Source organism: Serratia sp. MMO-28 (assembly GCF_037199905.1).
GTDB lineage: Bacteria > Pseudomonadota > Gammaproteobacteria > Enterobacterales > Enterobacteriaceae > Chania > Chania oryzae.
Window position 1 is genome coordinate 1 of record NZ_JBBCVB010000040.1, and the last position, 47,120, is coordinate 47,120.

General features: G+C 48.2%; 44 protein-coding genes and 4 pseudogenes. 30 read left to right on the top strand and 18 right to left on the bottom strand.

Features of this window, described 5'->3' with window-relative positions; genetic code table 11:
- Nucleotides 1–315 precede the first annotated feature (315 nt).
- The 5 genes from WG891_RS24225 to WG891_RS24245 all read left to right on the top strand — a co-directional run bounded on the left by WG891_RS24225 (nucleotide 316) and on the right by WG891_RS24245 (nucleotide 7,549).
- Entirely contained in the window at nucleotides 316–2,625 is a 2,310-nt protein-coding gene (locus WG891_RS24225) for a TerB N-terminal domain-containing protein (protein WP_337264842.1), read from the top strand.
- A 3-nt stretch (nucleotides 2,626–2,628) separates the two neighbouring features.
- Entirely contained in the window at nucleotides 2,629–3,945 is a 1,317-nt protein-coding gene (locus WG891_RS24230) for an ATP-binding protein (RefSeq protein ID WP_337264841.1), read from the top strand.
- Nucleotides 3,942–6,140: a DEAD/DEAH box helicase gene (locus WG891_RS24235; RefSeq protein WP_337264840.1), complete on the top strand. Its 2,199-nt coding sequence runs from the start codon at nucleotides 3,942–3,944 to the stop codon at nucleotides 6,138–6,140. Before WG891_RS24230 ends, WG891_RS24235 begins: the two co-directional genes overlap by 4 nt.
- Before the next feature lie 294 nt (nucleotides 6,141–6,434).
- Nucleotides 6,435–6,632 (top strand): hypothetical protein, encoded by a 198-nt coding sequence (locus tag WG891_RS24240; RefSeq protein ID WP_234529511.1) that lies wholly within the window; start codon nucleotides 6,435–6,437, stop codon nucleotides 6,630–6,632.
- A gap of 251 nt (nucleotides 6,633–6,883) precedes the next feature.
- The gene (locus WG891_RS24245) at nucleotides 6,884–7,549 is read left to right on the top strand and encodes a GIY-YIG nuclease family protein (RefSeq protein ID WP_337264839.1); all 666 of its coding nucleotides are present in this window, start codon (nucleotides 6,884–6,886) and stop codon (nucleotides 7,547–7,549) included.
- 149 nt (nucleotides 7,550–7,698) lie between these two features.
- Here the strand turns inward: WG891_RS24245 and WG891_RS24250 are convergent.
- Both WG891_RS24250 and ltrA read right to left on the bottom strand, forming a co-directional pair.
- Nucleotides 7,699–8,160: pseudogene (locus WG891_RS24250) on the bottom strand (IS3 family transposase); the annotation flags it as partial.
- A gap of 80 nt (nucleotides 8,161–8,240) precedes the next feature.
- On the bottom strand, nucleotides 8,241–9,749 hold the full coding sequence (gene ltrA / locus WG891_RS24255) for a group II intron reverse transcriptase/maturase (RefSeq protein ID WP_337264843.1): 1,509 nt from the start codon (nucleotides 9,747–9,749) through the stop codon (nucleotides 8,241–8,243).
- A gap of 537 nt (nucleotides 9,750–10,286) precedes the next feature.
- Between ltrA and istA the strand changes: the two genes are divergently transcribed.
- Together istA and istB are read left to right on the top strand one after the other, a co-directional pair.
- Nucleotides 10,287–11,309 carry an IS21 family transposase gene (istA, locus tag WG891_RS24260; protein WP_337264838.1) on the top strand — a complete coding sequence of 341 codons (1,023 nt, stop codon included), beginning with the start codon at nucleotides 10,287–10,289 and terminating at the stop codon, nucleotides 11,307–11,309.
- A complete protein-coding gene (istB, locus tag WG891_RS24265; RefSeq protein WP_337264837.1) occupies nucleotides 11,306–12,088 on the top strand; it encodes an IS21-like element helper ATPase IstB in 783 nt (260 codons plus the stop codon). Before istA ends, istB begins: the two co-directional genes overlap by 4 nt.
- A 295-nt stretch (nucleotides 12,089–12,383) precedes the next feature.
- On the opposite strand, the pseudogene WG891_RS24270 reads toward istB, so the two are convergent.
- Nucleotides 12,384–13,081 (bottom strand): annotated as a pseudogene (locus WG891_RS24270) (transposase); the annotation flags it as partial.
- A 512-nt stretch (nucleotides 13,082–13,593) separates the two neighbouring features.
- Here WG891_RS24270 and WG891_RS24275 point away from each other — a divergent pair.
- Together WG891_RS24275 and WG891_RS24280 are read left to right on the top strand one after the other, a co-directional pair.
- Nucleotides 13,594–13,986: pseudogene (locus WG891_RS24275) on the top strand (tyrosine-type recombinase/integrase); the annotation flags it as partial.
- 42 nt (nucleotides 13,987–14,028) lie between these two features.
- Nucleotides 14,029–15,294 (top strand): DUF4427 domain-containing protein, encoded by a 1,266-nt coding sequence (locus WG891_RS24280; protein ID WP_337264836.1) that lies wholly within the window; start codon nucleotides 14,029–14,031, stop codon nucleotides 15,292–15,294.
- A gap of 486 nt (nucleotides 15,295–15,780) precedes the next feature.
- On the opposite strand, the pseudogene WG891_RS24285 reads toward WG891_RS24280, so the two are convergent.
- The 4 genes and pseudogenes from WG891_RS24285 to WG891_RS24300 all read right to left on the bottom strand — a co-directional run bounded on the left by WG891_RS24285 (nucleotide 15,781) and on the right by WG891_RS24300 (nucleotide 17,258).
- A pseudogene (locus tag WG891_RS24285) lies at nucleotides 15,781–16,116 on the bottom strand (hypothetical protein).
- A gap of 31 nt (nucleotides 16,117–16,147) precedes the next feature.
- Nucleotides 16,148–16,507, bottom strand: coding sequence for an acyl-CoA dehydrogenase (locus tag WG891_RS24290; RefSeq protein WP_337264835.1), 360 nt, complete (start codon nucleotides 16,505–16,507; stop codon nucleotides 16,148–16,150).
- A gap of 14 nt (nucleotides 16,508–16,521) precedes the next feature.
- A complete protein-coding gene (locus WG891_RS24295; protein WP_000246193.1) occupies nucleotides 16,522–17,049 on the bottom strand; it encodes a hypothetical protein in 528 nt (175 codons plus the stop codon).
- 11 nt (nucleotides 17,050–17,060) lie between these two features.
- The gene (locus tag WG891_RS24300; protein ID WP_229233768.1) at nucleotides 17,061–17,258 is read right to left on the bottom strand and encodes a helix-turn-helix domain-containing protein; all 198 of its coding nucleotides are present in this window, start codon (nucleotides 17,256–17,258) and stop codon (nucleotides 17,061–17,063) included.
- Between WG891_RS24300 and WG891_RS24305 the strand changes: the two genes are divergently transcribed.
- The 6 genes from WG891_RS24305 to WG891_RS24330 all read left to right on the top strand — a co-directional run bounded on the left by WG891_RS24305 (nucleotide 17,186) and on the right by WG891_RS24330 (nucleotide 20,698).
- Nucleotides 17,186–17,338 (top strand): hypothetical protein, encoded by a 153-nt coding sequence (locus WG891_RS24305; RefSeq protein ID WP_020424155.1) that lies wholly within the window; start codon nucleotides 17,186–17,188, stop codon nucleotides 17,336–17,338. The two genes, WG891_RS24300 and WG891_RS24305, sit on opposite strands and share 73 nt — an antisense overlap.
- Nucleotides 17,339–17,451: 113 nt before the next feature.
- A complete protein-coding gene (locus WG891_RS24310; protein ID WP_181856183.1) occupies nucleotides 17,452–17,940 on the top strand; it encodes a hypothetical protein in 489 nt (162 codons plus the stop codon).
- A 354-nt stretch (nucleotides 17,941–18,294) separates the two neighbouring features.
- Entirely contained in the window at nucleotides 18,295–18,687 is a 393-nt protein-coding gene (locus WG891_RS24315) for a DUF2787 family protein (protein ID WP_160183878.1), read from the top strand.
- 119 nt (nucleotides 18,688–18,806) lie between these two features.
- Nucleotides 18,807–19,268 (top strand): hypothetical protein, encoded by a 462-nt coding sequence (locus WG891_RS24320; protein WP_000954131.1) that lies wholly within the window; start codon nucleotides 18,807–18,809, stop codon nucleotides 19,266–19,268.
- 1 nt (nucleotide 19,269) lies between these two features.
- On the top strand, nucleotides 19,270–19,722 hold the full coding sequence (radC, locus tag WG891_RS24325) for a RadC family protein (RefSeq protein WP_160183392.1): 453 nt from the start codon (nucleotides 19,270–19,272) through the stop codon (nucleotides 19,720–19,722).
- Nucleotides 19,723–19,768: 46 nt separating this feature from the next.
- Nucleotides 19,769–20,698, top strand: a complete 930-nt coding sequence (locus tag WG891_RS24330; RefSeq protein ID WP_337264834.1) for a tyrosine-type recombinase/integrase — start codon at nucleotides 19,769–19,771, stop codon at nucleotides 20,696–20,698.
- Here the strand turns inward: WG891_RS24330 and WG891_RS24335 are convergent.
- Nucleotides 20,685–21,299, bottom strand: coding sequence for a hypothetical protein (locus WG891_RS24335; protein WP_337264833.1), 615 nt, complete (start codon nucleotides 21,297–21,299; stop codon nucleotides 20,685–20,687). The genes WG891_RS24330 and WG891_RS24335 overlap by 14 nt on opposite strands.
- Before the next feature lie 224 nt (nucleotides 21,300–21,523).
- On the opposite strand from WG891_RS24335, the gene WG891_RS24340 reads away from it, so the two are divergent.
- The 5 genes from WG891_RS24340 (at nucleotide 21,524) to WG891_RS24360 (ending at nucleotide 26,311) form a co-directional block, all read left to right on the top strand.
- Nucleotides 21,524–21,721: a helix-turn-helix transcriptional regulator gene (locus WG891_RS24340; RefSeq protein WP_001357429.1), complete on the top strand. Its 198-nt coding sequence runs from the start codon at nucleotides 21,524–21,526 to the stop codon at nucleotides 21,719–21,721.
- Between the two features lies 1 nt (nucleotide 21,722).
- Complete coding sequence (locus WG891_RS24345; protein WP_337264832.1) at nucleotides 21,723–22,169, top strand: hypothetical protein; 447 nt, start codon at nucleotides 21,723–21,725, stop codon at nucleotides 22,167–22,169.
- Between the two features lie 101 nt (nucleotides 22,170–22,270).
- Nucleotides 22,271–23,125, top strand: coding sequence for a hypothetical protein (locus WG891_RS24350; protein WP_337264831.1), 855 nt, complete (start codon nucleotides 22,271–22,273; stop codon nucleotides 23,123–23,125).
- A gap of 575 nt (nucleotides 23,126–23,700) precedes the next feature.
- Complete coding sequence (locus WG891_RS24355; protein WP_337264830.1) at nucleotides 23,701–25,089, top strand: hypothetical protein; 1,389 nt, start codon at nucleotides 23,701–23,703, stop codon at nucleotides 25,087–25,089.
- A 394-nt stretch (nucleotides 25,090–25,483) separates the two neighbouring features.
- Nucleotides 25,484–26,311: a hypothetical protein gene (locus WG891_RS24360; RefSeq protein WP_337264829.1), complete on the top strand. Its 828-nt coding sequence runs from the start codon at nucleotides 25,484–25,486 to the stop codon at nucleotides 26,309–26,311.
- A 226-nt stretch (nucleotides 26,312–26,537) separates the two neighbouring features.
- On the opposite strand, the gene WG891_RS24365 is transcribed toward WG891_RS24360, so the two are convergent.
- The 3 genes from WG891_RS24365 to ychF all read right to left on the bottom strand — a co-directional run bounded on the left by WG891_RS24365 (nucleotide 26,538) and on the right by ychF (nucleotide 30,287).
- Nucleotides 26,538–27,470, bottom strand: a complete 933-nt coding sequence (locus tag WG891_RS24365; RefSeq protein ID WP_337264828.1) for a hypothetical protein — start codon at nucleotides 27,468–27,470, stop codon at nucleotides 26,538–26,540.
- A gap of 335 nt (nucleotides 27,471–27,805) precedes the next feature.
- Complete coding sequence (locus tag WG891_RS24370) at nucleotides 27,806–28,981, bottom strand: tyrosine-type recombinase/integrase (RefSeq protein ID WP_337264827.1); 1,176 nt, start codon at nucleotides 28,979–28,981, stop codon at nucleotides 27,806–27,808.
- A gap of 214 nt (nucleotides 28,982–29,195) precedes the next feature.
- The gene (gene ychF, locus WG891_RS24375) at nucleotides 29,196–30,287 is read right to left on the bottom strand and encodes a redox-regulated ATPase YchF (RefSeq protein ID WP_337264826.1); all 1,092 of its coding nucleotides are present in this window, start codon (nucleotides 30,285–30,287) and stop codon (nucleotides 29,196–29,198) included.
- An 811-nt stretch (nucleotides 30,288–31,098) separates the two neighbouring features.
- Here ychF and WG891_RS24380 point away from each other — a divergent pair.
- Complete coding sequence (locus WG891_RS24380; protein WP_337264825.1) at nucleotides 31,099–31,371, top strand: hypothetical protein; 273 nt, start codon at nucleotides 31,099–31,101, stop codon at nucleotides 31,369–31,371.
- Here WG891_RS24380 and pth read toward each other — a convergent pair.
- Nucleotides 31,355–31,945 carry an aminoacyl-tRNA hydrolase gene (pth, locus tag WG891_RS24385; RefSeq protein WP_337264824.1) on the bottom strand — a complete coding sequence of 197 codons (591 nt, stop codon included), beginning with the start codon at nucleotides 31,943–31,945 and terminating at the stop codon, nucleotides 31,355–31,357. The two genes, WG891_RS24380 and pth, sit on opposite strands and share 17 nt — an antisense overlap.
- A 302-nt stretch (nucleotides 31,946–32,247) precedes the next feature.
- Here pth and ychH point away from each other — a divergent pair, with 302 nt between their 5' ends.
- Entirely contained in the window at nucleotides 32,248–32,526 is a 279-nt protein-coding gene (ychH, locus tag WG891_RS24390) for a stress-induced protein YchH (protein WP_076940349.1), read from the top strand.
- 170 nt (nucleotides 32,527–32,696) lie between these two features.
- Here ychH and prs read toward each other — a convergent pair whose 3' ends face one another.
- The 3 genes from prs to lolB form a co-directional block, all read right to left on the bottom strand.
- Nucleotides 32,697–33,644, bottom strand: coding sequence for a ribose-phosphate diphosphokinase (gene prs / locus WG891_RS24395; protein WP_095996084.1), 948 nt, complete (start codon nucleotides 33,642–33,644; stop codon nucleotides 32,697–32,699).
- A 173-nt stretch (nucleotides 33,645–33,817) separates the two neighbouring features.
- Nucleotides 33,818–34,684 (bottom strand): 4-(cytidine 5'-diphospho)-2-C-methyl-D-erythritol kinase, encoded by an 867-nt coding sequence (gene ispE, locus WG891_RS24400; protein WP_156293594.1) that lies wholly within the window; start codon nucleotides 34,682–34,684, stop codon nucleotides 33,818–33,820.
- Nucleotides 34,681–35,304 (bottom strand): lipoprotein insertase outer membrane protein LolB, encoded by a 624-nt coding sequence (lolB, locus tag WG891_RS24405; RefSeq protein WP_076940346.1) that lies wholly within the window; start codon nucleotides 35,302–35,304, stop codon nucleotides 34,681–34,683. Before lolB ends, ispE begins: the two co-directional genes overlap by 4 nt.
- Nucleotides 35,305–35,538: 234 nt before the next feature.
- Between lolB and hemA the strand changes: the two genes are divergently transcribed.
- Genes hemA through kdsA form a run of 6 tightly spaced genes read left to right on the top strand, consistent with a single transcriptional unit; the run spans nucleotide 35,539 to nucleotide 40,849 of the window.
- Nucleotides 35,539–36,795: a glutamyl-tRNA reductase gene (gene hemA, locus WG891_RS24410; RefSeq protein WP_076940345.1), complete on the top strand. Its 1,257-nt coding sequence runs from the start codon at nucleotides 35,539–35,541 to the stop codon at nucleotides 36,793–36,795.
- Nucleotides 36,796–36,832: 37 nt separating this feature from the next.
- A complete protein-coding gene (prfA, locus tag WG891_RS24415; RefSeq protein WP_076940344.1) occupies nucleotides 36,833–37,918 on the top strand; it encodes a peptide chain release factor 1 in 1,086 nt (361 codons plus the stop codon).
- Nucleotides 37,918–38,751 carry a peptide chain release factor N(5)-glutamine methyltransferase gene (prmC, locus tag WG891_RS24420; RefSeq protein ID WP_337264823.1) on the top strand — a complete coding sequence of 278 codons (834 nt, stop codon included), beginning with the start codon at nucleotides 37,918–37,920 and terminating at the stop codon, nucleotides 38,749–38,751. Before prfA ends, prmC begins: the two co-directional genes overlap by 1 nt.
- 12 nt (nucleotides 38,752–38,763) lie before the next feature.
- Nucleotides 38,764–39,162: a SirB2 family protein gene (locus WG891_RS24425; RefSeq protein WP_337264822.1), complete on the top strand. Its 399-nt coding sequence runs from the start codon at nucleotides 38,764–38,766 to the stop codon at nucleotides 39,160–39,162.
- Nucleotides 39,159–39,968: an invasion regulator SirB1 gene (gene sirB1, locus WG891_RS24430; RefSeq protein ID WP_076940341.1), complete on the top strand. Its 810-nt coding sequence runs from the start codon at nucleotides 39,159–39,161 to the stop codon at nucleotides 39,966–39,968. Before WG891_RS24425 ends, sirB1 begins: the two co-directional genes overlap by 4 nt.
- A gap of 26 nt (nucleotides 39,969–39,994) precedes the next feature.
- The gene (kdsA, locus tag WG891_RS24435; protein WP_337264821.1) at nucleotides 39,995–40,849 is read left to right on the top strand and encodes a 3-deoxy-8-phosphooctulonate synthase; all 855 of its coding nucleotides are present in this window, start codon (nucleotides 39,995–39,997) and stop codon (nucleotides 40,847–40,849) included.
- A gap of 51 nt (nucleotides 40,850–40,900) precedes the next feature.
- On the opposite strand, the gene dauA is transcribed toward kdsA, so the two are convergent.
- The gene (gene dauA / locus WG891_RS24440; RefSeq protein WP_337264820.1) at nucleotides 40,901–42,592 is read right to left on the bottom strand and encodes a C4-dicarboxylic acid transporter DauA; all 1,692 of its coding nucleotides are present in this window, start codon (nucleotides 42,590–42,592) and stop codon (nucleotides 40,901–40,903) included.
- Between the two features lie 200 nt (nucleotides 42,593–42,792).
- Complete coding sequence (locus WG891_RS24445; RefSeq protein WP_337264819.1) at nucleotides 42,793–43,278, bottom strand: heme-degrading domain-containing protein; 486 nt, start codon at nucleotides 43,276–43,278, stop codon at nucleotides 42,793–42,795.
- 190 nt (nucleotides 43,279–43,468) lie between these two features.
- Here WG891_RS24445 and WG891_RS24450 point away from each other — a divergent pair, with 190 nt between their 5' ends.
- Both WG891_RS24450 and WG891_RS24455 read left to right on the top strand, forming a co-directional pair.
- The gene (locus WG891_RS24450) at nucleotides 43,469–44,566 is read left to right on the top strand and encodes a GGDEF domain-containing protein (RefSeq protein WP_337264818.1); all 1,098 of its coding nucleotides are present in this window, start codon (nucleotides 43,469–43,471) and stop codon (nucleotides 44,564–44,566) included.
- A gap of 152 nt (nucleotides 44,567–44,718) precedes the next feature.
- Nucleotides 44,719–45,258 (top strand): DUF2058 domain-containing protein, encoded by a 540-nt coding sequence (locus tag WG891_RS24455; protein WP_076940336.1) that lies wholly within the window; start codon nucleotides 44,719–44,721, stop codon nucleotides 45,256–45,258.
- Nucleotides 45,259–45,429: 171 nt separating this feature from the next.
- Here the strand turns inward: WG891_RS24455 and WG891_RS24460 are convergent, their stop codons facing one another.
- On the bottom strand, nucleotides 45,430–46,605 hold the full coding sequence (locus WG891_RS24460) for an acyltransferase family protein (protein WP_337264817.1): 1,176 nt from the start codon (nucleotides 46,603–46,605) through the stop codon (nucleotides 45,430–45,432).
- Between the last annotated feature and the right edge of the window lie 515 nt (nucleotides 46,606–47,120).

Consider the following 47,120-nt stretch of genomic DNA (forward strand, 5'->3'; position numbering starts at 1 on the left):
CGAACAGCCGGATCAGCGAGCTATTACCCTACGCCGAAAACAGCTTCAGTTAATGTCTGCTAGCTTATTACATTATTTTAATCACACAACGCGAGTTCGCCGTTCGGTTACCAAGCATTCGCATCCCTTCAAAATTTCTGCTTGAAAAGCATGGTTAATCAATAACTATTTTCCTTTAAATCAATAAATTGATTTTGATTGCATTTCGGTTTGAACCCTTGCGATTTAGACGTATTATTTTGAGATTAATCCACTTACCCAACCTTCATTGCTGCTTGTGAATGTGCGTGATGAATGATTTTAAGGTTATATATCATGGAGTTATTGAAGTTTCTTGCGGCGATTTTAGTAATTTACTTGTTGTTTTTTAGAAAGAAAAAACGTAAATCTCCAAAGTCTTATGCTTCAAGCCCCGTGAAAGCACCGCCAAAAGAATGGCTCGCTGACATCAAGAAAAAAGAGGCGGTTGTGCGAAACGATGATAGTGAAGACGATAATCTTGCAACTTTTACATTGAGCGGTGGCCGGGGTGTTGAACTTCGGGTGACAACCAATCATTACCGGAACACCTCAAATTCAGCAGGTGCACTAGCTCGATGGGTACTTCCGGGTGAGATGATAACTGTAGCTGGTGTAGCAATTAGCGGTGGCCACATTTACGTGGGGCAACGTATGAAGCCCTCCGGTCAGGAATCAGGCGGCTATTATGACGATGGAAGTGAGGCATCATTAATTGATGACACATGTAAGATAAAACCTACTGCTTATCTTTACGAGGACAGTTCATTAGGATACTGGCCCAGTTTTTCCTCTCTTTCCCCAGAAGCACGCGGTGCGTATGTCAGTTGGCTCGCCAGCGATAGGTCTGATCCATCGTGTCCTATCGGCTATGTTTTTATCTACCTCTACGGCCTGGAAAGAAAAGCGCTCGTAGATTCCACTGACCCAAAATTCCTTGATGCTGAGTTCCGTAATCTGTTCAATGAAGTCGCTCGGTTAAGATCGGTATTCATTGAGAACCGCTCATTCCGCGGATATTCGACCCAATTACTCGAAGCCATGTCTATTCTGCGCCCGAACATTGGCTTAGCCACTGAGCTCGATAGCAATTCAGGTTTCAGCAACAGCATGCAATTTAAGCTGGCTCTGGCAAAAACTGTACATGAAGGAGTTCCTGTATCAGCTGAACTGGCGTTGAACTGGGTAATAAACCACACCGAGTATTCGCTGCGTACCCCGGCTCGCCGCTGTGCTAAAGAGTTTGCTGCGCTTTTCAAACGGCGTTACACCCTCAAATATGGTGAAGGGATGGTCGTTAAGGCGAATAAAACGCGCTTACGTTTAGATTACACACCTGCAAGTCCTAGTTTACGAGGCGTCCGACTTCCTGTTCCCGACCTGCCTGATCCAATTGCATTGAAGGGACCTGTTCAGAAAATTATTACTATTGCCGACATATGTACGGATGAACTTGATGCTTACAGTCGCTACCTTGGTAGGAAAGGTACGTCAGTAAATGATACTGCTGCAATTATGTTGCTGCCTTCAGAGATCGTTAATGAAAGCGCAGAAAAAATATTAAGCTCATTCAAACATTGGGCTGATGAAGCGATCCTCAATAAGGGTGGCTTCGTCTCGGTTGCTGACTATTGGTCACATATGAATTCCAACTGTCCGGCGAAGATCAATAAAAAAGAGGCCGACTTGATGCAGGCCTTTGCACAGAAGATGGGCTACAGTCTGGCACCTGACCCGTATTATCACCATGTTAAGGCGGATGTTGATGGGACACTTGTTCTATTCCCTGCCGCCGAAGGTGGACGCTTCTCACCTTCTCCTGAATTTATCTCAGCTGTAATGACGCTTAGATTAGGGGCGATGGTCGCCTTGATTGACGATTCTCTTGATCAAGCTGAACAGAAAGTGCTTGAGAATGCCATCAACAACAATACTGGCTTCACCGATGATGAAAAAGGCTCTCTACATGCGTATTTAACGTGGCAACTTCATACCCCAGCCAATATGACAGGAATGAAAAGCAGAATTGAGTTGATGGGGGCCGCGGAAAAAGCTGCTGTGGGTAAAGTTATCGTTAGTGTTGCCTGTTCGGATGGGACAATAGCGCCTGCCGAAATCAAACAGCTTGAGAAGATTTATTCAAGTTTGGGGCTGGATCCCTCATCTGTCTCGAGCAATATCCATCAGCATTCCGCAACTGAACATGATCTCGTCTCGTCTGTACCAACTGCTCAGCCAGCAGCAGGGTTCACACTGGATGCTAATGTACTTGCCCGCCACGAATCTGCTACGGATGATGTCCGTAAATTGCTGAACACAATTTTCACCGAAGAAGAACCGGAAGAGCCAGAAAGCGCTCCAGCCTCATTAACGGAGGCGGGGGGGCTTGACTCCGCACATAGCCAGCTTTATCGCAGTTTGCTGGAGAAAGAACAGTGGTCGCGAAAAGAGGCGACAGAATTGTGCGGAAATTTGAATTTGATGCTGGGCGGTGCGCTTGAGGTGATTAATGACTGGTCCTATGCGGTGGTTGATGCTCCGGTACTGGACGATGCCGATGATGATATCTGGGTTGACCTGGAAATTGCCAAAGAATTAGAGGGATAGTGAATGTCTGTAACACGTATAAGAGTGAAAGAACGCGACGCTATTATTCAGTCACTTAAGTCAGGTGTAACGCCAAGGATAGGCATTCAGCATATCCAGGTTGGCCGCGTGAATGAGATCACCGCTCTCCACCAGGATATTGAGAGGATTGCTGACGGTGGTGCAAGCCTCAGACTTATCATCGGTGAATATGGTTCTGGTAAAACGTTCTTTCTGAGTGTTGTGCGCTCTATTGCGCTAGAGAAGAAGCTGGTGTCAGTCAGTGCAGACCTTTCTCCTGACAGACGCATTCACTCATCGGGAGGTCAGGCTCGTAATCTCTATTCTGAGCTTATGAAAAACATGTCCACCAGAAACAAGCCGGATGGTAATGCGTTACTTAGCGTTGTTGAAAGATTCGTTACGGAGGCAAGAAAGGAAGCGGACACGGACGGCTCCGAGGTTTCATCAGTTATTCATAAACGCCTGGCAGCTCTGTCAGATATGGTGGGTGGATATGACTTTGCGAAGGTCATTGATGCATTCTGGCGCGGGCATGAGCAGGATAACGAAACGCTAAAATCCAATGCTATTCGCTGGTTGCGGGGAGAGTACACCACCAAAACTGATGCCCGTAACGATCTCGACGTTCGGACTATTATCTCAGACGCATCATTCTATGATTCTTTGAAGCTGATGAGCCTTTTTGTCCGCCAGGCAGGCTATGCCGGTCTTTTGGTCAGCCTCGACGAAATGGTGAACCTCTTTAAGCTGAATAATACGCAAGCAAGAACAGCGAACTACGAACAGATTTTGCGGATCCTGAATGACTGCCTGCAAGGCTCAGCCGAGAACATTGGTTTTATCCTCGGGGGTACGCCAGAGTTTCTTTTCGATCCGCGTAAAGGTCTTTACAGCTATGAGGCGCTCCAATCACGTCTGGCGGAAAACCGGTTCGCGCAAAAAGCAGGAGTGATTGACTACTCATCCCCCACTTTGCATCTTGCCAGCCTCACCCCTGAGGAACTGTATATTTTGCTGAGAAATCTTCGTCATGTTTATGCAGGTGGAGATCCAGAGAATTATCTGGTACCAGATGAGGCACTGACTGGATTCCTGCATCACTGTAGTAAAACCATTGGAGACGCTTACTTCCGTACCCCCCGTAATACCATAAAAGGTTTCCTTGACATGCTGGCCGTGCTGGAACAAAACAGAACGATGAACTGGCAAACACTAATCGAGGGTGTGGCGATTGAAGAGGACAGGCCCAGCGATATGGATGACGCCACTACGGAGGAAAGCGATGACGACGACGGACTGGCGAACTTCAAACTATGAGCAGTGCCTACGATAGCCTCGATCCCCGCGTCCGTAAGTGGGTTTACAAGCAGGGGTGGTCTACATTAAGGCCCTTGCAGGAGAGTTCTATCCCGGCAATTTTAGCCCGTGATCGGGACGTGCTAATCAGTGCAGGTACAGCAGCGGGTAAAACAGAGGCTTTCTTTCTTCCTGCCTGTTCGGCAGTTGCAGATCTCACTAATGGATTTGGCATCGTCTATATCAGTCCGTTGAAGGCATTGATTAACGATCAGTACCGTCGTCTTGAGAGCCTTGGAGATGCATTGGAAATGCCAGTGACTCCTTGGCACGGGGATGTACCACAAAGCAAAAAGAAGAAGGCTCGGACAAACCCTGCTGGCATTTTACTGATTACACCTGAGTCACTTGAGTCTTTGCTCATAAATTCAATGGGCTGGCTCAAACAGGCGTTTTCGTCAGTCGCATACATCGTTATTGATGAGTTTCATGCTTTCATTGGCTCAGAGCGTGGTGTACAGCTGCTTTCTCTGCTCAATAGAATTGACCATGTGCTAGGACGCCAGGTAAATCCAATTCCCCGCGTTGCGTTGAGTGCCACGCTGGGGGAACTGGAGAAAGTGCCCGAACTTTTGCGCCCAGACAAACGACTACCCTGCGTAACTGTTACAGATAGTAAGAGCGAGGCCACTCTTCAGGTACAGGTCAAAGGTTATCTGGAGCGAGTGCTCCAAAAAGAAGAAGAACTTCAGAGTTCAGCTGAACATGACGTTTGCGCTGACATTTTTAGACTTTGCCGTGGCGATTCTCATTTGGTCTTTGCAAACAGTCGAAAGCGGACTGAAAGCATTGCTGCCACGCTGAGCGACATGTGTGAGGAACATATTGTTCCCAATGAATTCTTTCCCCACCATGGTTCCCTTGCCAAGGAATTGCGGGAAGCGCTTGAAACTCGTCTTCAGAAAGGAAATATGCCCACAACAGCTGTTTGTACAATGACGCTTGAGTTGGGAATTGATATCGGTAAGGTTAAGTCGGTTATCCAAGTTACGCCTCCGCATACTGTTTCCAGTCTGCGTCAGCGTATGGGACGTTCTGGGCGACGCGACTCCCCATCAGTTCTAAGAATGCTAATTACAGAAAATGAGCTCACTGTGACTAGCAGTATCGTTGACCACCTACGGCTGCATTTGGTCCAGTCGATGGCAATGATCAGATTGATGATCTCTAAACAATGGTTTGAGCCTGCCGATTCCCAGCAGATGCATTACTCCACGCTGCTACACCAGATTCTTGCAATTACCGCGCAATGGGGCGGAGTTCGTGCCGATCAACTCTGGTCACAGCTATGTCAAACAGGCCCGTTCCGTAATGTGGATATAGGCGATTTCAAAAGCCTGCTTAAACATATGGGGGCATGTGGCCTGCTCACTCAACTCGCTAGTGGAGAAATGGTTGTTGGGGCAGAGGGGGAGAAACTGACTAACCATTACACGTTTTATGCCGTGTTCAACACACCAGAAGAGTTCCGCATTGTCACCGGAAACAGAACCCTTGGAACAGTGCCTGTGGACTCCCCACTGCTACCAGATCAACACATCATCTTCGGTGGGCGGCGCTGGAGAGTGACAGAGATCGAGACAGAGAAAAAAGTTATCTATGTAGAGGCGACCAAAGGCGGTCAGCCACCACAATTTAGTGGGGGGGGAATGTCTGTTCATGATGCCGTTCGTCAGGAAATGCTCGCTATCTATAGGGAAGGTGATTACCGCATAGCAATAGGTAGCGAGAGAGTAGATTATGCCGATTCTGCCGCCAGAAGCCTATTTGCGGAAGGTTGTAGTAACTTTCAGCGTTATAACCTGCAAAATGAGTATTTTCTTACGAGCGGCCAATACTGTTACATACTCCCATGGATGGGAGATAAGGTTGTCAATACGATTACAGCCTTGCTCATACGTTGTGGCTTTAAAGCTAATTCATTGGCTGGAGTTATAGAAATTGACGGCTCAAGTATCACTTCTGTTCAACAGGCCCTTAAAGGCCTGCTGTTGTCAGGCTTGCCCTCAGCGTTTGATCTTGCTGTAAATGTTCCAGAAAAGTACTTAGATAAATATGATGAGTATTTACCAGAGTTTCTGCTTGCGAAAGGATTTGGGGAAAAAGCGTATGACATTGAAGGCGCGTGTACCTGGCTGAAAGAACATCTTCAGTAAACTGGTTACATAAAAAGGGGGAGATGTTCCCCTTAAGCTTGAGGCCGATTGATGATATCAATTTTTGCTCTTGGCTCGGATCTGCCAGAAATCGAGGTCATAAGGTCTGCTTTGAGCGAGGAGCGGACATTAGCCTTACAAGCATAACTGAACTGTACGCAGGATCTCTAAAATCGAATGGTTCGGTTAAGTGCAGTGCTTACAAGACAAGCATCGCGTGTAGTTTTGGGTGAGATTGATTAAATTATTTTGTGGGGATATGATTCAAATAAAAGATCCTTAAATGAGGTTGTTATGTCATACATTCGAGTAGAGAAATATGGCCTGCAGTATGAAGGTGAGTATTTCTGTGAAGAGAATATGGTTACAGTCTTTGGGGTGAGAGGAGGACAGTCCAGCGTGGTTCTTAATGGGATGACAGAAATCGCTGCTGCTCGTACTGCGTTGCGAAATCTTATTAGAGAAAATCAGATTGATCCTCTAACTGATTAAAAATGGTCCATATTTACTGACGGCCTATTTGAGATATTTTAGATCAAATTTATTCTGAAAGTTAGATTGGAGTGAGAAGCGGGCATCAAACCGTTATCACTAGCAATAAGTTGTTTAAATTAAATAATGAAATAATCAGGTGGTAACATAATGGATGAGAACACTGCAATTGGAACAATAAAAATGGATATCACTTAATAAGTGTAGTAAAGTCCATTTTATATATCCCTGTAAATTTATGAGATACTTCCATGAGAACCGACAACTTAAGAATGATTGAGAGTGGGGAATATGTTTTCGATATGTTATTGGATAGTGGTGAATTATACTATACAAGTCACACTTTTGACACGAAGGAAGATGCAAATAGCTGGATGGAAGAGTGGCAAACTTGGGCAAATAGTGTATCGAGTGGAAAAGTAAGTAGTATTTATTATATTTTACAAGTACCTGATACTTGGGCCGGTTCTTCAGATAAAAATAATCCTTATTCGGGGCTTTATGTGAAAATAGGACGTTCCAATAATGTGCTAAAAAGATTATCTAACTTACAAACAGGTACATTTGGTCAATTAATATTACACGCTTTGGAACCTGGCGGAGCAGAAAAAGAAAATTATCTACATGAAAAATTTAGCAACGAAAGACGTCAAGGCGAATGGTTTATATGTACTAAAGAACTTACTAAGCATATATTTACAACATGGTTTAGAAATAAGATGCTCCCACCAGAACATCAAATTAAACTAATGCAACTCGCAGAAAGAATTGGTATTTATTCGCACATACATAGTCTAATGGGGGGGAAGCCCGATTTAGTAAACCCATCAATTAGTGAACCTTGGGAATGCGAAAAATATGTTTTCGTTGATTTGGTTTATAGCTCTTTAGCAAAGCAAGTTAATAATAAAAAATAAGTTTTGATCTTTTAACCATACAGTTAATGATTCATTAATGAATGAGGTGATTTAAAGTTATGAAGTTTTAATAAGTTCCAGAATTTTTTCTCATCCATTGGTTAAAGAATTATATAATATGATCTTACCCACGTAATGTTGACACGGCTCTAAGCGAGGTTCTGGTTTTCAAATTGTTCCGGGCTGAGACCGCCGCAGGCACTGTGGCGACGCCAGCGATTGTAATCGCACTCAATATAGTTAAACACCGTCATCCGCATCATTTCACGGCTGCTAAAGCGCTCTCCGTGGATACATTCCACTTTCAGCGAGTGAAAGAAGCTTTCCACGCAGGCATTGTCATAACAACAGCCTCTAGCGCTCATGCTTCCACGTAGATTATGGCGTTTCAGCAAGGTCTGATAGTCCGATGAACAGTACTGCCCACCACGATCCGTGTGAACGATGACATTTTTCGGGCGTTTACGCCGCCAGAGCGCCATTTGCAGCGCATCGCAGGCCAGTTGGGCTGTCATGCGCGACGACATCGACCAGCCAATGACGGAACGTGACCACAGATCGATGACCACCGCCAGGTACAGCCAGCCTTCGTCCGTGCGCAGTAGAGTAAGAGACAGGGCGTAGTCGGACTATTTCCCTGTCTCTCCTCTCCGAACCGGACGTGCACCTTTCAGCGCATCCGGCTCTCCGTTTAAACACTGGCAAACGCCATTGCCACTTCAGTGAAACGCGATGTATACGTGTTTCTGATTTCCGTCTTCAGGTAAGGGTTACCTTCGGGTAGACGCCAGCGAAACAGCTTCTTGCCTTGCCCAACCATCCGGTACAGTGTGTCACCGCTGAGCTTGCCGTTATTGGTCTTGCCAAATAAAACCCAGGTCTTACTCTGACCGGGTTTTGGGGCCTTGCACCATTGGCGCATCAGGGATGCGATACCTGTACGGTATTTACGGGCCAGCCAGTGAGCCAGTTTCCAGAACACAACACGATCGATATAACTGAACACTTTGGCCTTAAAGTCCACGAACTGATAGAACGCAGCCCAGCCTTTCAGTTTCCGGTTGAGTATCTCAACCATGTCGACTTTACTTTCACCGTAATTGCCTGATAACAGTGCCGTCAGTGATGCTACGAAGTGTCTGGCTTTGGCCCGCGGGATCGTCGACACCACTCGCATATCGCCGTAGCGGCTACGTTTGCGAATGATCCGATGACCCAGAAAGACAAATCCATCATTCACATGGGTAATTTTGGTTTTCTCCATGTTCAATCTGAGTTTCAGACGGTCTTCGAGCACGTTCCGGCACTCCTCCCGGATGGCTTCCGCCTGTGCCTTGGTGCCTTTGACGATGACCACAAAATCATCGGCGTATCGGCAGTAGGCGACGGCGGGTTTCCATTGCCAGTTTTCTCTGACAGCGGTACTGCGGCCTCGCTGGATACTGTGATTCCAGTACCACCGATCCTTTCTGGCTTTCCCGCTCAAATAGCGTTTATGCAGATACTGATCGAACTCATTAAGCATGATATTCGACAGCAGCGGCGATATTACGCCTCCCTGCGGCATGCCTTCACTGGCAGCCCGAAAGAGCCCGGCATCAACATGTCCCGCCTTGATTGTTTTCCACAGCAGGGTCATAAAACGTGAGTCACTGACCCTGCGGCGTACAGCTTTCATTAGCAGTCGGTGATGTACGGTGTCGAAGTAGCTGGACAGGTCTCCTTCAATAACCCAACGTCCTCGCGTTTCCCCACAGTCAGTGAGTTGTAATTTCACCGTGCGGATCGCATGGTGGACACTGCGTTCAGGCCGGAAGCCATACGAGAGCGTATGAAAATCACTCTCCCAGATGGGCTCCATTGCCATCAGCATGGCCCGCTGAACAATCCGGTCCCGTAACGTGGGGATACCCAGTGGTCGCTGTTTGCCATTGCTTTTGGGAATGTAAACCCGTCTGGCGGGCACGGGCTGATAGCAACCTGAGAGAAGTTCATCCCTGAGTTTTTGCAGTTCGGTAGCCAGTCTGGTCTGTAACATCACTTTATTCACGCCATCAACGCCGGGTGTATAAGCACCCTTTGATGAAAGCGTGATCCGTGCTGCTTCAGCCAACCATTCTGGCTGTGTTATCAGACGCAGCAGCCGTTCAATCCGTCGGGACGGATCTGTTGCTGCCCATGTAGCAAGCTTGCGTTGCATTTCGCTGATTATCAAAGGTCTTCACCTCGTTAGGTCAGTTAGTTCGCTTGGCAAACCTATTTAAACTGCTCCCCTTCGCCATGTAATGGGCTTTCCCCATCGCGGACTACTACGGAAGCTCCGTCAGCCAACGCGTCATCAGGGTCATGCCCCTTTCTCATCCGCTATTGACCTTCCCCGGTTTACCTGCCTGGACTCAAACGTACTGAGGAGGTTGCCCATCGCACTCTTTGCCCTTGCTTGCCGCAAGTTGACAGAAGGCAGCAGCCCGAGCTGTGAGGGTAACTGCTGTCCCGGTCCTCTGCTCACCTATCAGAGGACCTTCGTCCGACAGCACATGGCTGTTGCTGTCGCTCCCTTCTGTACGGCCTGTTAGATCACGTAGGCCGTGGTGACATTTCAACCCTCAGAGGCGGATTAATGGGTTCATGTTCTTCAACCTTTCAGTACTTGTCACCAACGGTGCAAAACTGATCCACCCCAACGGTTGAAAATTGATCCAGGGGTTAATCTGCTCCTCTGAATACAGGGGAGCTTATGGTCACTTTTGAGATTCGTATGGAAATTAAAGTCCTGCACAAGCGGGGAATGAGCATCCGGGCTATCGCCAGGGAACTCGGCGTTTCACGCAATACTGTCCGCAGCCATCTGAAAGCCAATTCTGAAAAGCCGCAGTATTCACCGCGTCCTGCATCATCATCACTGCTCGATGAATACCGTGATTACATATCTAAACGGATTAGCGATGCGTATCCCTATAAAATCCCGGCAACTGTTATCGCTCGGGAAATCATGGAGCTAGGCTATCGTGGAGGGCTTACCATCCTGAGGGAGCTCATTCGTTCGCAGACTCTGCCTGTCGTGGCTGAACCGATCGTTCGCTTCGAAACCGAGCCCGGACGGCAGATGCAGGTTGATTGGGGGACTATGCGAAACGGTAAGTCGCCACTGCATGTGTTCGTTGCTGTTCTGGGGTACAGCAGAATGCTTTACATCGAGTTCACCGACAACATGCGCTACGACACGCTGGAAGCCTGTCACCGCAATGCGTTCAACTTCTTCGGTGGTGTGCCACGGGAAGTCCTGTACGACAATATGAAAACAGTGGTGCTCCAGCGCGATGCTTACCAGACCGGACGGCATCGGTTCAACCCTTCCCTGTGGCAGTTCGGTAAAGAGATGGGCTTCTCCCCCCGGCTGTGTCGCCCCTTCAGGGCACAAACCAAAGGTAAGGTGGAGCGAATGGTGCAGTACACCCGCAACAGCTTCTACATTCCTCTAATGACTCGCCTGCGTCCAATGGGGATCACCGTCGATGTGGAAACGGCAAACCGCTACGGTCTGCGCTGGCTGTACGATGTGGCCAATCAACGGAAGCATGAAACCATCCAGACCCGTCCCTGTGATCGCTGGGTTGAAGAACAACAGTCCATGCTGGCCCTGCCGCCAGATAAAAAGCAGTATGACGTGCAGGTTGATGAAAGCCTGGTGACCTTCGACAGGCAACCGCTGCACCATCCGCTGTCTATCTATGACACGTTCTGCAGAGGAGCCGCATGATGGTTGAACTGCAACATCAACGGCTGATGGTACTCGCCGAACAGCTGCAACTGGATAGCCTTATCAGTGCCGCACCAGGCTTGTCGAAACAGGCAGTGGACCAGGAATGGAGCTACATGGACTTCCTGGAACATCTGTTGCATGAGGAAAAACTGGCACGGCATCAGCGAAAACAGGCCATGTTTACCCGCATGGCGGCCTTCCCGGCAGTAAAAACGTTCGAGGAATATGATTTTACCTTCGCCACCGGGGCACCTCAGAAACAACTCCAGTCCTTACGTTCACTGAGCTTCATCGAGCGCAACGAAAATATCGTGTTGTTGGGGCCATCCGGCGTAGGTAAAACACATCTGGCTATAGCGATGGGCTACGAGGCAGTAAGGGCGGGTATCAAGGTTCGCTTCACGACCGCGGCAGATCTGCTACTCCAACTGTCCACCGCCCAGCGACAGGGCCGTTATAAAACCCTGCTTCAGCGGGGGATTATGGCCCCCAAACTGCTTATTATCGACGAAATAGGCTATCTGCCGTTCAGTCAGGAAGAGGCCAAACTGTTCTTCCAGGTCATAGCTAAACGTTACGAGAAGAGCGCCATGATCCTGACATCCAACCTCCCGTTCGGGCAATGGGATCAGACGTTCGCGGGGGATGCAGCCCTGACATCAGCGATGCTGGATCGCATCTTACACCACTCACATGTTGTACAGATAAAAGGAGAGAGCTATCGACTGAAGCAAAAACGAAAGGCAGGGGTTATCGCTGAAGCTAATCCTGAGTAAGAAAGGTGGATCAATATTAGACCGTTGGTGGTGACGGTAAGTGGATCACTTTTTACCCGTTGTTGACAGTACTCAGCCTTGAGGAGCATCTTGGCTTAGTGATCTCGCCTCACTCCCCGTTGTCAGCGGGTTACATCACCCTGTGGGCATACCACAGGTCACTGCCGCTCAGGCTCACCGCCGTCACATTCGGCGGGGTTGTTGGGCAACTCATCATGAGTTGCCGGTTCAACATTCCAAAACAGACTCGTGGTTCATTTGAGCATCCTTGCTCGCCCTGAACTCCGGGCACACGATATGTAATGTCACCCGCCCACTTCTGGTTCGGGCCGTCAGCGCTGAAGTCCTGCTCTAACAGATTATTCGATACCGGCAGACTATGTTCACGGTAGCTGACCGGGCTAAACTTCCGGGCGGCTTTCGCCCTTAGCCCCTGACGACGCAGGCTGGCAGCAATGGTTTTGATGTTGTACTCCGGCAGTTCGTCTGCGAGACGAGGTGCACCATAGCGCTGTTTTGCCTCCATGAATGCCTCACGGACAGCCGTATCACAGATGAGGCGGAACTGTTGACGCGGGCCTTGCTGATGGTGGCGCAAACGCCAGGCATACCAGCCGCTGCGGGCAACCCGAAGCACACGACACATCGCTTTGATACTGAACTCAGCCTGATGATTTTTGATGAAGACATACTTCATTTCAGGCGCTTCGCGAAGTATGTCGCGGCCTTTTGGATAATGGCCAGTTCCTCTGCCTGCTCCGCCAGTTGACGCTTAAGGCGGGCAATTTCAACAGCCATTTCCTGCTCACGTTCGGAAGAGGAATGTGCATTCTTCAGCTTGCTGCGCCAAGCATAAAGCTGCGATTCATACAGGCTAAGTTCACGGGCAGCGGCAGCCACACCGATACGCTCAGCAAGCTTCAGGGCTTCGTTGCGAAATTCAGGCGTATGTTGCTTACGGGGCTTTTTGCTGGTTGATGCTGGTTTTGTCATGAGTCACCTCTGGTTGAGAGTTTACTCACTTAGTCGCGTGTCCACTATTGCTGGGTAAGATCACGTCCCAGTAGTAGCCCCAGATGCCACAGGAAGGAGTTCAGATATCAAGGCTGATATCTGATACTTTTGAACTCTACTAAAAAAGAGCTGTGTGGCATACCGATATTTGGGGGTATGTTAAAAGATCGAATAAAACAAACTATTAAAAATCAAGGTCTTTGTGCTGGTTGTTTTGTTCCCATTGTCACCATTAAATCAATAAGTTATAGTTTTTCATCTGCATATAATCCTGCTGCTTTCTCTCCCGCGTACTTACTGGCGTACTTATTTAGCACGACATAACTAGTAATATGTACCCGGTCTCACACAAATTCAAACCTTACAGAGGTTCATTTCGTCCTGAGGGATGGGTAAGGTTCAGTTGCTGTTTTAGGTACTATAGGCAAACGTATTACGTCTGTTCCTCTGAACGGGGGGCTTCGATTTTGAAAAAGGCATCATTCATTTACCATCTGCGAGAAACCAAAACAGGGATAGAGCGCTACGTACAGTTATCTGATCACGCAATCGACTTTCTCAAAGTACTACGGCTTACCTCTGACAAATATCTATTCCCTTCGCAAGCCACTAAGAAGCCAATCCAGCAGAAGTATCTAACCGAAAACTCATGGCGTCTACGTGAAAGCGGTCAAATGCTTGATATACCTCATTGGACGCCACACGATCAGCGTCGTACAGTACGGACGGGGGGATCTCGTTTGCAGTGTCCAAATGAGGTAGCAGAGGCCGTATTGGGGCATACACGTGGCGGTATTGAAGGGATTTATAACTTGTATAAGTATGATGCTGAGTGCCGGAAGTGGTTGCAGGTGTGGGCTAATTATTTGGATGGGCTTATTTAAATTACTGCTGAGATACCGAAATTTCTGTATAGGACGAAATGTATGAGAAATAACATTAGGTTCGATTTGTCTGATTACTTAATTCATTTTTTTAGAGATGTAGATTTAAATAGTGGTAGCTCTATTAACTTGCCCGAACATTGCGGGTTCAATAGCCAGCATCATGCTAATCTCATCGACGCAAGATATTTACTCCGATTGTCTTTACGTAATTATAAATTATTTGCTTCTTGGTCATATCGCAATGGTCAAAGAACTGTTTATGGTGACTCTCCAGCAGTGTGTTTTACTGATATGCCTATTGCGGCCTATTTGGATACTGGAATGAAAAGATTGGGAAGAAATGAAAAAATAGGGCTTTATGCTTTAGTTTTTCCTAAATCTCATATGTTCAATGCCGGATCGAGACCTGCAATTTATGCACTTGATAATGCTTCATCTATTACTTGGTACTCCCGTGGAGGAGATGAGCGTATTATTCATGAATCATTGCTACCTCTAATTGAACAATATAGGTATGTAACATATATACCGCAAAAAGTTGATTGGACGCATGAGCGTGAATGGCGGTGGCCATATCGAGGTGATATTGATAAATACCTCAGTCAAATTAAAGAGTATGGTGTTTCTGAGGATGTTGAAAGCACGCCCGGACTTGATCTTAGAACAATCAATATGATAGGGGGAGGAGTAATAGTTCCATTTCGTTCTGATATTCCAGTCATAGCGCATGATATACTAACGTTAATAGATCAAGGCATTATTAATAAAGGTGCTTTTAAATTTATTATAGCAATGGATAATCTGCCGTCATTGGACAGGATTTTTGAACCAGAGAAGTTGCTTTATTATATCAATGAAAATACTTTTGAGTTCGACATTTTCTTTGATCTACCTGAGTCAGAAGTGAAAAGTTGTGCTAACTCTGTTATGCAATATGTAGATGATTTACTTGCGGATGAAAGCTATTTTAATACTGCTTTTCCTAAAGAGTATGGTAATGCTTGGGTCTGGATTCAGGATAATCAGTCTCCAACTGTTAGAGCATTAGTGCAGGCTGGTTTGATTAAAGTTAATAAGGAAGGTAGATATTTACTAGATATTAAATTAGGTAGAAGAGACTGGGAATTAAGGAAAAAAGAGGCGTTTGCTAGCCATGTTGCTGATTGGCTGGTCAATCGTTTTGATTTACAAGCTACGAGTTTTTCAGTCGCAGGTTCTTACGACTATGATAGGTTGCCATATTATACTGATCCATTAGAGGAACAGCACCCTTTCTATAATAATACTATAGAGATTGATTGGTGACTTATAATGAGTTGAACGGAGATCATGTCTTAATATTTGTTAGGTGAGCGCAAATAAATTTTTAATAAATTCGCATGTAGAGTATTCTCCGTTGGAGATAGCAGCACTAAGTATTATTGGTGCTGCTTTAATCTGAATTTATAAGTAATAGTTAATGGGATAAATGTAAGTTTCTCAATGAAATACACCAATGATTATATATCGACTGAAATCGTATTTTGCAAACTAAGATGGGAATATTGCTTTTAGTACTAATAGTTGGAGGGGATTACTGAATTTATAGATACCATGAACATTAGATTTAATAATAAATGGTATGTTTATAGAGTGTGTTGCTGGCTCAGTTAACTGATACTTCACAAGCCAATAAATTGAGATAAATACCATGGTGTCAAATGTGATAATATTTTCATGGGGCTTCCTTTTGGAATGAAACATTAATTACCTTACCCAAAAGGAACCCTGGTATCTGCTAGTTAAAGGCTATTATAATCCAGATACATTTATATAGAAATGATCGTTATTATCATCAGTTTTCTGTATCCGGTAAGTTATTGGTAAAGAGTTTTTCAGATCAGGTTTTGTGAACGTTAAATCAGCCGCGCACTGATAAACATCCAGACCTGATTCATGGTTAATTGTTCTGACATTTTCTACAGAAATACGCACATCCTTATCCAGTGTCATGCTTTTCTCGATTGTCTTTCTGGCAATATCCACGACCAGGTTTTTTGCATCATCACTATTGCATTTTGGCGTTTTTTCGCCTCAGCCAGCCAGCAAACCAGCAGCAATTAATACCAAAAGTATTGCTCTTTTCATCTATGATTCCTTCATTAATTAGCGATACTATTTACTTCTTATTAAATAGACCATCCATTGCGCCTGTCGCAGAAGCACCGCAGTAGCCTTCGCAACCACGAGTCATAACGCTGGCCTTACCGTTTTTCAGTGCACTAATTACTGCAACACACTGGCTGGTATTGTCATTCCAGACCCAGCGACGCTTCTGACTTTCTCCGGCAGCTATTTGCTGTGCTGTCCCCTCCATATTGCATACGCCCGAACCATCCCCCGTTGAGGCATTAATGTTGAATTCAGCATTGCCCTTTCCCGGATTCAGGGTTAGAACCGCTCCGGGTTTTACGTACTGTGCTGCTGCGACCGGTAGCGTTACGGCTACCATCAATAAGGCCAACAGTTTTCTGTTCATTAATTAATTCCCTATTAAGTGATACGGATGTTTTTGGTGATTTTCCCCAGTGCCAGCGGTCTGCGTTTTTCCACAAAGAAATAAACGACGTTGAATGCGGACTTGCGGTGATTTCCCCGGCCAAGTGAAGGCCAGTTACGAAAGGACTCAATCTGTTCTTCTGAATAGGGCGTGTCAGAGAAGTCAAACAGTACAAGCAGGGCTTTGCCGTCGTGCTTCATCAATTTCTTAACTTCTGTACTGTTGACGGTCGCGGAGACATTGGAACGTGCCGCAGTTGGTTTACGTACTGCAAACTCGACGGCTACATCATCAATGACAAAATCAATGTAACCGTGCCCGGATACAGTTCCTGGCAGCTTGCTTTTTACTTCCGGTGAGACATTATCTGCAAACCAACCCAGCAAATAGCAACGTACCAGAGGCAGCAACTCACGTTCGCTGCATTCATTCAGACGTAGAGTCTTAACAAACTCCCTGCGATAAAGAGAACTGAAAAAATACTCAAAGCATTCCGTTATTTCAGTGATGGTGGTTGCCATGACTGCATCCTTTACCTGCTTTTAGGTCCAGTTTTAAGGGCATACCTTTCCGGCCATAATGTTTCCGGTGTGGTATCCAGAGCCCCGGCAATAATGCGCTCAGCTCTGGGATAATGACGCTCTAAGGCGTTATTTAATGTCCGTGGCGCAAGGCCGTGACTGCGTGACAGTGACGCCAGCGTTAACCCTCGCTTGTGAAGTGCTGCCACAATATCGGCACGATGCCAGTTCCCTGAACTTCCTTTGCTTTGCTTTTTCTGCGATGCTGTTGAGTTACGCACAGTATTAACTCCATGGAATCAGTACATGGATATTAAATGCGAATAAAAGATACCTTTCAAGTTCTTTTGGTGTCTATTTATGGGTTTTCATATTAACGCATTGATATCTGGTGAAATTTATATGAGCAGCAAGAAAGCAGTATCGTCTATACCGACCCATCCTGAAGCTTCTGTTGAAGAGGGAAAAGACTGGCTGACAGCAGAGGAATTCACTCATATTGAGGGGATGCCGGGCACTGCGCGTGGCGCCAGGATGCGCCTGGAGAAGCTGGCATCTCTGCACCCGGAAATACGTCGTAAAAGGACTGCCGGGAAAGGCGTGGTTTACCATATCAGCGCAGCCACAATGTCGCTTGATGATGAGAGAAACAGGGCTAAGGGTGAAGCGTTTACTCTCACCGACAGCGATCGCCAGCTTAGCCTCTGGATACAGTTGTATCGCAATATGTCGCCAGCTTCGCGGGCGCAACTGATGGAGCAGGCCCTTAGGATGGTAAAAGATGATCTGATGTCTAAGGGGCCTGAAGTTTCTGAGCTGGCGGTACAAATCATGAAGCTGCCCGAAGATAAGCGTAAGAGCCTCTTTGAAAAGCTGAATGGGAAGGTGTGATAACGTCAGTTTTCCGCCATGCCAGACAGAAGGAACCACCCCGGAATCCTGACCTGTCTGACATGGCAGAATGGAAAGTATGCCATCACTTAATAATGAATAAAAACCTATTGTCAGTTATTTCATTTCTGAACTACATATTAGTTTCTTGTTGTTACTATTTGCATTGAAAGCATATTTTTGATATAATAATATTGCTGATGAACTATATTTTACCCAGTCAGTACGTTGTCATGCACTTACCATTTATTCGGTGATTAAACCCCACCTGTGCTGGTGCAGACATAACGTCTTATGATAATATGTTGAACAGGAAAATCACTGATGAATATTCTCCATCAGGAAGGGCTAGCTATGCCCGTCGATCAGGAATTAATAAATATCATATTAAATGAAGCGGGAAATCCACTGCCGCATAAAGCCAGAATTACAGCCGTCAGTCTGTTATTTAAAGACCTGAGTTACAGCGCTGAAAAGGGCGGTTACCATCCTGTCGAAATACGGCTTATTTCACGCAATGATGAATGGTATTTCGATTACATTACCGACTTCAGTTATATAGGAGTGGTTTACCCCGAACTGGAAAAGGAAATTGATATCAGCTGGAGTCAGCAATATGTCTTTCTGGCTCATGTTGGTGATCTGTCTGTTAATGCCGGAAGGGAGTTGTTTGAACTCTGGCAATCCAACTTTATTCAGTATCACGCCATGAACGTCTACACCATTACCGTCCTGTGGGAAAGCTAATCCTTCTGCACTAACTATCACTACTTTATGGGGAATTATCTGTGACGACTGACAGAGGGATACGTGCGTCTCAACAGGGCGAACTGGACTGTCTTTGCGGTGCTTATTGCGTGGTTAACATGCTGAGCTGGCTGTATGACGGCAGGGTGAAACGACGCCCGTTAATGAACTGGCTTATTCAGACTTATCAGCAGCGCTGGCCTTTGCATGAATGGCTGACTGAAGGAATTGAAGAAGACCGCTTAGACTGGTTAATAGCTCAGGTGTTGCAGAAAGGGCATTACCGCCGCCAGTTCCCGGTTGAAATCACCAGACCCTTTGCAGGGAAGCGGGGGTTAACAGACGGGCGGCTGTTCAGGGAAATGCAGCGGTTTCTTGACGTCACTGACCACTCTCGCCTGATTATGCTCAGCGACCAGTTTCACTGGTCCCTTCTGGTCAAAATGGACGAAGAAATGCTCTGCTTCTTCGACAGCAACGGGCGAACCACCATGCCCCGTAAAGCTTTCTCCCTGCGTACTGGCGTAACCCGCCGCCAGCTGTTTCCAGACGCCATTTACTTCATTGAACGGGAGTTCTGACATGACCATGTTTACCCAGCGTGAAACCCGTATCCTTGACCAGGCGCGTGACATTATCAGCCGGTACTACCAGCGTGGCGTTCAGCTCTGTTCCCCTGATGATGTTCGGCGGTGCGTAATGGTTGAGCTGGCACCGCTTGAACATGAAGAGTTTGGCATCATCCTGCTCGATAATCAGAATCAGCTGCTGCACCGCGAAATCCTGTTCAAGGGTACGTTAAACTCGGTCAGCGTTCACCCCCGTGAAGTTATTAAGCGTGTACTGAAACATAACGCCGCTGCAGTCATCCTTGTCCACAACCACCCCAGCGGGGAGCCTGAACCCAGCCGGTGTGACATTCAGTTGACCAAAAAGCTTCAGGAGCTGCTGGAGATGCTGGATGTGCGGTTACTTGATCACTTTATCGTGGCAGGAACTGAAACGGTGTCGATGGCTGAGCGAGGACTGGTGTGATGCTGAAAGTTACTTGGTTTAATGTACGTTATTGCGGGTTAAGCACATGAAAAGGGCTGCGTTTCGTCAGGTCGTTCCGGTGGTGCAAACTACCGTGTTTGATGCGTATATTGGCGGTCTGGCACCATCGGGTCGGCGGGGTATCACCAGTCTGTTGAACCGCAGTGCCCGCATACTCAAACGTGGTGCGGATGCAGCAGATTATTCGTGGGAACAACTTAACTACGCCGCCGTAGCTAAAGTACGTGTGGCACTGCTGGATGACGGTTATGCCGTGTCGTCGGTGAACATGGCGTTGTCAGCACTGCGGGGCGTGGCGCAGACAGCCTTTAACCTCAACTGCATGGATGCTGAAACGCTGGCACGTATCCGATCAGTTAAGCGCGTAAGTGGCGATATCCAGCGTAGGGGAAGGGCGCTGGGCAAGCCGGAAATCAAGGCACTGATTAAGGCGGCAAAACAGCATCCTCAACCGGTACGGAGCTGTCGTGATACCGCCATAGTGCTGACGCTTTGTGGAACGGGCCTGCGGGCCGGGGAACTGGTCAGCCTTGAGCGCCGGGACTATGACAACGGCATCCTGACGGTGAGGCAAGGGAAGGGGCGTAAATATCGTGAAATTCACGTAGCGGATGCGGTGGACAAGGCCATCCGCGCATGGCTTAAAGTCAGCGCAAACGAAGCTGACAGCGCACTGTTCATCCGTATTAAGCGCAACGGGAAGACCGACACCCAACCTCTGACATCAACCGGGTTAACGGGTATCCTGGAGCAGTTACAGCAAACGTCAGGGATAGCGCGTTTCACTCCACATGATATGCGACGCACCTTCATTACCCGTTTACTGGAGCAGGGTGTAGATATCAACACTGTCCGCCAGCTGGCAGGGCACAGCGACATAACCACGACGACGCGCTATGACTGTCGTGGTGATACCATTAAGATCAGTGCCAGCAAACACATCAGGTGTTTTTAGCTGTTGAGACGTCTCCGGTAGCGATTGCAGTTTTATCTTCAGCACTCAACCGCGCGTATTTTTGATTCTGGACATTAATCAGTGCATTGATATTTTCAGGCTGAAGCATCCACGCAACATCTTCACGCGTCCATTGCTCATTGTCAGAAAAATGTTTAAATGACGGTTTCCCCGGCCCGCATTCATTAAGTTTTGCTGCCACCGATGTACATTTCTCACGATCTGACTCCCCCGTATGAAGCTTGTCAAAACGACCTTTTACAAGCTGGTAAACAGTGTAGATTTCCAGTGCCTTAGGGGACCTGGCCGGAACTATCATGGGATGCTCCTCCAGCCCATAAATCCCGTTTAGCTCTCCCTCATTGAGCAGATCATTAAACATGTGATTCACGCAGACACTCACCACATCCGCCGCTTTCTCTGCGTCGAATTTATCCGGGCTAAAACCCGCTCCCGTTAGTTTCCGGGCAATCAGTGCCAGTTTTTGCCGGGTATCCCGTCCGAGATAAAGCTTCTTCTCCAGAAATTCAAAGACCTCGTTACTGCTTTTCCGTTCCCGGTGGCATTTAGCGTCAGCCGTGTTGCTTTGGTTACCAATCACAGGTCACCTCCATGAGAGTGTTGTGTTCAAAATATCATCATTGAGCCTCAGTGGCCAATAGCCCTTGATGTGATCGTTTTGGTGCCAGAAATAGGTGTTCTCGAATGACATCCACATTAAAGATGCCCTTAAAGTGCTCAACGAAGGCATCGTTGAGTGAATCCTTGCGTTTTTTAGTGGTTGTAAATAACCCCGCTCCTGAAACAGCTCAAAGGAGCACAAGCATGAACACCAACCGTATTTTGCGTAAAAAAGAGGTTCTTCATCTGACGGGGATCTCGTCAGCGACGTTGTACCGACTCATCTCGAAAGGAGTCTTTCCTTTGTCAAAGAAACTAACGGGCGACAGTGGCCGGGCGGTGGGTTGGCTGGAGAGTGATATCAATAACTGGGTTAACAGTCGTATGCAGGCGGGAGAATAAAATGAAAGAGATAATAGCTAAAACAAGTTCTGCGAAAGAAATAGCAGTCCCCTGGTTTGAAACCATGGGGAAACAGGTTGGGTTATCGAAACGTGCTACCGCTGCTATATTAAGGGAACAACAGTTGCGGATATGTAAGCTTAACCGGGTATCTGCACGGATTTTGTCTGATGCCATCAAAAGAGGGGAGCACTGGTGGGAGGATGAGTGCAACATATACGGTAAAATAGCGTGTATTCTTGACAGGTGTAAATACATCCCATGTGGAAGTGGAGCCTGTGCGCAATGTAACGCTGCTAAACAATTACATTACCAGGGCGTTTCGGTGGGGAATAGTTTACCGGGTCATACGACGTTAAATTTAGATTATTTAAGGCCGACTGATGATGAATATTCATCTGGCTGGACTGCAAATGACTTAGTTGAACGGCATCAGGATGGTTTTTAATACTCAACAGGATATAGCAATTTTGCCTGAATAAAAACCGGACACATTACCCTGTTGCTTTACTCAGGTGGCAGGGTAATGAATACAACCAGGAATATTAAATGAACGAATCTTATTACTTCAGAACATCAGACCCGGATTACATTCGCCACGCACCGTCAAGGCTTGAGATTTTAAGTAAAGCATTCCCCACTATTATTACGCAGCAGGAAAGTGAGCATGAATTGCAGCATCTTATTCATTTACTAAATAAACTGAAAGGCAGCAATCGCTGCTATGACGTCATTGCCCAAAAACTCAGGCAGTGCAGAAACGGATCTCCATGCAACAGTCTTATATGCCCGCATTGCCAGCGGGAACGCATTCTGGCGCAACTGGCGATGTTGTCTGTCCCGCCGGGGAATTCAGCAGAATACGTGGGAGTGGTCCTGTTTTTCAACAAGGATACGCAAACTCCGCCGCCATGGAAGAACACCGATGCGCTCAGGGCGCAAATCGGTCGTTACAAGCAGAGGATAAGCCGGGTACTTAACCGCCTGGGGGGCGCCGGTCCGGCCATAGGCACCTTTAGTATGATGCGCCATATGCCTGATGGCCCAGAAGCGCGTATTTTCTGGGTTCCACAGTTGTGTTTGTTCCTACCCAATGACAGTACGTTGATTAAGGGGCTAAAAGCGCATATGTCGCGAAGTGGTGGGGCATTCATTGATTCGTCGACTGTCAACACGCCGGTGATCGGGCTCAGGTATAAAGACCCCGCAAGGCTGCTTTCATGCGCCCTGAATCCAGTCTGGCACAAAGCAGATTACACACTGACTGATAAAGACGCTCTTGTTAAGTCAAGAATGGAGCCACTGAAAGGCCGGACACTGTTAAAAAGCCTGCTTACCCTGGACTCACTCGGAACAGGTGTCGTTTCTTTTTCGTTTGGGCAACCCCCAGGGAAAGTGCACTGATTTACCGGTAATGCAGCAACTGCAATGCACTTCTGCTGTTGATTAAATTGCAGTGGAACGGCGAATAACACCGGCGACCACTGCAATATTGTTGTTGTAAAACTGCAGCGCTGGCCAGTGATTTTGATGGTGTTGATGCACTTTAAAATTCCAACTGTTCCGATTTTAACGTAACCGTATGTTTTCTTTAGGGTCTTACGGATGCCTCTGCGCACCCGATCCTTGCCATTAGCTGACGAGTTAGCGCATCTACGAGGGTTTTTTGCGTTTCTGCCAGTGAATATTCTACACACAATGGGGGAGCGGTCAGCGAGCACCATTGCCATTGAGCGCAACGGAGAGCTTGGGGACATGTAGCACTACGGAGGCCTCATCCCCTTCCACTGTTATAAAACGACACGGCGAACGAGCGCAGCGAGTGAGGGAAGGCGTCAGCCTGAACAGGGGGAAAGATTTGCGACCGGAGTGGAGCAAATCATGGGCGGAGCCCATCCTCGCGACTGTGGTTTTGACTTTCGAATTGCCCAGCGTTGAGTTTGGTTAATGTAGTGAGACGAGGATGCTGAGAGGGGACCGTGAGTACTGAAAAGGATTATCCAGTGAAGATCCCGAAGTGGGTTTATGACCGTATTACTGAAATAACGGATTATGTCATGGGGGATACGCAATGGGCGGTCACCCGACGACGTACATTGCGCCGGTTCTTGGCCCACATATGGCTGGAGGCAGACGATGATGGATGGACTATATGCACGGTCCGGGATATCCGGAGCTGTTATGCCAGTCTCCTGGGACAGTGTGAAATCAGCTATCAGGGGCTGTGTTATATATCCACCTTGGTCGATTTCCTGCCGACACTGTCGGATATTGAATTTCGTGCAGGGAAGGCGAGCAAAGACCTGGAAAAGCGTAGAGCCAGTGCATGGTGGTTCAATCCGCAGCAATCAGTGTCTGCTTTGGGCAAGTTAAATCTGGTTGACGTGGATACTGGTGAGTCTATCAATTTTCGAGATCTGCTTAAGGCGAACGGGAAAGCCCCTAGGCTTGCAATAGATGTTGAAAAACGCCAGACTGACCTAAAGCGAAGGGAGACGGCGTTCCTGGGAAAGGTTGCGCGGGGGCGCATGAGTATACAGTTTGTGAAGGAATTACGTAGTCGGGAGCCTGATTCCTATTACCGTGCAGGAATACGCAGCCTTAACCATCTCTACAATGGCAGGATTGAGGGACAATATATTACTTACGACCATCATTATCGTCTGACATTTGGAGGACGGTACTACGATGCCGCCTTTCAGAACCTGCCTAATGAGTTGAAAGCTAAGTTTCGTAGCGGCTTGCATAATTATGATATTGAAGCCTGTAATTTGGCCTGTCTGAACCATCTGTTTAGACAGTATGACGTCGAGTATCGTGTGAAATCATCGATATATAAAACCATGATGAAACATACCGGGCTGACCCGGAAACAGTGCAAACAGATGGTCCATACCACCACCTACAGAATTGGGCGTGTGACTATTGGTATTAATGATGGCCTTGGGGCAAAAGTGTATGAATGGTGCGGTAACAGCAGAAAAAAGGCGCTAAAGATTTTGCGCTGGTGGAACCGTTATATCAGTCCATTGAAATGTGCGCTTGAGTCATTGCTGGAACGTGTGCATGACACACACCGCAAGAACTGTTCATCACCGCGTAACTATCACAGGTACGCTAATGAAGTCGGATTAATGCTGGATCTGAATAGTGAGGAGTATCAGCGTGAAAAGACTCACCATCAGCAATATGCGCGGAATAAGGTCCTGCTGGCATTTATGATCTGTGGCGTGGAGCAGGCGTATATCCGTGAGGTGGTCAGTCTGAACCCTGGACGGGTCTGTATGCTCGATCATGATGGGGTTGTGACAACAGGCTCGCTTTTACTGCCGGAATGGGGTGGTTTCACGATGAAAGTGAAGGACTAGCTTACTTTCTTGAATTTAACTATCTGCGACCACTGATAAGGGAGTATTACGTTGTCAATCATAATGGGATATGCGCATTGGAGCACGATGTGCATATCCAGCAAGTGATCCACGTCCGCTTTGAGCGAGGAGCGGACATTATGCCTGAGAAATTATATCGAGTAACAGAAGTGAAATCGTTTATTGCGTGATGCTGTTAGAAAATGATTTAATCATAATTAATGATCCTTTACATTCATAGAAAATTATTGAGGGTTTAAATGAATTTTACCTCACAGATGATTAGCCTTGGTTTAAGTGCAAATTTGAATTCATTTTGGGCAATGCATTTTTGTGCTGTTTTTGAGTCTCTCTATCAACAGAAAAAATTGAATTTGGATTTCAACTTGAATATATGAATGAAGTTTTTCCCTCAATAGAAAATCTTATATCAAAATCTGGATCATCATTTTTTATTAAAATAAAAAGCAGTTTGCAAAATTTTGGCTTGCAAACTTTTTTAGCCCATTTCCTCCTTAGTAAAGAGGGTGAGCCAATAACGAAAATGATAATAAATGAGGTTTTGGCTGAGAGGAAAATGAATGTAGATTTAAAAAAATTTCAATATGGAGTTTTTGTTTCCGCTAAAGATTTTGCATCATCCGCTCAATTTATAACTAACCACAATCCAATATTAATTACCCATCCTGGTGTTAATTTTTCTGAGGCCGGGAAGTCTATTGCATATGCAGATATATGTATATTATTGAAAAGTGAGGAAGAAAGTATTGGCATATTAGGTGAAATTGAAGGGAATAGGGCTCATTTATTATATAGAGAATCATTCTGGAAGAGAAAAAATGGTGCTTATTTCTCATTCGGAATTGGCGTTCGTCAAAGAATTTATCACCACAATATGTTTCAGGAACCACCTAGTCTAACATATAAGTGGGAAAAAATAGGTGGGCAGAATTTTTTAATTATAGAAATGTCTAGTGATTATTATGTTGTAGGAGATTTTTACTCAGCGATAGGAACAATTGAAACTTTGTTTACCATGGGGAAAAATCAAAGGCTGGCTCTCAATTTTGAAGCGCAAAATATTGTCCGATTAATCAGGGGTTCTTGGGATGATAACATTTTGGATTTATTGACAAAATTACGTGAATTGATCGTTTATAGTGAAACAACATTAGGTACTAATCCATTAGGCGTAACATCCGCCCCTAAAATAATTATTTGATAAATTAACGGTAATATTCTTATGTTTGAAGTCGGTTATATTTACTTTGGTAACCCGTCACAACATTGGTTAACATGATATGATATTTGTAAATTCTGCTTTTGGCACAAGTCTGCCAGCAGACATCGACTGCCGGCTTCAAACGAATAGCGAGCGTCAGCAACTTTTCTAGGTGTTGCTGACGGCATAATTTCCACCACTGTGTCGCTAATACCCGAAGATAAAGTCAATCGTTACGTAATTTCTCAAGAAATTCTGCATTACTAAGAAGAATAAATTGTCGAATTCCGTATTTATCTCTTAACCAGCGTCCATGTTCTCCAAGAATTGCTAATGGCGAATTGCTGGTTTTATCAGCTTGAAAACCAAGATTCGAACTAATCTCAGTAATTTTTGCTGACAGAACTTCTAGTGAAAGCATAGAATCTGGTTCATTCACTGCAGTCGAAATGAGCTTAACAAAAAAGTCAGACAGTCTACTTGCATCTCTTTCAACAATGGAAGGAGAATGCCAGCTTATATCAGTCCCTGTTTCTGAATATGCATAATAATGATTGTGATCTAGAACCCTTTCATGTGGTGGAATAGAAATATGTTCTCGTAGAAAAGGTGTCGAACCAAAATAGCTAGTCCAATATCGCTGTTGAATTGAATGACCAATTCGATAATAAAAGGGGTCGAGTAAAAATCTGTCAGTTGATCGAAAAAGAGCTTGATGATAGCTATCTTTATCTAGCAGAAGAGGTGCAACATAGATTGCGCGTGACCAAGGTTGTCTCTCATAGCCTAGTAACACATTATGCTGTAGATCGCTTGCATTCTTAGCTTTTGGATGCAGTTGGAAAAACAGTGTTGGATCTTGGTCTAGTTGATATTCATTTCGAAACTTGCGAATCCCCTCAAGTGGACTTTTTCTTTTTCGAGTGGATATTGCTACATCATGTGTAGATTTTAATCCTGCTGATTTTTTAAATTGCATATAAATTGCTGTTGCACGATCATATAATTTATCTGCGCCTGTCTTTTGCTCATTAATATCTAAAAGCCTAAACGCAGTTTCTTCTTGCGGGGTACACCAACCGAAGAAGGCAGCGACATCTGCTTCAATTTGCTTCTCAGATAGATTACCTTTTATATAGTACTTTGGTGATGCGGACATTAAGCCTCCTTTTTGACATGTACATTAAAATGTGCAATATTTTATATATCAAGGGAACATGAAGTATAAAACGACATGTCCCTTAAAAGATAGTTCAGTAAAATATCGCCTTATGATTCATGATTTATTATTAACTTAATTTGTAAGTTTTGAAAAGTACAAAGCATGTGTTAATAATTAAGCGTTTTTTATTAATGCGAAGCTCTATGATATAAAAATACTTTTGATAAGCAAATTTTTAGGATGATTTTTTCATAAAATACGTCAGCTACTGGTACAAAAGTGGACCCTGAGGAATGAGTTCTATCCTCGTGGTTCACTAAGTGCAATAAGTTCTACTCGAATTCTGCTACCCATTTGCCCAACATATCAGCCCATTCCTGCATCATCACTTTACGCTCATCAAGATACGTCGCATGGTTGTACGTACGGCGAACGTTGTTGGTATCAGCGTGCGCAAGCTGAGCTTCAATAGCATCAGGTCTATAGCCCATTTCGTTTAAACGCGTACTTCCTGTAGTTCTGGTAGCATGGGGGCTATAAATGCCACTCCAGCCTAGGCTTTTAAGTAGCTGGCGCAGCGAGTGCGATGTCATTGGACCTTTCGGATTATCTCTGCCCGGGAAAAGGTTCTGCCGATGCCCGGTTAATCCCTGTAGTGTTCTGAGCATTTTGACAGCCTGGGAGGGAAGGGGAATAACGTGTTCTCTGCTGGCTTTCATTCGCGTTGACGGAATAGTCCACAGTGCGTTATCGAGATCGAATTCTGTCCATTCTGCCTCAGTTACTTCGGCTGGTCGCGCCAGCGTCCACCACATAAGCCACATGCAATAGTTAACCTGGTACGAGCCGCGACTGTTGTCAAAACAGCTTAATAGTTTCCCGATTTGCTGCGGATTCAATGCCTGTTTGTGCTGCGTTTTGTTTGCCGGAATCGCCTTACGCACCGGCCAGACAGGATCGCTATCTGCTCTAAGTGTCGCTACTGCCAACTCGAAAACTGACGAAATGGTTCGACGGGCTTCAGCGGCAACGGTCGGTGCTCCTCGTTTAGCAGTTTCTTGAAGAATTTTAAGAATGTGGTGTGGGGTGATCTCCCTGACTGGGAGCTTACCGATTGCGGGAAAAACCACTCGTTCAAGCATATCCAGTCGCCGCGTTTTGGTGATTTCGGCCCAGTCTTTCATCTGCAACCACTCTTTGGCGATCAGCTCAAAGGTGTTGGATGCGTCATTGACCTTGCGGATCTTATCTAGCTGACGAGCCTGTGTCGGACTAACTCCATCTGCGACTTGCTTACGCGCTTGCTCGCATTTCTCGCGAGCTTCTGCAAGTTTGACCGTCGGGTATTCACCCAATGCAAACATGCTGGATTTACCGTTGAGTTTAAACCGATAGCGCCATGCCTTTTTGCCATTGGGTTTCACTTCGAGGTAGAGACCATTGAAATCATTGAGTCGATGGAGTTTTTCTTTCGGCTTAGCAGTGCGGCATTGCGTATCAGTGAGCATAGCGAGTCCTTGTCTATTTCTTATACCGCTATTGTACTCACCTAAAATGAAGATGAAAACTGATTGTACTCATGTCTGTACTCATTTTTGACTGCGCTGTTATGAGATGAGTTGAGACATTATGAAAAGAAAAATCCACGCAAGCGCGTGGATTTTATGGGGTTTTCCAGTCTTCATGCGATTCACTGAGATCGCATGAGACAACAGAAGTGAATTAGACGTTGAACAGGAAGTTCATCACATCACCGTCTTTAACGATGTAATCTTTACCTTCTGAACGCATTTTGCCCGCTTCTTTGGCACCTTGTTCACCCTTGTAGGTGATAAAGTCTTCAAAAGAGATCGTCTGCGCGCGGATAAAGCCTTTCTCGAAATCGGTGTGGATCTTGCCTGCAGCCTGCGGTGCCGTTGCGCCAACGGGAATGGTCCAGGCACGTACTTCTTTCACACCCGCGGTGAAGTAGGTTTGCAGATTCAGTAATTCATAACCTGCGCGGATCACCCGGTTCAAACCTGGCTCTTCCAACCCCAACTCGGCCATAAATTCAGCACGGTCTTCATCGTCCAATTCGGCGATATCGGATTCCACCGCCGCACAAACCGCTACCACGACCGAACCTTCTGCGGCCGCGATCTCACGCACTTTATCCAGGTATGGGTTATTCTCGAAACCGTCTTCATTGACGTTAGCAATGTACATAGTGGGTTTCAGCGTCAGGAAGCTCAGGTAGCGGATAGCGGCTTTATCTTCAGCCGTCAGATCCAGAGCGCGTAGCATGCCAGCGTTTTCCAACTGCGGCAGGCACTTCTCCAAGGCTGCCAACTCGGCTTTGGCATCTTTATCGCCGCCTTTGGCTTTCTTCTGCACACGATGGATTGCGCGTTCACAAGTATCAAGGTCAGAGAGCGCCAATTCAGTATTGATCACCTCAATATCGTCGGCAGGATCAACTTTGTTATTCACATGGATGATGTTGTCGTTTTCGAAACAACGCACCACATGGCCGATAGCCTCGGTTTCACGGATGTTGGTCAGGAACTGGTTACCAAGGCCTTCACCTTTGGAGGCTCCTTTTACCAAACCTGCAATGTCAACGAACTCCATGGTGGTTGGCAGAATGCGTTGAGGTTTGACGATTTCAGCCAACTGATCCAGACGCGAATCAGGCATCGGCACCACACCCGTATTAGGCTCAATGGTACAGAACGGGAAGTTGGCTGCTTCAATACCCGCTTTGGTCAACGCATTGAACAGTGTGGATTTGCCAACGTTAGGCAGACCGACGATACCGCATTTGAATCCCATGTTTATATCACCTTAAATATCTTAACTATCAACAGGTTAGATTAAATCTGCTGCATAAATGGCAAAATTATCCCACTATTATACACGTAATGAGCGGTTATCTCGATCTGACAGTTCTCTTGTGTACTACTCGAGTGATGCAGACAAGGATTCTGCCGTGCTTGAAACCAGCAATAGGGATCTTGTTAAAATTTATGACATAGTGACTATTATTGTTTCATTTAAAATGAATGTTCCAATCCAGGATTTCGTTTCATCATTCCTAGGTCACAGCGTGTTAATACCAATCAATGCTCATTTGCTCAGATTATTCTGTAATAGAAAGCTAAAAAGTAACATTGTCAGGTCTTCAATAATTGTGGTTACCAATAGCTATCAGCCAGTATTGGCTCTATTTTATTATTATAAAAGAAGAAGATGATTTTTTGCGCGGTGATAAATTAAACAGCGGCTATAGAGAACTCTGCCGAACCGTGAGGATGGAGTGAGATGCCGCTATCTACAAGGCTATTCGTTGACTGAATGGCTTAAGTGATACAGTTTAGCTCTCTGTTTTATTAAGAATTATCTTGATTTTAAAACGGTTGAAATTAACTTTATGCCCGATTAGCTTATACTTTAATCAATGGTAAGTGATTATCTTATTTTAATTAAGATATTTCCCAATTTAATTAGAGATTTCCTAACTGGGTTTGATTAGGTAATTTAATGACTATAAATTTAAGCGTTAGTATTGTTGATATAATCTTTTTCGGATAATATTCACCCATTATTTTTTGATATATTTATATCTAAGGGAGAGACTTATTCCATGAATGGAATCTATGCATTTCTGGCACCGATACTCTTATTGCTTTCAGTGGTATCGTTTATTATCCACTTTCGCAACGAGCGCAAAAAGACCTTGATTGAGCGGCCGTTTCATGCAGCAAAGCAGGAAACGAAAGAGGTTGCTGTCACGGCACAAAACAATGGGCAGGCGGCCGCTCAGCCATGCTGTACCCATACGTTTTGCCGTTTTTGTCCGATAGCCAAGCGAGTAAAAAAAACGCCGCTTGGCCCAACTGTCAGTGATTTGCCTTAAAGGCGTGCAAACGGTTCATCGCTTTTGTTATGCCTTCTTGCAACAAAATCTCCGTACATCGCAATGACTCATCGATAGCATCATCAATCAGCGTTTGTTCTGCAGCAGGTGGTTTGCCAAGCACGAATCCAACGACTCTGTTTTTGTCGCCGGGATGGCCGATGCCAATGCGTAGGCGATAAAAGTTTGGTGTATTGCCCAGTTTGCTTTGAATATCTTTCAGGCCATTGTGACCGCCATTGCTGCCACCCAGCTTGAGTTTTGCCACGCCAGGTGGCAGATCCAGCTCATCGTGTGCGACCAGAATCTCTTCCGGTTGGATACGATAAAATGTGGCAATGGCGGCGACGGCTTTTCCGCTGAGGTTCATAAAGGTGGTGGGGACCAGCAGCCGGACGTCATTCCCCGCCAAATTCAGGCGAGCGGTGTAGCCAAAGAACTTGCTCTCTTCTTTTAACGGTTGGTTGTGGCGCTGAGCCAGTAAATCTACATACCAGGCACCAGCATTGTGTCGCGTCTGGGCATATTCTGCGCCCGGGTTCGCCAGGCCAACAATCAGTTTGATACTGCTCACGGGGAATTCACTATGGTCGATATAATGGAAAGGACAATAGTTTACCTGTCTGCGTATGTAATGACAAAAATCCTGGCCATCTAGTGGGTGTTATTAGGTTGAAAATGAATAATACATTAGAGAAATCATTCAATTTGTTAGCTAATTTTTAGCGTGGCGTTAAGATTTGTCAGTGTTTATTTGCCATTTGTGACCATTGGCGCAATACCCTTTCTCTAAGCATGCCTATACTTAACTTATCGAAGCGGGTTAACCGTTTGTGTGTTATCCCAAGTGAGTAGATAACGCGGTGGAGGTGGCATATGAAACGTAAAAACGCTGGCTTAATGGGCAACGTTTTAATGGGACTGGGGATGGTAGTGATGGTTGTAGGGGTCGGATACTCCATTCTGGCTGAAGTGTCACAACTCAATCTGCCACAGTTCTTTGCTCATGGTGCGGTTATGAGTATTTTCATCGGTGCGCTTCTATGGCTGGCTGGAGCGCGTATTGGCGGGCGTGAAGAGGTTGCCGATCGTTATTGGTGGGTAAAACATTTCGATAAACGCTGTAAGAACAACGAGCATCGCTCATCACATTGATCAAACTTATTAAAGTAAACAAGCAGCAAGCATAAAGGAGAGCGAACGCTCATGTTGCATAACAAGTAAAAAACCCGTTGTTGCCGAGCGCTTCAACGGGTTTTTTGTTTTCTACCATGCTTAACAGTGGATGTGGCGCAGTAGTTAAGTTAACTGCGCCAGATCGCAGATTAATGCTCGAACATGGCAGAGATTGACTCTTCGTTACTGATGCGGCGGATGGCTTCAGCCAGCATGCCGGACAGTGTCAGAGTACGTACGTTTTTCAGCGCTTTGATTTCTGCTGACAACGGAATGGTGTCGCAGACGATCACTTCATCAATCACCGAGTGCTTGATGTTTTCCACGGCATTACCAGAGAAGATAGGGTGCGTTGCGTAGGCAAATACGCGTTTGGCACCGCGTTCTTTCAACGCTTCAGCCGCTTTACACAAAGTACCACCGGTATCAATCATATCGTCTACCAGCACACAGTCACGGCCTGCCACATCACCGATGATATGCATCACTTGAGAAACGTTTGCGCGTGGGCGACGTTTATCAATGATAGCCATATCGGTATCGTTCAGCAGTTTGGCTATGGCACGGGCGCGCACAACACCACCGATATCAGGGGAAACCACAATCGGGTTCACCAGATTCTGTTGCAACATATCTTCCAGCAGGATCGGGCTACCGAATACGTTATCTACCGGAACATCGAAGAAGCCTTGGATCTGTTCAGCATGCAGATCCACTGTCAGTACGCGGTCAACCCCTACACTGGAGAGGAAATCAGCAACAACTTTGGCCGTGATTGGCACGCGCGCAGAACGCACACGGCGATCCTGGCGAGCATAACCGAAGTAAGGGATAACAGCAGTAATACGACCTGCGGAGGCGCGACGCAGGGCATCGACCATAACAACCAGTTCCATCAGGTTGTCGTTAGTCGGTGCACAGGTGGACTGGATGATGAAAATATCACCGCCGCGTACGTTTTCGTTGATTTGCACGCTCACTTCGCCGTCGCTAAAACGACCTACAGCGGCGTCACCAAGGCTGGTGTACAAACGGTTGGCAATACGTTGTGCTAGTTCCGGGGTGGCGTTACCAGCAAAAAGCTTCATATCAGGCACGAGAAGAACCTCAGGCTTGCGTCCAGAGAAGATATTGTCATACGGCCTTCACCAAGGGGCAGTTGGCGACGCCGACGCAATAACCATACGGGTATGTAAAACTAAATTGAACCGCAGGCAGCGCAGAGATGGCAGGGTTTAGTGTGAATAACTCTGCACAGCGAAACGTTGAGCTACGACTCAGACTGCCCTGAACGGATGCGATGTAGTGGCGAGACGTTAACGCCACGCGCTACAAATCCACGCAACCAGGCCGGGGCTTTATTTAACACCTGAAGGGCGGCGGGCTCGGAGTCGAATTCTGCAAACACACAAGCACCTGTGCCGGTCAGGCGTGACGGCGCGTATTGTAACAGCCATGAAAGAAGCTGTTCAACCTCGCGAAAACGTTTTCTTGCAATCGGTTCACAATCATTGGCGTAAGGAGCCTGCAACAGAGCATTCAGCGGGCGAACCGGGGTATTTCGTTTTAATTCTGGGTCAGCAAAAATAACCGGTGTGGGGATGCTGACGCCAGGGTGCGCGACCAAATACCACTTTTCTGCCGGATCGGCCGGTTGCAGCTGCTCGCCGATGCCTTCAGCAAAGGCCGCATGCCCGCGTACAAACACCGGAACGTCGGCCCCGAGAGCCAGCCCCAACGCCGCCAGTTGCTCGTCGCTTAAGCCGCATTGCCACAGCTCGTTCAGCGCGATCAGCACCGTGGCGGCGTTGGATGAACCGCCGCCCAGCCCACCGCCCATCGGCAGGCGTTTCTCAATGCGGATATCTGCACCGCGCGGCGGGGTGTCGATCGCGTGAGCCGTGCAGTAGTGTTGCAGCAGGCGGGCCGCACGCACGATCAGATTCTGCTCGTCCGGCACGCCAGCGATCGGCGTCAGCAAATGGATGCTGTCGTCCTGACGCGGTTCAATGGTCAAGGTGTCGCCGTAATCCAGGAACTGGAACAGGGTTTGCAACTGGTGGTAGCCGTCAGCGCGACGGCCAGTGATATAGAGGAACAGATTTAGCTTTGCGGGAGAGGGCCACTGACGAATCATTTAAGCGTCCAATTATCCATTTTCAGCTTGATGCGTTGATCGCCTTGCTGCAGTTCGAGACGGCTTGGCAACGGCGGTTGCTGGTCGGTATTGTAATCCTGGTAAGTGACCACCCAGGTGAGATCGCCCTGCGGATAAGTCAGCTTGCTCAGGCGATACCGATCGTCGAGGGTGAAATCGGTGGCTTCTCCCGGCAGGCCCAGCATCCATTGGCGCAGGTTGTTCAGCGGAATAGCCATCCCGGTCAGCTTACGGATCATCTCTTCCGCGTCGTTGCTGACGTAGCGTTTACCCTGGCTATCGCTCAGTTGCACCACTTCCTTCTGCACATTGAGTTCCAGTTCAGTACTGCCCAGTGGGTTGGTCAACAACAGGCGGTAGCGATCGGGCGAATATTGTTGCCAGAAGAAGCGGGCATAAACCTTTTTCTGATCGGACAGATAGGCGAAAGCGCCGCGGGTCTGATACTGGCTGAGCTGCTGCACGGCCTGTTCATGGGCACGCCACTGCGGGGAAGTCGGACTGGTTGCCGGGCCGCTGGGCTTGGTGAGGGTACAGGCGGTCAGCAGCAGGCTGGCCAATGGGAGCAGGCGAAGCAAATTAACGTTGCGGATAGGCATAACTTTTTATTGTCCTTTTGTCCTTACGGGCACGTGCGGCGAAACCTTTGACTTGCTGCCAACGCTAACGGGGGAGCCCCCCGGCACCGATAATGTTACTCAACATCGTGCCTCAAGGAAATAACTATACCAGCGATTGGGGGGAAGATGCGGTTGTTACTTTTATTGGTGTCGCGCATCAAGTAGAATGCCAGACAACGAGAACCCGTACCAATAGAAGTATTACTCGAAGCAATGACCCTGCTTGCGTTAGGTATTAATCACAAAACCGCACCGGTTTCTCTGCGAGAAAGGGTAACCTTCTCCCCAGAGTCGATCGAACAAGCGCTAAACAGCCTGCTCCAACAACCGTTGGTGCAGGGCGGTGTTGTGTTGTCTACCTGTAACCGCACCGAGCTGTATCTCAGCGTGGAACAACAGGAACATTTGCGCGAACAGTTGGTTAACTGGTTATGTGATTATCATCATCTGCGCCCGGAAGACGTTGCCAAAAGCCTGTATTGGCATCAGGGTAATGACGCGGTCAGCCATCTGATGCGCGTTGCCAGCGGGCTGGATTCGCTGGTGCTGGGTGAACCGCAAATCCTGGGGCAGGTCAAAAAAGCCTTTGCCGAATCACAACGCGGCCAGTCTCTGTCTGGTGAGCTTGAACGCCTGTTCCAAAAAACCTTCTCCGTTGCCAAACGCGTCCGTACCGAAACCGACATCGGTGCCAGTGCCGTTTCTGTGGCCTTTGCCGCCTGCACCTTGGCGCGCCAGATCTTCGAATCCTTGGCTGAACTGAACGTGTTGCTGGTGGGCGCAGGGGAAACCATCGAACTGGTGGCGCGTCATCTGCGTGAACATCAGGTCAAACACATGATGATCGCCAACCGCACCCGTGAACGCGCTCAGTTACTGGCCCAAGAAGTGGGCGCGGAAGTGATCACGCTGCCGGAGATCGACGAACGCCTGGCCGATGCGGACATCATTATCAGCTCTACCGCCAGCCCGCTGCCGATCATTGGCAAGGGGATGGTGGAGCGTGCGCTGAAAGCGCGCCGCAACCAGCCGATGCTGCTGGTGGATATTGCAGTACCTCGTGATATCGAACCGGAAGTCGGCAAGCTGGCGAACGCCTATCTGTACAGCGTGGACGATCTGCACGCCATCATTCAGAACAACCTGGCGCAGCGTCAGGCGGCCGCCGTGCAGGCTGAGTCGATCGTTCAGCAGGAAAGTATCAACTTTATGGCCTGGTTGCGCTCGCAGGGCGCGACAGAAACCATTCGTGATTATCGCTCACAGGCCGAGCAGATCCGCATGGAAATGGAATCAAAAGCGCTGGCTGCCATTGCGCAGGGTGCTAATGTGGAGCAGGTTATTCAGGAACTGGCTCACAAACTGACCAATCGTCTTATTCATGCCCCTACCAAATCCCTCCAACAGGCCGCCAGCGACGGCGACATGGAGCGGTTGCAAATTTTACGCGACAGCCTCGGGCTGGATTAGCTTAGTTCTCTCTTATTAACAGGGTTTAAAACCACGCATGAAGCCTTCTATTGTTGCCAAACTGGAAGCGTTACAAGAGCGCCATGAAGAAGTACAGGCGTTGCTCGGCGATGCCGGGGTTATTGCCGATCAGGATCGGTTTCGCGCCTTGTCGCGCGAATACGCACAGTTGACCGATGTCAGCCGCTGTTTTTTGGAATGGCGTCAGGTGCAGGAGGATATCGCGACGGCAGAAATGATGCTGGACGATGCTGAAATGCGCGAAATGGCGCAGGAAGAGCTGAAGCAGGCCAAAGCGGTGACGGAAGAGCTGGAGCAGCAGTTGCAGGTATTGCTGCTGCCGAAAGATCCTGACGATGAGCGTGGCTGCTTCCTGGAAGTCCGTGCCGGTACCGGTGGCGACGAAGCGGCGATTTTCGCGGGCGATCTGTTCCGTATGTACAGCCGTTACGCGGAAATGCGCCGCTGGCGTGTGGAGATCATGAGTGCCAACGAAGGTGAACACGGTGGCTATAAAGAAGTGATCGCCAAAGTTTCCGGTGACGGGGTTTATGGCCAGTTGAAGTTTGAATCGGGTGGGCATCGCGTGCAACGCGTGCCGGAAACCGAGTCGCAGGGCCGGATTCATACCTCTGCCTGCACCGTGGCGGTGATGCCAGAAATACCCGAGGCCGAACTGCCAGAGATTAACCCCAGTGAACTGCGTATCGATACCTTCCGTTCATCCGGTGCCGGTGGCCAGCACGTTAATACCACCGATTCGGCGATCCGCATTACTCACTTGCCGACCGGTATTGTGGTGGAGTGTCAGGACGAACGTTCACAGCACAAGAACAAAGCCAAGGCGATGTCGGTGCTTGGGGCGCGCATTCGTGCTGCCGAAGTGGCGAAGCGCCAGCAGGCAGAAGCCTCGACGCGCCGCAACCTGCTGGGCACTGGCGATCGTTCCGATCGCAACCGCACCTACAATTTCCCACAGGGGCGTGTGACCGATCACCGCATCAACCTGACGCTTTACCGCCTGGATGAAGTGATGGAAGGCAAATTAGATATGCTGATTCAGCCGATCGTGCAGGAGTATCAGGCCGATCAGCTGGCGGCACTGTCGGCAGAACCTGAGTAATGGACTATCAAACCTGGCTGAAAACCGCGGTTGCGCGCCTGGCAGAGAGTGAAAGCGCCAGGCGTGATGCGGAAATCCTGTTGGGTTTTGTTACCGGCCGTGCCCGCACGTTTTTGATGGCGTTTGGCGAAACCCTGCTGACGCCACCGCAAAGCGAGCAATTAGCTACGCTGCTGGCCCGCCGTGAACGCGGTGAACCGGTGGCATATCTGGTTGGGGAACGGGAGTTCTGGTCGCTACCGCTCTCGGTTTCGCCTGCAACCCTGATCCCACGGCCAGACACCGAATGCCTGGTGGAACTGGCTCTGCAGCGTTTGCCCGCCGAACCCTGTGCGATCCTCGATCTCGGCACCGGTACGGGGGCGATCGCGTTGGCGTTGGCCAGCGAACGCCCAGACTGCCAGATAACCGGGGTGGATTTGCAGCCTGATGCCGTCGCGTTGGCGCGGCATAATGCGCAAAAACTGGCGATAAACAATGCTGATTTCAGGCAGGGCAGTTGGTTTGCGCCAGTTGCCGGGCGGCAGTTTGCGCTCATCGCCAGTAACCCACCCTATATTGACGCCGCCGATCCCCATCTGGCACAGGGCGATGTGCGATTTGAACCGAGTAGCGCGCTGGTTGCCGCCCAGCACGGGCTGGCCGATTTGGCGGCGATCGTGCAGCAGGCACCTGAGCACTTGCAGCCACAGGGCTGGCTCTTGCTGGAACATGGCTGGCAGCAGGGGGAAAGCGTGCGTGCGTTGTTAAAGGAAGCAGGATTTATGGCTATTGAAACCTGCCGCGATTATGGCGGTAACGATCGTGTGACTCTAGGCCAAAAACCACAATAATAAGGAAGCACTATGGCAGCTTACATGGCGTTAAAGCACCTGCATCTGTTGACGGTAGCTATCAGTATCATCTTGTTTGTGCTGCGATTCTTCTGGAAATGGCGCGACTCGGCGATGATGCAGAAGCGTTGGGTAAAGATAACCCCGCATATCAACGATACGCTGTTGTTCCTTACCGGGATTGCATTGGTGGTAATGCTAAAATTTTACCCCCTGTTGAGCATGGACTCGTGGCTGACCGAGAAGCTGTTTGGCGTTATTATCTATATCCTGCTTGGCTACATCGCATTGGGCAAGAAGACCAAGAGCTGGAATCTGCGCACGTTGGCGTTTGTTCTGGCTCTGGGCTGTTTGTACCTGATCGTTAAACTTGCCACGACGAAAATACCGTTTCTGATGGGATACCTATGAGTAGCATTGCTGATTTCGAATTTAACTCCTCACCTTTGAGTGACGGTGTGATCCTGGTGTCACAGGCCATCCGGCGAGATTTTCCTGCGGCTGACGTGGCGCGCAGGCTGCAGCAACTGGCTGATGAAGCACGAGCGGCCATCCCGGACGATCTCAATCAGGAACAGCAACTGGATGCGCTTATTGAACTGTTCTTTAAAACCTGGGGTTTTGGCGGTGCCAGAGGGGTTTATCGCCTGTCCGATGCCATCTGGTTGGATAAGGTACTGGAAGCACGGCAGGGCACCCCGGTGTCATTAGGAACGATTTTTCTGTATATCGCGCAGCAAATAGATTTGCCGCTGATGCCGGTGATTTTCCCCACGCAGCTCATTCTGCGGGCCGACTGGCTGGATGAAGAAATGTGGTTAATCAACCCGCTGAACGGTGAAACGCTGAACGAGCACCAGTTGGAAGTGTGGCTCAAAGGCAACCTGGGGCTGGGGGCGGAGCTGGAAGATGACGACCTGGATGAGTCAGAACACGTTCTGGTGGTGCGCAAAATGCTGGACACGCTGAAGGCGGCCCTGATGGAAGAGAAGCAGATGGAGTTGGCACTGCGTGCCAGTGAGGCCGTGCTGAGCTTTGATCCGGACGACCCTTATGAGATCCGCGATCGTGGGCTGATTTACGCGCAGTTAGAGTGCAACCATATCGCGATCTCCGATCTTAACTATTTTGTTGAGCAGTGCCCTGAAGATCCGGTCAGTGAAGTGATTAAAATCCAGATCCACGCGATCGAACTCAAGCAGGTTACGCTGCACTAATTCATTCCGAAATATAAGGCGCAAGCATGAAACAGAAAGTAATTAGCATTGGTGACATCAAGGTAGCGAACGACCTGCCGTTTGTGCTGTTTGGCGGTATGAACGTGCTCGAATCACGCGATTTGGCGATGCGCATCTGCGAACACTACGTCACCGTGACGCAAAAGCTGGGCATTCCTTACGTTTTCAAAGCGTCGTTTGATAAAGCCAACCGCTCTTCCATCCACTCCTATCGTGGCCCCGGTCTGGAAGAGGGGATGAAAATTTTCCAGGAAATCAAAAGCACCTTCGGGGTGAAAGTGATCACCGATGTGCATGAAGTTGCGCAGGCGCAGCCAGTTGCCGAAGTGGTTGATGTGATTCAGTTGCCTGCCTTCCTGGCGCGCCAGACCGATCTGGTGGAAGCCATGGCAAAAACCGGCGCGGTGATTAACGTCAAGAAACCCCAGTTCGTCAGCCCTGGTCAGATGGGCAATATCGTTGATAAATTCAAAGAGGGCGGCAACGATCAGGTGATCCTGTGCGATCGCGGCAGCAACTTCGGTTACGACAACCTGGTGGTCGACATGCTGGGCATCAATGTGATGAAGAACGTGACCGGTGGCCATCCGGTGATCTTTGATGTCACCCATGCGTTGCAAACCCGCGATCCGTTCGGTGCTGCATCTGGTGGCCGTCGCGCGCAGGTGACTGAGCTGGCACGTGCCGGTATGGCGGTCGGTTTGGCAGGGCTGTTTATTGAAGCTCACCCGGAGCCAAACAGCGCCAAGTGTGACGGCCCGTCTGCGTTACCGCTGGATAAGCTGGAGCCGTTCCTGGTGCAGATGAAAGCCATCGACGATCTGGTGAAGAGTTTCCCAGAGCTGGATACCAGCAATTAAGTTGATGGTTGTTGCGCAGGCAAAGCCCGACGATGTGTCGGGCTTTTCTGTTTATGGGGTACCGAGCGCAGCCAATGCTTCCGGCAGCGTGGGGTAGAAATGCAGTTTCCCTTCAATGGGTTGCATACGCGCACGTGCCAGCGTTTTCAGCGGCTGGAATGGAATATCGGTGATCACCAACTGCTTACCGGCGGGCAGGGTATCAATATAACGCTGCAGCGCATGCAAACCGCCGGCATCCAGCACCGGCACCGCATCCCACTGCAATACGATGGTGTGATAGTTCTCACTGCGTAACAGCAATTCACTGAAGATGCGTTCGGCGGCGGCGAAGAACAGCGGGCCGTTGACGCGCATCACCAAAATGCCGTTTTCCGCGCTCAGTTCGCTTAAACGCGTCATGCGTGCAATGCGGCGCATAAACAGCAGCGAAGCCAGCACGATACCAACGGTAATGGCGATCACCATATCAAACAGCACCGTCAGCGACATGCACAACACCATCACCAGAATGTCGTCCTTCGGCGCGCGGCGCAGCAGGTAAACCACCTTATGTGCCTCACTCATATTCCATGCCACCATCAGCAGCAATGCGGCCATCGCGGCCAGCGGCAGATAAGAGAGCCAAGGGGCGAGCACCAGCAACGCCAGCAACACCAACAGCGAGTGGATAATGGCCGAAACCGGTGAGGTGGCTCCAGCACGCACGTTAGCGGCTGAGCGGGCAATGGCTGCCGTGGCGGTAATCCCACCAAAGAATGGCGCGATAATGTTGCCTGCCCCTTGCCCAATCAACTCGGTATTGGAGTGGTGCTTTTTACCGGTCATTCCATCCAACACCACGGCGCATAAAAGCGACTCGATAGCGCCGAGCATCGCCATGGAGAACGCAGCGGGCAGCAGTGCAGAAAGTAGGTGCCAGCTCAGCTCAATTGGCTTGCCACCGCTGGCGGGGAGATCCGAGGGGAGTACCAGCTGTGGCAAAATCGGCGGGATCCCTTGCCCCTGGCTGCCGTCGGCCAGTTGGAAACTGAAGCGGGAGCCAATGGTGGCGACCTGGTGGTCAAACAGAGCCAGGATGGCCATCAGCGCGGTTCCCACCAGCAGCGCGGGCAGGTGGCCGGGCACCCGCAGCCCCAGTTTTGGCCAGAAGATCAGGATTAACAGGGTAACGATACCGATCAGCGTATCGCCGAAATCCACGCTGGGCAGCGCATGCAGCAGGGCGTAGACTTTGCCGATGTAATTTTCCGGTACTTCGGCCAGGGCAAGCCCAAAAAAGTCTTTCACCTGCATGGTGGCAATGGTGATGGCGATCCCAGAGGTAAAACCGAGGGTGACCGACAGCGGGATGTATTCAATCAGGCGGCCAAGGCGCGCCAACCCCATCAACAGCAGAAACAGGCCGGAAATCATGGTGGCAATCAACAGGCCAGAAAGCCCGAACTGCTGCGAAACGGGGTATAAAATAACGACAAAAGCGGCGGTAGGGCCGGAGACGCTATAACGCGAGCCGCCGCTGACGGCAATCACGATCCCGGCAATCGCCGAGGTGTAAAGCCCGTACTGCGGTGGAACACCGCTGGCAATCGCCAGTGCCATCGCCAGAGGAATGGCGATAATACCGACGGTGACCCCGGCAATTGCATCTTTCAGCAGGCGTTGAAGTGAATAAGGTTCCCGCCAACAGGCTTCAATCAGCGCGCTGAAGGGGCGAATGCCGTTAATTTCGTGCGTTTTCATCTAAGTTGCAAACCAAATCTAGAAAAGAGAAAGGAATGGCGGGCCAGATGAGGTCCGTCGCGGATAGCTGAAGATACCATACCCCTTTCTGCGGGCAGATATCTAGACCTGTACCAATGCAGCTATTATTGCTTTCATTGACAATGGGTTCAGACCGGCGCACCGGTCTGCATAGAAGGGATAAGTGTGATTTTTACGGTTTAGTGCATGGCCGGCAGGGATAAGCCGAGAAAGTGCGCCAGAGTGTCTACCAGCAGATTATGATCTTCACGCTGCGGCGAGCCGGAGATGGCGATTGTCCCTATGCAACCCGCACCGGCCAGCCGGATCGGAAATGCACCGCCGTGGGCCGCATAATCTCGCACGCTGAGGCCATACCTCTCTTCCAGCGTGACTTGGCGCTGCTGCAGGCGCAGACCGACGGCATAGGAACTTTTATGAAAGTGATTAACCACATTGCGCTTGCGGCGCACCCAGTCAGTATTATCTGGCGTGGTGCCCGGCATGGCGTAGGAGAACAACGTGTGCCCGGTAAGCTGGATTTCGATAGCGATCGCCAGATGGTGCTGTTCAGCCGCCGTTTTCAGCGCGATGCCTAATTCCCAGGCGGTGGTGTGATCGAAATGGTGAAAGGTTAATGCCGTTTCCTGCATGGCTAACGCTTGTAAATCGTCTTCGATATTCATGACATTTCCCCTTGGCAAGATTGAGAACAGACTATCCTGATCTGAGGGAGCGTTATAGACAGTCTCATCATAACTTAGAACTGCTAATCTATTATTATGGTGAGTATTATGTCAGTGACTTGGCGCGGGCGAGACAAGGATTTTTTGTGACAAATCACCTAGCTGATATCTGGGGGTATGCCGAATATTTATGACATACGTTGCCTCGATCGCTTCTTTCTACAGTGATGCCTGCATCACTTATGCCACGTTGTCGCTGAGCTATTTTGCTCTGAGCAAGAATGCGCCGTTTTCTCACCGCTCTGAACTGTGGAAACGCGTGCTGTTTGGCGCGCTGGCTGGCTTGGCGGTGCTTTATCTGAACCATGATCGGCTCACGTTTGCGCATGGGGTTTATTACAGCTTTGGCATGATCCCGATGATTCTCGCCACCTTCTTTGGTGGTGGTATCAGTGGGCTGACATGCTATCTGGTGAACTTTATTTTTACCGGCGGATTCACGCTCGATAATCTGTTTATTGCTTCGATCGTGTTACCCTTGCTGTTTTCTGCGGTATGGCAAAGAAAATCGAACGGTGTGTTCTATCTTACCATTGGCATCATTACGCTCTACCGTATTGTCATTGTCGGCACGCAGGTCAATTTCCATGAGTTATGGCCCGATATTCTGCTGTATCAGGCTGCCTCAGCCCTTTGCCTGGCTATTTGCTATCATGCTCTGAGTTTTAAAGAGCGCCACATTCATGCCTTTTTCGCCATGCGTAATAAAGCCACGATAGATAGCCTGACTCATATTAATAATCGAGCCAGCATCGATTACAAGATGATGGTGCTGCATGAGCAGCGTCAGCCTTGTGGCTTAATGATGTTGGACTTGGATGATTTTAAAAAGGTGAATGATACCTATGGTCATCTGGCGGGAGATGGCGTGTTGACGGGAATTGGGCATATTTTGCAGGACAGCGTCCGCAGCGAGGATTTTGTCGGGCGCTATGGCGGTGAGGAGTTTATCGTGATTACTGCCAGCCATGATCCGGTATATATCCATGCGGTGGCGGAACGTATTTGCAGCAAGGTTGAGAGTTCATGCTTTAGAACAGAAGAGGGCAATGAAATCCGCCTGACGATCTCCATCGGCACCTCATTGTTTTTACCTGGAATGACGGTAGAAAAAGCCATAGAGGTGGCCGACGAGGCATTGTATGCCGCCAAGCGCAGTGGCAAGAATCGCGTGGTGAGCAGCCAGTTGATGTCGTTGGCTCCGCTGGGGGACAGTTTCAGGCAGTAAGCCTGGTGCGGTGAGCGCTGTGTCTGAAGCAGAGGGCAGCCTCTGTTCACTCTGCCAAATAGGCCACACAGCATTCGGATTCGGCAACCTGTTACAGCCTCAAAAATTACAGGTATAATCCCACAAATTATTCAACGGGTTTAGAAGCGAAGATGACAAAACTCACCTTACAAGAGCAGATGCTGAAAGCTGGATTAGTGACCAGCAAAAAAATGGCCAAGGTCCAAAAAACGGCTAAAAAATCACGAGTTCAGGCCCGTGAGGCAAGAGAGGCGGTAGAAGAAAATAAAAAAGCACAACTTGAGCGTGATAGACAGCTAAGCGAACAGCAAAAACAAGCTGCTTTATCTAAAGAATACAAAGCGCAGGTGAAGCAGCTCATTGAAATGAACCGAGTCGTCATTGCAAAAGGTGATATTGATTTTAACTTCACCGATAATAATTTAATTAAAAATATCGTTGTCGATAAGCCTACGCAAGCTCAGCTGATTAACGGCCGCCTCGCCATTGCGCGTTTGGTGGTTGATAGCAGCGGCAAGAGTGAATATGCCATCATCCCCGCGAGCGTCGCCGATAAGATTGCGCAGCGAGATGCCAGCAGTATTGTATTAAACAGCGCACTGAGTCAGGAAGAGCAGGATGAAGACGATCCGTATGCTGATTTTAAAGTGCCCGATGATTTGATGTGGTAATCAATTTTTTCGCAGATGCTTATGAACGAAAAGCCCGTTAGGGCTTTTCGTTCAGGTCTTGTGTTCGGTAGCCGTTCAATTCATCACGCTTTCAATTTTTAACATTTTATTTAGATATTCAAGAAATCCCCGAGTCTGGCAGCGGTGAGCTCTGTCAGACTCGGGGGAGGGTCAGATTTTGATATAAATTTGCCGGCGGTACAGCATTGAACTGATCGACCAGTTAACGCAGAGGAACAACAGGGCGTAAGCCAGTGAACTCGGGTAGTCACCTAATAGGGGTCTTAACACCCCGTCGTAGACGAGCTGATGAATCGTGACTAACGAATCGTAACGGCCAAACGGAATAGTGTTTAGTAGCAAAGAAAGAAAGGCTGCATTGACGTAGATAAAAAGTGGATTAATACCGAACGCTTCAAAAGGGCGGCACCAGGTTTTCTTGCCCTGAATATCAATAATCCACATGAGCAATGCGAGGAAGGATGCGGCTAAGCCACAAGTCACCAGCACAAAAGTGGGCGACCATATCTTTTTATTAATCGGGCAACCATAGCTGAGTAAAAAGCCGATAAAGGTCAGGCTGGTGCCTATAATAAATAGCGTCTGTACTTTCTGCTGAATATCCTTGGTGCGTGAGAGTATTTTGCCGCAATAAAAGCCTAACAGGACGTGGGCGATCGCCGGGAGCGTACTCAGCAATCCTTCAGGGTCAATTGCCAGCCCTGCATCTTTGTACATGTGGTTGACGCCAAGAATCGCCTGGTCAAGTTGCGAAATAATATTTTGCTCACTTTGCTCAAACCCATTGCCTGCAAGCAGAATGGCATAATATCCCAACAGAAGCGTGACGATGATATGCGGGATGTATTTATGGTTGACCAACAGGGCAATAATCGCGGTGGCTGCATAACAGATAGCCAATCGCTGCATTACCCCTAAAATACGAATGTGCTCAAAGTTCCATAGCGAAGGCCCTACTCGCTGCCAGAACTCAACCCCCTCAGCGGTAAGCTTGTAGGAGGTTCTGAGAAACAGGGCAAACCAGGCAATGAATAATCCAATCATAAAGATAACCAAAGTTCGGGTCAGAATTTTGGTTATGGTGGCTGAACTGGCCGAGAATTGGCTTTTCTGCAGAGAAATATAAGTAGAGATGCCCATAATGAACATAAAAAAGGGGAAAACCAGATCGGTTGGCGTTAGCCCATGCCAAGAGGCGTGCCCGAGAGGAGCGTAAACGTAGCTCCAAGAACCAGGGTTATTGACCAGAATCATTCCTGCGATTGTCATACCGCGTAAAACATCTAAGGAAAGCAAACGATGATGAGAACTGGGGATTTTCGACATAGTATCATGTTGTCCTTAAACTAAAGATGGAATGTGGCTTAACCACAATGAGGCCGGTTGTTATGGCCTTAATATCGTTTAAATTCATATTTTTATGACGTTTTGATAAGCGTCGATATAGAGAGTGGTAGAGCTGAGGGTTCGACGCCATCGCTGTCACAGCTTATAAAAAATAGCTTAAAATGATTAGATTTATTAATTATTTTTGTGAGGCGGGTGATTTGCTGGAAAGAGGATTGATTTTTATGCGTGGCAAGTGCAAAGAAAGCTGATGGTCGAGGCTGCCGATGTTGCCTGGGGGAATTGCAATGCGCGTATGTCGAACCCTGTCGAGGTTCTCTTGTAGGGTTCATAAAAGAAAATAAGCCAGAGTTTTCGCTCTAATGCCCGTCAGTAAAGGCTGGCCAGTTCCCTCTCCCTTGGGGAGAGCAGCTGTGTTTAAAGTCAATGGGTGATGATTAATTTGTCACCCATTGCCTATTATCTCGCAGCATCGCGTTTAATATCGTTAACAG

Excerpts from the sequence above, each read along its gene's own strand:
- istA (WP_337264838.1), top strand. The coding sequence starts at position 10,287 with ATGGTCACTTTTGAGATTCGTATGGAAATTAAAGTCCTGCACAAGCGG.
- WG891_RS24225 (WP_337264842.1), top strand. The coding sequence starts at position 316 with ATGGAGTTATTGAAGTTTCTTGCGGCGATTTTAGTAATTTACTTGTTG.
- WG891_RS24310 (WP_181856183.1), top strand. The coding sequence starts at position 17,452 with ATGAGCAGCAAGAAAGCAGTATCGTCTATACCGACCCATCCTGAAGCT.
- WG891_RS24240 (WP_234529511.1), top strand. The coding sequence starts at position 6,435 with ATGTCATACATTCGAGTAGAGAAATATGGCCTGCAGTATGAAGGTGAG.
- WG891_RS24460 (WP_337264817.1), bottom strand. The coding sequence starts at position 46,605 with ATGTCGAAAATCCCCAGTTCTCATCATCGTTTGCTTTCCTTAGATGTT.
- WG891_RS24290 (WP_337264835.1), bottom strand. The coding sequence starts at position 16,507 with ATGAACAGAAAACTGTTGGCCTTATTGATGGTAGCCGTAACGCTACCG.
- WG891_RS24305 (WP_020424155.1), top strand. The coding sequence starts at position 17,186 with ATGTCCGTGGCGCAAGGCCGTGACTGCGTGACAGTGACGCCAGCGTTA.
- WG891_RS24315 (WP_160183878.1), top strand. The coding sequence starts at position 18,295 with ATGCCCGTCGATCAGGAATTAATAAATATCATATTAAATGAAGCGGGA.
- WG891_RS24365 (WP_337264828.1), bottom strand. The coding sequence starts at position 27,470 with ATGTCCGCATCACCAAAGTACTATATAAAAGGTAATCTATCTGAGAAG.
- WG891_RS24320 (WP_000954131.1), top strand. The coding sequence starts at position 18,807 with ATGCTGAGCTGGCTGTATGACGGCAGGGTGAAACGACGCCCGTTAATG.
- istB (WP_337264837.1), top strand. The coding sequence starts at position 11,306 with ATGATGGTTGAACTGCAACATCAACGGCTGATGGTACTCGCCGAACAG.
- WG891_RS24445 (WP_337264819.1), bottom strand. The coding sequence starts at position 43,278 with ATGAATATCGAAGACGATTTACAAGCGTTAGCCATGCAGGAAACGGCA.
- WG891_RS24425 (WP_337264822.1), top strand. The coding sequence starts at position 38,764 with ATGGCAGCTTACATGGCGTTAAAGCACCTGCATCTGTTGACGGTAGCT.
- WG891_RS24280 (WP_337264836.1), top strand. The coding sequence starts at position 14,029 with ATGAGAAATAACATTAGGTTCGATTTGTCTGATTACTTAATTCATTTT.
- sirB1 (WP_076940341.1), top strand. The coding sequence starts at position 39,159 with ATGAGTAGCATTGCTGATTTCGAATTTAACTCCTCACCTTTGAGTGAC.
- WG891_RS24295 (WP_000246193.1), bottom strand. The coding sequence starts at position 17,049 with ATGGCAACCACCATCACTGAAATAACGGAATGCTTTGAGTATTTTTTC.
- WG891_RS24380 (WP_337264825.1), top strand. The coding sequence starts at position 31,099 with ATGAATGGAATCTATGCATTTCTGGCACCGATACTCTTATTGCTTTCA.
- lolB (WP_076940346.1), bottom strand. The coding sequence starts at position 35,304 with ATGCCTATCCGCAACGTTAATTTGCTTCGCCTGCTCCCATTGGCCAGC.
- dauA (WP_337264820.1), bottom strand. The coding sequence starts at position 42,592 with ATGAAAACGCACGAAATTAACGGCATTCGCCCCTTCAGCGCGCTGATT.
- radC (WP_160183392.1), top strand. The coding sequence starts at position 19,270 with ATGACCATGTTTACCCAGCGTGAAACCCGTATCCTTGACCAGGCGCGT.
- prfA (WP_076940344.1), top strand. The coding sequence starts at position 36,833 with ATGAAGCCTTCTATTGTTGCCAAACTGGAAGCGTTACAAGAGCGCCAT.
- WG891_RS24450 (WP_337264818.1), top strand. The coding sequence starts at position 43,469 with ATGACATACGTTGCCTCGATCGCTTCTTTCTACAGTGATGCCTGCATC.
- ispE (WP_156293594.1), bottom strand. The coding sequence starts at position 34,684 with ATGATTCGTCAGTGGCCCTCTCCCGCAAAGCTAAATCTGTTCCTCTAT.
- WG891_RS24370 (WP_337264827.1), bottom strand. The coding sequence starts at position 28,981 with ATGCTCACTGATACGCAATGCCGCACTGCTAAGCCGAAAGAAAAACTC.
- WG891_RS24235 (WP_337264840.1), top strand. The coding sequence starts at position 3,942 with ATGAGCAGTGCCTACGATAGCCTCGATCCCCGCGTCCGTAAGTGGGTT.
- WG891_RS24455 (WP_076940336.1), top strand. The coding sequence starts at position 44,719 with ATGACAAAACTCACCTTACAAGAGCAGATGCTGAAAGCTGGATTAGTG.
- WG891_RS24340 (WP_001357429.1), top strand. The coding sequence starts at position 21,524 with ATGAACACCAACCGTATTTTGCGTAAAAAAGAGGTTCTTCATCTGACG.
- WG891_RS24350 (WP_337264831.1), top strand. The coding sequence starts at position 22,271 with ATGAACGAATCTTATTACTTCAGAACATCAGACCCGGATTACATTCGC.
- WG891_RS24345 (WP_337264832.1), top strand. The coding sequence starts at position 21,723 with ATGAAAGAGATAATAGCTAAAACAAGTTCTGCGAAAGAAATAGCAGTC.
- prmC (WP_337264823.1), top strand. The coding sequence starts at position 37,918 with ATGGACTATCAAACCTGGCTGAAAACCGCGGTTGCGCGCCTGGCAGAG.
- WG891_RS24330 (WP_337264834.1), top strand. The coding sequence starts at position 19,769 with ATGAAAAGGGCTGCGTTTCGTCAGGTCGTTCCGGTGGTGCAAACTACC.
- ychH (WP_076940349.1), top strand. The coding sequence starts at position 32,248 with ATGAAACGTAAAAACGCTGGCTTAATGGGCAACGTTTTAATGGGACTG.
- kdsA (WP_337264821.1), top strand. The coding sequence starts at position 39,995 with ATGAAACAGAAAGTAATTAGCATTGGTGACATCAAGGTAGCGAACGAC.
- ltrA (WP_337264843.1), bottom strand. The coding sequence starts at position 9,749 with ATGCAACGCAAGCTTGCTACATGGGCAGCAACAGATCCGTCCCGACGG.
- WG891_RS24360 (WP_337264829.1), top strand. The coding sequence starts at position 25,484 with ATGAATGAAGTTTTTCCCTCAATAGAAAATCTTATATCAAAATCTGGA.
- ychF (WP_337264826.1), bottom strand. The coding sequence starts at position 30,287 with ATGGGATTCAAATGCGGTATCGTCGGTCTGCCTAACGTTGGCAAATCC.
- WG891_RS24245 (WP_337264839.1), top strand. The coding sequence starts at position 6,884 with ATGAGAACCGACAACTTAAGAATGATTGAGAGTGGGGAATATGTTTTC.
- WG891_RS24230 (WP_337264841.1), top strand. The coding sequence starts at position 2,629 with ATGTCTGTAACACGTATAAGAGTGAAAGAACGCGACGCTATTATTCAG.
- hemA (WP_076940345.1), top strand. The coding sequence starts at position 35,539 with ATGACCCTGCTTGCGTTAGGTATTAATCACAAAACCGCACCGGTTTCT.